Genomic DNA, 57,671 nt, shown 5'->3' on the forward strand with positions numbered 1-57,671 from the left:
CAACAGGTACACCAGTACAGCAAACATGCACGAACACCCCTATCCGGATCAAGGCTTGCTACGGCGACGGCGCATCAGGCTGTATGCCGCGGGGATGACGAACAGGGACAACAGCGGGGCAGTCACCATCCCGCCCAGCATGGGCGCGGCGATACGGCTCATGATCTCGCTACCCGTGCCGGTAGCCAGAAGTATGGGCAACAGGCCGGCTATGATGACTGCCACCGTCATGGCTTTGGGGCGTATGCGCAATACCGCACCTTCGCGGATTGCATCGAGCAACCCGACGTCATCGCCTTGCCCTGCCTCACGCCGGGCATCCCAGGCGTTCTTCAGGTAGAGCAGCATGATCACGCCGAATTCGGCAGACACGCCGGCCAGCGCGATGAACCCCACGCCGGTTGCCACCGACAGGTTGTAGCCCATCAGATAGAGAAACCACAGACCACCGGTGAGTGCAAACGGCAACGTGACCATAATTAAACCGGCTTCATCAAAACGCTTGAAGATGAAATAAAGCAGCACAAAGATGATCAGCAAGGTCGCCGGCACCACCAGCTTGAGGCGTGCGTTGGCGCGTTCCAGATACTCGAACTGGCCGCTGTATGCCACGCTCATGCCGGGTTCCAGCTTGACCTGACGTGCCACCGCCTGGCGCAGATCGGCCACGGTCGAGGCTAGGTCGCGGCCCTTGACGTCCACATAGACCCAGCCGGTGGGGCGCGCATTTTCGCTCTTGAGCATGGGCGGGCCGTCGCTGATACTGACTTTGGCCACGGTGCCCAGGGTGATTTGCTCACCGGTGGGGGTGAGGATGGGCAAACGCGTAAGCGCCTCGGGCGAACTGCGCCAGGAACGGTCGTAGCGCACGTTGATCGGGAAACGCGCCAGCCCTTCCACCGTCTCTCCGACATTCTCGCCGCCGATCAGACTCGCCACCACCGACTGCACGTCGTTCACATTCAAGCCATAGCGGGCAGCGGCGCGGCGATCAATGTCGACATTGATATAGCGCCCGCCCGTGAGGCGCTCCGCCAATGCAGAACTGATCCCCGGCACGGTTTTGGCAACCCGTTCAATCGCCTGGGTAACCCGGTCGATCTGCTCCAGATTGTTGCCAGCCACTTTCACCCCGATCGGGCTTTTGATGCCGGTGGCGAGCATGTCGATGCGATTGCGAATGGGCGGTACCCATAAATTGGTCAGCCCCGGTACCTGGACTGCTTTATCCAGCGCCTTGACCAGCAATTCGGGTGTCATGCCGGGACGCCATTGATCGCGGGGCTTGAACTGGATGGTAGTTTCAAACATTTCCAGCGGTGCCGGATCGGTCGCAGTCTCGGCCCGTCCCGCCTTGCCGAATACACTTGCGACTTCGGGCACGGATTTAATCATGCGGTCAGTCTGCTGCAACAGCTGCGTGGCTTTCTGTACAGACAAGCCGGGCAACGCAGTCGGCATATACAACAGGTCGCCTTCGTCCATGGCCGGCAAAAACTCGCCACCCAGCTGGCTCACCGGCCAGGCGCTGGTGAGGAAGACCAGAAATGCAATCAGCAAGGTCAATTTGGGCCGGCGCAGCACCGCATTTAGCGCTGGCCGGTAAAGACCGATCAGCAGGCGGTTGAGCGGGTTGCTGCGCTCGTCGGGAATGCGCCCGCGTATCCAGTACCCCATCAGCACCGGCACCAGCGTGACCGACAGACCAGCCGCGGCCGCCATGGCGTAGCTCTTGGTAAAGGCCAGCGGGCCGAACAGCCGCCCCTCCTGCGCCTCGAGCGTGAACACCGGAATGAACGACAGGGTAATCACCAGAAGGCTGAAAAACAGCGCCGGGCCGACCTCAACGGCAGCTGCAGTAATCACTTGCCAGTGCGCCTCGCCCTGTAACGTCTCGCCCGGATGCCCATGCTGCCAGGCCTCGATCTTCTTGTGCGCGTTCTCGATCATCACCACGGCAGCGTCGACCATCGCACCGATGGCGATGGCAATACCGCCCAGCGACATGATGTTGGCGTTAATCCCCTGATGGCGCATGACGATAAAGGCGATCAGCACCCCCAACGGCAACGACACGATGGCCACCAGCGAGGAGCGCAGATGCCAGAGGAATATCGCGCATACCAGCGCGACGACGATGAATTCCTCGATCAGCTTGTGGCTGAGGTTCTCCACTGCGCTGTCGATGAGCTGGCTGCGATCATAGGTGGGAACGATCTCCACTCCCGGCGGCAGGCTTTTTTTCAATTCCGCCAGCTTGGCTTTGACTGCCTCAATCGTGGTGCGCGCGTTTTTACCTGAGCGCAAAATCACCACACCGCCGACGACTTCACCCTGCCCGTCGAGCTCGGCAACGCCGCGGCGCATTTCCGGGCCGAGCTGAATATGCGCCACCTCGCCCAAGGTGATCGGCACGCCGCCCTGCCCCACTTTCAGTGGTATTTCGCGGAAGTCATCCAGCGTTTTCAGATAACCCGAGGCCCGCACCATGTATTCGGATTCCGACATGTCCACCACACCGCCACCGGTTTCCTGATTCGCGTTGCGGATGGCGTCGATGACCTGCTGGTGCGTCACGCCAAAGCTGGCCAGCTTCACCGGATCGAGAACCACCTGATACTGCTTGACCATGCCGCCGATGGTGGCGACCTCGGCAACGTTGGGCAGGCTTTTCAGCTCGTACTTGAGAAACCAGTCCTGCAGGGCGCGTAGCTGGGCGAGATCATGCTGGCCGGTGCGATCCACCAGCGCATATTCGTAAATCCAGCCCACCCCGGTCGCGTCCGGGCCGAGCGACGGCTTGGCGCCAGCCGGCAGCTTGCCCTGTAACTGGCTGAGATATTCGAGCACCCGCGAGCGTGCCCAGTACAGATCGGTACCATCCTCGAACAGCACATAGACGAAGGAGTCGCCGAAAAACGAATAGCCGCGTACCGTCTTCGCGCCGGGTACCGACATCATCGTGGTCGCCAATGGATAGGTCACCTGGTTTTCCACGATCTGCGGCGCTTGTCCCGCGTAAGGCGTGCGGATGATTACCTGCACATCGGATAAATCCGGCAGCGCGTCGATGGGCGTGCTCATCACCGCCCACACCCCCCAGGCTGTGGCAAACAGGGTTGCCAGCAGCACCAGGAAGCGGTTGTTGACCGACCATTCGATGACGCGCCGGATCATTTGGTGCCTCCGATTTTTTCGAGGCGTTCGATCACCAGGCTGCTATCGGTTTGGCGCTCGCCGATGCGTACCTTGTCGCCTACCTTGATACCCTGGACGAGTTGCGGGCGTGCCAGTGCAAAGTCCATGGTCATGGCGGGCATGCCCATGAGCGGGCCGCTGGCGATGGTAACTTCGCCTTTACCGAAGCTGATGATACGGCCTTCCGCCTCGTGCAGCGCCACTGGTGCTGGTGCTGGTGCTGGTGCGGCGCCGGTGCTGGTGTCAGGTGCGTCGGCAGCGGCGAAAATACCCTGCAGACTCGCATCCGAATCGATCAGGAACTGGCCGGAAGTGACCACCTTCTGGCCTTCACTCAAACCGTTCAGCACCGCTGTTTGTCCGCCTGCCTCGGCACCGGTTTGCACTTCCACCGGCCGGTAATGGCCGCCGCTTTCGGCCACCATGACCATGGCGCCCTTGCCGGTGCGAATAATCGCCTCGGTCGGTACCAGCAGCATGCTTTGCTTGTCGCTTTCTGCCAGTTGTACCTGTGCAGTCAGCCCCGGGCGCAGATGGCCATGTTTATTCGGCAGCTCCACTCGCACCTTCAGGGTGCGGGTATCGAGGTTGGCCTCCGGCAGGATATCCGTCACGCGTCCCTGAATGACTTCTCCCGGCAGTGCAGGCAGCCGCGCCTGCGCGCTTTGTCCGACCTGTATCTGCTGGGCCAGTGCCTCGGGCACCGCCACATCGAGCCAGACCGTGCCTAGGCCATTCACCTTGGCCAGGGTCTGGCCGCTGGTTACCGTCATGCCGGCGCGCACATCGAGCTCGCGGATCACGCCACTCATCGGGAAGCTCACGGTCACCACCGGATGCGGCACGCCGCTGCGCTCCACCTGCTGGATCAGTTGGGACGGCATACCCAGCACTTGCATGCGTTGCCGTGCGACGTCCATCAGTCCCGCATCGCCGCTTTTTTTCAGAACCAGAAATTCCTGTTGAGCGCCACTCCATTCCGGCACCAGCAGGCTGACCAGCGGGCTGCCCGCAGCGACCACATCACCCGGCGCCCGAGCGAATACCCGTTCCACGAACCCTGCCGCACGCGCCTGCACGATAGACACATCGCGCTCGTTGAAAGCCAGCACACCGGTGGCTTCCAGCTTCGGCGTCAAATTACCCCGGGTTACGCTGGCGGTGCGCATGCCCAGATTTTGCACGACTCGCGGATCGATCTTGACCGACCCGGCCTCCGCTTTGTTGCCACTGTCATCGGCATATTTCGGTACCAGCGCCATGTCCATGAACGGCGATTTACCCGGCTTGTCGAAATGCTGCTGGGGCACCATCGGGTCATACCAGTACAGCGGCTTGCGCTCGGCCGGGGCTTGCGAAGACGTTGTCATTGCCGGGCCTGGGCTTATCTGGGCATGGTTTGCCCACCAATAGCCACCCGCCGCACCGGCGGCCAAAATTATCAGCATCAGCACGGCCAGTTTCAGGTGTTTTGCATTCATTATTTATTCTCCCCGTAGGCATAGTGGAGGCGTGCGGCGACCAGTGCGCGCTGGCCTTCAAGATCGATGGCCTTGAGGCGGGCATCAATCCATTCGCTGCGTGCGGCAATCACCGTCGCCAGATCGGTTTGGCCGCCACGGTAGGCCGCGAGCGCCAATTGGACCTTCTCCTGCGCCAGTGGCATCAGGCTATCGTGCTGGCGCTGCACGGCACGGTCGAGTTGCTGATAGGCAGCCAGGTCAGTCGCCAGCATCTGTGCGTGCTCACGCAGAGTGTTTTCGCGCTCGGCGTCTATACGTACCAGCTCTGCACGTTTGGCGGCAATTTGTGGATCCTGGCGGCGTGAGGCAAACACCGGCAAGTCAAAGGTGAACTGGATGGAGGCCATGTTGCTGAAGTCCGGACCGCGCTGCTGGTAGGCGAGCTCCACTGCCCAGTCGGGTTTTTTCATGGATTCGGCTTCGCGCACTTCGGCTTCGGCCTGATTCGTCTTCGAGTCATAAACAGCGAGTTCGGGGTGGTGATGCAGATGGTCTGCGAGCGTGGTTGGCATAATCGGCCAGGTCGGCGCTTCGCCCATCAGCGGCTCTCCTCCCTCCGGACCTATCCAGCGCTTGAGGGCGGCTTCGGCATCGCTGCGTTCGCGCTCCAGCTGGTCGTGGCGATCCGCCAGTGCAGCCGTTTCCTGGCGTGGCAGGATAGCGTCCATTGCCAGGCCGCGGCCGGCGGCAATGCGGGAGCGCACCGCCTCCGCCAGCAACCGGTTTTCGCGATATAACTCGTCGAACAATGCCAGCTTGCGTTCCGCGGTGTAGCGGGCGATCCAGGCCAGTGCGACTTCGCGCCGCACCTTGAGCCGTTCGATGCGGCGCTCGGCGACGGCCACCGCTATGCTGCTCTGCGCCACGTCGACACGTGCCTGACGCTTGTCTGAATTGGGCACTTCCTGACTGACCCCGATGCGCCGCATGGTCATGAAATCACGGTTGAGGTTAAAGCGATCCGGTCCATTGATGGGTAAATTGTCGATACCGAGCATCAGTTTCGGGTCGGGCAGTTCTCCGGCAGGAATGGCGGCCTGACGCGCCGCTTCGATCCGTGCGTTGTCCACGGCTAGCGAAGGCGCGGTACGCTCGGCCAGTTGCAGGGCCTTTTCAAAACTCAGAGGTGCGGCGACGGCGGGCACGGCAATAATTGCCACGGTAATAGCCAGCACATTTCGCTGCCATGTAGGCAACAGGAATGTATTCATGCTCAAAACTCCCAGGATGAGCGCGCTCATAGGCGCACAACCCCTCACACCAGGTGAGGGAACAACCAGATCAGAGAATCAAAGCAAGCGTGGCGGACGCCAGACGCCGGATGCGTCGGAGGAAATGATGCGGGCAGATAGTGGTGGCAAGGATAGCCACTGGGGTAAGGCGAAAGGAACAAATTTCACGGACAGTGCCGGAAATGGATTGGCCGTTTTGTACATTTGTGCACATTGGTTTTGGTCGCATTTGCCTGGTGCACTGTGCTTGTCTCCGCTATCGTTGCAGTGGCAGCAACATGACTGATCATTCGACATCGAAGCCATATTCTGATCTTGCGACATGGGGCAGGAGCAAGAGGGAAGCACAGCCGCCAGCGCCGCATAGCCGTTTAACGGCAATGTGAGGCTAAAAAGCAGAATAAGCAGCTGACGTAGCACTTTCATAACCGGATCATATTAGCTTTATGGCCTTTTGCGCAAATACCTGCATTCAATATGCAATTATTCAAGCCGCTTGCCCCGTTTGTCACCCGCGCATCAGTGTCTCAGTTTGCCTCCAGCATACGCTTGAGGCGCGTTTCGTTCAGACCTCCCAGATGCACCTGACGTATCGTATTGTCTTCCACCAAAACGAAACTGGGCGTAGCAGCTATCCCAAACGCCCGTGCCAGGACCATGGATTGCGCCACATCCACCTTCACCAGATTGCGATGCGTTTGCTGCAATCGAGCGACCAGCGGTGCCATGGCCCGGCACGGCCCACAATTCTCGGCGAAGAAATAATAAACACGGCGGCGTTCACTGGCGGCGATCCCATCCACGCTACTGGTATCGGGCGCGGCACTGCCCACAATGCGCCGGGCGCGCCAGTAAGCCGACAATTGCATCGCCAATACGAGGCCAACAAATATGACAAAGCCTATGAATACCAGGGTTTGCATGGAATCTCACCGCAGGAATGACAACGAAACCAAAGGTACAGATAAGTCGAATCTGCCTTTGGTTCCTTACTGATTGAGTACTGTGCTTATTTAGCCGCCTGTTTCCAGTCCGATGAAAGCGACCATGCTATGTGAGGTATCCGCCGCAATGGTTACGCACGCATCACCCGCATTGACCGTTTCTACACACAGCATTTCCTGATACTCGTCCGCAGCCATATCAGCAAAACCTTTCTCTTTTTCTATCCAGGGATTCCACACCACTGTGGAAGTACTGCCCGATTTTGCTACACGAATTTTTCGGTTCAGTTTTGCGTCATCGATCACGCAATCGGTAATGGTGTCGATATATACGCGATCGGTTTCTCCACTGAAACTGACTGCTCCGATTTGGGTGTCACGGGCGAAATCCCGCACTTTATCCAGATACTCGGTATTTTCCAGACCCAGTACCTGCGTTTGATGGATGTTCCCTACATGAAAATAAGTATGCAATCCTTCGCTGATCTCAAATGCTGTCGCGCCCTTATTACGCGTCACCAGTTCCATCTTGAGCGCCGCCCCCACGGTGACAATCAGCTCCAGGTCAAAAGCGTAATTCCACAGCGCGCGGGTGGATTCGTCATCTTTCATGCTGAACCGGATAAATACGCTGTCGGCCATGCCCTGGCCGGTTTCGCGCACTTCCCACATGCGCGTGCGCACAAAACCATGCGCAGGCTTGCCCGCCTCGCCCGCGCCGAACCACGGCCAGCATACCGGTACGCCGCCGCGCACGCCTTTACCTGGTTGATATACCGCAGCGCGGCTTACCCACAGCACCGGCAGCTGCCCGCTTGGCTGCCATTCCAGCACTTGCGCACCCTGTACTGCAATGCGTGCGCTTGCATGCGGCGTGGTAATTTCGACTACCGGCAACCCCGCTGCGGCATCGACAAATTCAAGCTTGCCGGCAATGGCAAACTGCTGGTTGAGAGTATCGGTGTGTTGTGGCATAACAAGCTCCATACGTAGGTGAGGAATATCGGCGTCGGGAAATTCCGCGCCAACGGGTTGAAAACCGAAACGGGCATAAAATCCCGCGGCATGGGTCTGGGCATTCAGATACAGCCAGCCCAGATGCTGCTGGCGTGCGGCATGCAACACGGCATTCAGCAATGCGCGCCCTGCGCCTTTGCCGCGCCAGGCTGGCAGCACCGCCATACGGCCGATGTGTCCATCGGCAAGCAAACGGGCGCAACCGACCGCGCTGCCATGGTCTAGTGCAATGAAATGGGTCGCAGCGGCGTCCAGCCCATCCCATTCCAGCGCTTCCGGCACGCCCTGCTCCTCGATAAAAACAGTGCGACGCAGGCTTGCCAATGTGTCGGATTGTTGCGCCCAGCTTACCGTGGCGACATGCAGGATCATGCGGCTTCTATCCTTTCTGTGGCTTCTTCCTGCTGCATTGCCCACAACCGCGCATACACGCCGTTTTGCGCCAGTAATTCGCGATGGCTGCCGCGCTCCACGATTTCGCCCTGCTCCATCACCAATATTTGATCTGCGTCGATGATGGTGGACAGACGGTGGGCAATGGTCAGCGTGGTACGCGATTTGGCGATTTCCTTGAGTTCGGCCTGGATAATTTTTTCGGTCGTTGTGTCGAGTGCGGAAGTGGCTTCGTCCAGGATCAGGATGGCCGGATTTTTGAGCAAGGTACGCGCAATCGCCACGCGCTGCTTTTCACCTCCCGAAAGTTTGAGGCCGCGTTCGCCCACGGTGGTTTCCCAGCCTTTGGGGAGCGACTCGATAAAATGCAGGATGTGAGCGGCGCGCGCTGCCTCGACGATTTCTTCTCGGCTGGCCTCGGGGCGACCGTAAGCGATGTTGTAGTAGATGCTGTCGTTGAACAGCACGGTATCCTGCGGCACGATGCCAATCGCGGCACGCAGGCTGTGCTGGGTGACGCTGCGGATGTCCTGGCCATCGATGCTGATGCGTCCGCCGGTCACGTCGTAGAAGCGGAACAGCAGCCGCGCCAGTGTGGATTTGCCGGCTCCGCTGGTGCCGACCACCGCTATGTTGTGCCCGGCGGGGATGTCAAAACTCACGCCATGCAATATCTTGCGGTCCGCATCGTAGCCGAAACGCACATCTTCGAAGCGCACCACACCGCCCTTGAGCTGCAGCGGTCTGGCAGCCGGGGCGTCCTGGATTTCGCGGTTGACGTGAAGCAGCTTGAACAGCCGCTCGATATCGGTGAGAGACTGTTTGATCGAGCGATACATCACGCCCAGGAAATTCAGCGGAATGAACATCTGGATCAGGAAGGCGTTGATCATCACCAGATCGCCAATGGTGAGCTTGCCCGCAACCACACCAGCGGAAGCGCGCAGCAGCATGATCGTCACGCCGGTGGCAATAATTATCGCCTGCGCTGCATTGAGCAGACCCAGCGATGTCTGGTTCTTGACCGCGACTTTTTCCCAGCTCTGCAGGCTGACGTCGTAACGTCTGGCCTCGAAATCCTCATTGCCGAAGTATTTCACCGTCTCATAATTCAGCAGGCTGTCGATGGCCTTGGTATTGGCCTGCGAGTCGAGTTCGTTCATTTCACGGCGAATATGGGTACGCCATTCTGTAATGGTGATGGTGAGTGCGATATACACCACAAGCACCGCCAGGGTGATGGCGGCGAATATCCAGTCGAATTTGGCAAACAGTATTCCCGCCACCAGACTGATTTCAATCAGCGTGGGCAGGATGGAAAACAGGGTGAAATTGATCAGCGAGGAAATGCCGCGCGCGCCCCGCTCTATGTCGCGCGACACCCCACCAGTCTGGCGTTCCAGATGAAAGCGCAGCGAGAGATTATGCAGGTGACGGAATACCTCCAGCCCTACGCGGCGGATGGCGTGCTGAGTCACTTTGGCGAACACGATGTCGCGCAGATCGGAAAACACCGTGCTGGCCAGCCGCAATACTCCGTAGCCCAACAACAGAGCCACCGGTACGACCAAGGCTGCCTTGGGCTGGTTGAGCGAATCCACGACCCGCTTCAATATCAGCGGGACGCCCACTACGGCGAGTTTGGCGCCGATCAGGAAACTCAGCGCAATGGCGACGCGCCATTTGTATTCCCACAGATAGGGCAACAGCAGGCGGATAGTGCGCCAGTCGGCAGTGCCAGGCTGGCCGCCATCAGAAGCGAAGCGACGCATGAGCAGTTCTCGATTAAAATGGGCGAATTATTACTATTCTATCGGCACCATGCGCATTTACGGTATTTCCAATTGCACTACGGTCAAAAAAGCCTTGGCCTGGCTGGATGAACACGGCCAGACTTACGAATTTCATGATTTCAAGAAATCCGGCGTCAATGTCGCGTTGCTGAACACATGGGCGCAACAGGTGGGCTGGGAAAAATTGCTTAACCGTCAGGGCATGACCTGGCGCCAGCTGCCAGACGCGATAAAAACCAGCATCACCACCCAGGAAGCCGCGTTTGCGCTGATGATGGAAAAAACCAGTGTGATCAAACGCCCGGTGCTGGAACATGCGCACCAAATAGTAATCGGATTTAACCCCGCGGAATATGCTGCTGTCCTGGGAGCGTGACATGAGAACAAATGCTTTTGTTGTAGCGATGCTGATAATTCCAGCATCAATAGTCGGTAATCCCGCTAAGGCCGCAACACGCACACTCGAACAGAAATTATCCATTCCTTCGTAGCTGCCAGAAAATAAATCAACATGACCGATACCCTCGCACTCACTCAGCAGCTCATCTCGCGCCGCTCCAACACCCCTGATGACGCCGGTTGTCAGGCTTTAATGCAGGAACGCCTGGCGCCATTGGGTTTTCGTTTTGAAACCATCTCCTCTAACGGCGTTATCAACTTGTGGGCGCGCCGGGGCGACACCAGCCCGGTGGTATGCTTTGCCGGGCATACCGATGTGGTGCCAACCGGGCCGCTGGATCAATGGTATTCCGACCCGTTCACCCCCACGATACGCGATGGTATTTTGTACGGACGCGGCGCATCGGACATGAAAGCCTCACTGGCGGCGTTTGTGACTTCGATAGAAGGCTTTGTCACCCAGCATCCAGACCACATCGGCTCGATTGCGCTGCTGATCACCTCGGATGAGGAAGGGATCGCCACCGACGGCACTGTAAAAGTTGTCGAAATGTTGGCTGCGCGCGGCGAAAAAATTGACTGCTGCATCGTAGGCGAACCCACCTGCGTGTCGCAACTGGGCGATACCATCAAAAATGGCCGGCGCGGTTCCCTGTCCGGGCGCCTTACGGTAAAAGGCATACAGGGGCACATTGCCTATCCACACCTGGTCAGGAACCCCATCCACCAGGCCGCCCCGGTCATCGCCGAGCTGGCCGCGATCGAATGGGATAAAGGCAACGAATATTTCCCGCCGACCAGTTGGCAAATCTCCAATATCCACGGTGGCACCGGCGCCACCAACGTAGTGCCCGGCACAGTGGAAATCCGCTTCAATTTTCGCCATTCCACGGCCAGCACCAAAGATGATTTGAAAGTTCGAGTACACGAAGTACTTGACCGACACGGTCTTGAATACGATCTCGATTGGGAGGAATCTGGCAATCCCTACCTCACGCCGCGCGGCAGCCTGGTGGATGCGATCAGTGCAGCAATCAAGGAGGTCACGGGGCTGGATACCGAGCTCTCCACTACTGGTGGCACTTCGGACGGACGTTTTATTGCCGACATCTGTGCACAGGTGGTGGAGTTCGGTCCAATGAACGCCAGTATCCACAAGCTCAATGAAAATGTGCCAGTTGCCGCACTGGAACCACTGCGCGCAATCTACCAAAAAACCCTGGAAAAACTGCTAAGCCGATGAGTCACGATTATTTTCACGATACCGATGCGCTGATTACGGTGCGCGACTGGCTGCGCTTCGGGGTGAGCCGCATGAATGAGGCCGGTGTGTTTTTCGGACACGGCACGACGAATGCCTTCGATGAAGCCGCTTACCTTATCCTGCACAGCCTGCACCTGCCACTGGACCGGCTGGATCCGTTTCTCGATGCCTGCCTCACCGAAGTGGAGCGCGAAGATCTGAAACTGGTATTCGAGAAACGCGTGAAGCAACGCATCCCTTCGGCTTACATCACGCATCAGGCCTGGCTGGGAGAATTCGCTTTTTATGTCGATGAGCGAGTGATTATTCCGCGCTCGTTCATTGCCGAATTATTGCGTGAACAGCTGGATCCATGGGTAAAAGATCCTGAGTCGGTGCAAACCGGATTGGATATGTGCACGGGCTCTGGCTGTCTGGCCATTTTGATGGCGCATGCCTTCCCCAATGCTGCAATCGACGCGGTGGATATATCCGTTGATGCGCTGTCGGTTGCTCAGCGTAATATCGTCGACTATCAGTTGCAGGCGCAAGTACACACCCTAAAATCCGATTTGTTCAGCCAGCTATCCGGCCGCACCTACGACGTTATCGTAAGCAACCCCCCTTACGTCAACGCAACCAGTATGGCGCTGCTGCCTGCTGAATATCTGGCAGAACCGCAGCTTGCACTAGCCAGCGGATCTGATGGTCTGGAACATATCCGCGCCATACTCGGCGCCGCACCGGCCCACCTTAATCCAGGAGGAATTCTGGTTGCTGAAATCGGCCATAATCGTGACGCGCTGGAGGGAGAATTTCCGAATCTGTCGCTCACCTGGCTGGATACCGGCGACAGCGATGAATATGTGTTTCTGGTGACGCGAGAACAATTGCTGGGACAATAAACAACAGGCTGCAAACCGCCACTTATTTGACGATTTTAAGACTTGGCTTGGTGGGTTTTGGTGGGTCTGTTTCGGGCGGACTTGATATATCGGTTTGTTTTTCTACGGCGAAACCCATACCTTCCCCATTTTCCCGGGCAAAAATACCAACCACTGCCGATATGGGAATGTGCAGCTCGCGCGAAACTCCGCCAAACCGGGCGGAAAACTGCACCCAGTCATTGTCCATGGTGAGATTTCGGGTCGCGCTGGCAGACAGGTTAAGCACGATCTGGCCTTCCTTGACAAACTCCATTGGCACTCGCGTATTCTGGTCAACTGCAACCGAGAGATGGGGAGTAAAGCCATTGTCCACGCACCATTCGTAAATGGCACGGATCAAGTAAGGCTTGGTCGTGGTGGATGGCATTACTTGCGCATCGCTTTTTCGTTAGGTGTCAGTGCTTCAATAAATGCAGGCCGGCTAAAAATTCGTTCGGCATATTTAAGCAGATTGGCGGCTTGCCGCGGTAGCTGGACGTCGTAATGATCCAGCCGCCACAGCAAGGGAGCAATGGCTACGTCAAGCATGGAGAAATCATCATTCAGCATGTATTTCTGCTTGGCGAAAATCGGGGCTATCTGGGTCAGGCTGTCGCGCACCATCGCACGCCCTTTTTCCGCTGCTTTCTGGCTGCCGTGCTCTATTGCATGCACATGGCTGAAAAGATCCTGTTCAAAATTAAACAGGAACAGGCGTGCCCGTGCGCGCATTACCGGGTCGGCCGGCATGAGTTGCGGATGCGGAAAGCGCTCATCGATGTATTCGTTGATGATATTCGCTTCATACAGAATAAGATCGCGTTCGACCAATACTGGAACACGATTGTAGGGATTCATCAGCGCCAGATCTTCGGGCTTGTTGTGCAAGTCCACGTCGATGATTTCAAAATCCATGCCTTTTTCGAATAGAACGATACGGCAGCGCTGGCTATAAGGGCAGGTATTGCCGGAATACAAAGTCATCATGATGCTTTACCCTGAAAATGACATGGCCGGCGGAGTACCGCCGGCCGTGAAAACAATGATGGAATGTATGGTGGAGCTTAGTGAATATCCTTCCAGAACTCTTTCTTCAGGTAGTAAGCCAGAATAAAGAATACCCCGAGGAACAGCATCACCACTATTCCTAACTCCTGACGGGTGGTCCGTATGGGTTCACCCATCCAGGTCAAATAATTGACCAGATCGCCAACCATGGCGTTGTACTCGACTTGACTCATCTTGCCCGGCTTGACCAGTTCGAATTCTGGGGCAGCATTCTCATCATGAGCGTCGGCACTCTTTTTAAGTACCTGCTCACCCTGCAAACTCCAGAGGACATTCGGCATCCCCACTTTTTCGAATACCGTATTGTTCCAGCCGGTGGGGCGGGTATCGTCAAGGTAGAAGCTGCGCAGATAAGTGTACAACCAGTCCGGGGTGCGAGCTCGCGCCTCAACGGAAAGATCCGGAGGAGCGGCGCCGAACCATTCCTGGGCATTTACAGGGCTCATGCTAATGCTCATGGTATCGCCCACGTTGGCACTCGCAAACATCAGATTATTCTTGATCTGATCTTTGGTCAGACCAATATCTTCCAGACGCGAATAGCGCATGGCATTGGCACTGTGACAACTCAGGCAATAGTTGGTGAAGATGCGCGCGCCACGTTGCAGTGACGCGTAGTCTTCGAGGTTGACTGGCGCTTTATCCAGATGGACGCTCTCCTCCGATCCAAAGGCAAGCAGAGGCACAAACAGTAGCGCAAACAGAAACTTCTTCATTATCCAGTCACCCTTTCCGGTTCAGGTTTGGTCTTGTCAATCTTGGTATACCAGGGCATTAACAGGAAGAAGGCGAAATAAATCACGCTAAATCCCCGCGCCAGATTCGTGGTAAGCACGGTAACACCTTGTGTGCCAAGATAACCCAGTGCAATAAAGCTGATAACAAACACGGTCAGGAAGCTCTTGTATAAAGTGCCACGATAACGGATTGATTTAACTTTGGAACGATCTAGCCATGGCAGGAAGAACATGATCACCACTGATGCACCCATCGCCACAACACCAAGGAATTTATCCGGCACGGCGCGCAAAATGGCGTAGAACGGGGTGAAATACCATACCGGCTCAATATGCGGAGGCGTTTTCAGTGGGTTTGCAGGAATGAAGTTATTTGCTTCAATGAACCAGCCACCGAATGTTGGCGCAAAGAAGACAATCGCCGAAAATATCATCAGAAACACCACCACCCCCATGATGTCCTTCACCGTGTAATACGGATGGAAAGGAATGCCATCAAGCGGAATGTGGGTGACAGGGTCTTTGTGCTTCTTGATTTCGATACCGTCCGGATTGTTCGAGCCCACCTCATGCAAGGCGATGATGTGGGCAGCGACCAGACCTACCAGCACCAGCGGTAGCGCAATCACGTGGAAAGCAAAGAAGCGGTTCAGTGTGGCATCAGACACCACGAAGTCGCCGCGTATCCACAGTGACAGGTCATTACCAATTACTGGAATTGCGCCAAACAGGGAAATAATCACCTGCGCACCCCAGTACGACATCTGGCCCCATGGCAGCAAGTAGCCCATGAATGCTTCGGCCATTAATGCGAGGTAGAGGAACATGCCGAACACCCAGATCAATTCGCGTGGTTTGCGGTATGAGCCATACATCAGGCCACGGAACATATGCAGGTACACCACCACGAAGAACATCGAAGCGCCGGTGGAGTGCATGTAGCGGATCAGCCAGCCCCAGTCCACGTCACGCATGATGTACTCGACCGACATGAATGCCAGGGCAGCATCAGGTTTGTAGTTCATGGTGAGGAAAATGCCGGTAACGATCTGCATCACCAATACCAACAGTGCCAGCGAACCAAAGAAGTACCAGAAATTGAAATTCTTCGGTGCGTAGTACTCGGACAAATGCGTTTTCCAGTTGGCTGTTAATGGAAATCGCTCATCTATCCAGCCAACAAATTTTTGCATGGTACTCATTCGTTACGCTCCTTTACTGTCATCACCAACCAGGATCAGGTTGTCGTTGACAAATTTGTATGGTGGGATATCCATATTCAGGGGCGCCGGCACATCTTTGAACACCCGAGCTGCAAGGTCATACTTGGAACCGTGACAAGGACAGAGCCAGCCACCGGGCCAATCCGCGCCCAGATCCGCGGCACCCACTTCTTTACGGAAGGTAGGAGAGCAACCAAGGTGAGTGCAGATGCCAACCACCACCAAAAATTCGGGCTTGATGGAGCGCCATTCGTTTTTGCAGTATTCGGGTTGTTGCGGCTGTTCTGACTTTGGATCCAGCAAAAACGAGTCATTTTTAGGCAGTCTGGCCAGCATTTCCTTGGTGCGGTTGACTACCCACACCGGTTTGCCCTGCCATGCGACTGCCAGCAACATACCAGACTCCAACTTGCTGATGTCTACATCGACCGGTGCACCAGCTGCCTTGGCACGCTCGCTCGGTAGCATACTCATGACAAAAGGCACCATCACGGCGACACCTGCCACTCCACCAACGGCAGTAGTGGCAGCGATAAGGAAGCGCCGCTTGCTACGATCCACTTGCTGATTGCTCATAAACGATCCCTGTTTAGGTGACTACAGACTTGCAAAACCGCTATTTTAACCAAAACTGGCTTGAAACATAAAGCCCCTGCCCGCATTTAAACGACAATTTAAATTTTTGGCCTGAAATTCCGTCCTTATCTGTCCTGTATAATTTTCAGTAATCTGTTTTAATCCATAGGTGTATTTGATAATGCGGAAGTTTTGGCTAGTTTTTGCTCAGAGCACCACCATCGCGCTCGGCGTGCTTTTTGTAGTCGTTATTTTCAGGTCTGACTGGCTCACCTGGCGTAACGTAAATAATGGCCCGGGAATCACCATTCGCGAAGTAGCGGCGCCGAGCAGTGGCGGCGCACAGATCGATTCGTTAAGTGCGGCAGCCAAAAAAGCCATTCCATCTGTGGTGAATGTTTTTACCAGCAAGGAAGTGCGTTTACCCCGTAATCCACTGGCTGACGACCCCGTCTTCAAACGTTTTTTTGGCGACCACCCCACATCACGTTCGCAGCGAGTCAACAATCTCGGCTCGGGTGTTATCGTCAGCTCGGATGGTTATATCCTTACCAATCATCACGTTGTCGAAGCTGCGGATGAAATTCAGGTTGCGCTGCATGACGGACGTACGGTACTTGCCAAGGTAGTGGGCTCTGATCCAGAGACTGATCTTGCGGTCCTCAAGGTCAATCTTACCGGATTGCCTGCCATCAGTTTCGCCCAGCCGGATAAAGGCAATGTCGGCGATTTTGTATTGGCTATTGGTGATCCGTTCGGTGTCGGTCAGACTGTCACGATGGGTATTATCAGTGCGCTCGAACGCACGCACCTTGGCATCAATACTTTTGAAAACTTCATCCAGACTGACGCCGCCATCAACCCCGGCAATTCAGGTGGCGCGCTGGTCAATGCGCAAGGCAATCTTATTGGTATCAATAGTGCTATCTATACACGTACCGGCGGCTCACAAGGTATCGGTTTTGCCATTCCGGTCAGTCTGGTTGTCCAGATCATGGACCAGATTATCAAACATGGATCTGTGACGCGCGGCTGGATCGGGGTTGAAGTCCAGGATTTGACGCCAGAACTGGCCGAATCATTCAAATTGCCAAGCACCGATGGCGCGCTTATCGCCGGGATACTCAAAGGCGGCCCTGCAGATTTGGCGGGTATCAAACCAGGGGATGTCTTGATTGACGTCAACGGCAAACCTGTAAAGGATTCCACTTCACTGTTGCAATTGATTGCGGCGCAAACGCCTGGTCAAACGGCTCAATTGAAACTGCTGCGCAAGACGAAAGAAATCGTTGCCACAGTCAATATCAACAAGCGCCCCAAAATCGAGCAACCTGTCGATGATGAGCAATAGCTGTTCAGCGATTTAAATCAAAGCGCGTTGCGCCATTCCTGATCTTCCGAATCGAACAGACGGTTGGCTTCCTGCGGCCCCCAACTGCCTGCACGATAGGTGTGAATGAAATCACGTTCCTGCGCCCAGTATTTGATAATAGGGTCGACCACGCGCCACGCCCACTCTACCTCGTCAAAACGAATAAACAGCGTACGGTCGCCTTCGATCACATCGAGTAACAGGGTTTCGTAGGCATCCAGCGGCGCCTCATGGGTCTGCCGATAGCTGGCATTGAGTTGCATCATGCGCGTATCCATATCCAGACCGGGCTGCTTGACCTGGATTTCCATGCGCATGCTTTCTTCCGGCTGGATAGAAAGTACGATCCAATTCGGGTCTATGGTCTCTAGCGGAGTTTCGCGGAACAGTTGCTGAGGCGGATGTCGAAAACGCAGCGCGATCATGGATGTTTGATCCGCAAGTCGTTTACCTGTGCGCAGATAAAACGGCACACCACGCCAACGCCAGTTATCGATGTAGAATTTGGCCGCAACAAATGTTTCAGTAATCGAATTTGGTTCGACGCCGGACTCCTGCTGATAACCCTGTACTGCAGCACCTTCAATAGCGCCCGGCGCATACTGTGCCCGGAAAGCATGGGCATGCACAGAACGCCGGGGTATTGGGCGGATGGAGCGCAGCACTTTGACTTTTTCATCACGCAACGCATCCGCTTCCAGCGCCGGCGGTGGTTCCATCGCCACCACTGTTAGCAATTGCATCAAGTGATTTTGCAGCATGTCTCGCAAAGCACCTGACTTATCATAATAATCGGCGCGATTTTCGATTCCTACCGTTTCCGCCACCGTAATTTGCACATGATCGATAAAATTGCGGTTCCATAATGGCTCGATAAGCGTATTGGCAAAGCGGAACACCAGCAGGTTCTGTACAGTTTCCTTACCCAGATAGTGGTCAATGCGGAAAATCTGCTGTTCGTCAAAATGGCGATGCAATAACTCGTTGAGATACTGAGCAGACTCGATATCCTCGCCAAAGGGTTTTTCCACCACGATTCGATGCATTCCGCGCGGTTTGCTGAGACCGGATTTATCCAGGTTTTTGATTACTGAGGAAAAATCGGTGGGTTTGATTGCGAGATAAAATATCACATTGGAACACACGCCTGCCTTGGGTTTACCCAGATCCTCCTTGAGGCGCTGGTAGGATTCCACTTCACCCAACTCACCTTGCAGATAATTGAAACGCGCCACAAAACGCGCGCAAACATCCTCAGCGCCGCGATCCAGGATTTTGTCATGCAACAGTGCCATGACGTGTTCGCGCCACATTTTGTCGTCCCAAACGCGTCGGCCAAAAGCAATAAACGTAAGATTCTCGGGCAAACGTTTCGCCTGTTCCAATCGATACAGCGCGGGTATCAGTTTGTTCGAGGCAAGGTTTCCAGTGGCACCAAAAATGACAAAATTACACGGATACATTACGGTCTCGCTCATGCATCACCTTCCTTCACCGCATGGCCACCAAATCCCATGCGCATCATCGCCAGTAGCTTGTTGGCGTAGTCGCCTTGCCCTTGCGATGCAAAGCGCATCATCAATGCCATCGACATTACCGGTGCCGGCGTGCCCTGCTCAACCGATTCGAGCACCGTCCAACGCCCTTCACCCGAATCGGCAACATACGGCTGAATATCATCGAGAGCTTGATCACGTTGCAAAAATTCGGCAGCCAGATCCAGCAGCCACGAGCGCACCACACTGCCATGGCGCCACATTTCAGCCACCGCAGCCAGATCAATATCGAATTCGCGCTTGCCTTTCATCAAAGCCAGCCCTTCGGCCAGTGCCTGCATCATTCCGTATTCGATGCCGTTATGTACCATTTTGACAAAATGACCACTTCCCGCAGCACCGCAATGCAGCCAACCGGCATCGGGTGCCGGGGCAAGAATTTTAATGAAAGGCTCTGCAGCAGCAAGCGCTTCTGCGCTGCCCCCCACCATCAAGGCGTAGCCGTTCTGCAGTCCCCATATGCCGCCGGAGACGCCTGCATCCATAAAATGCAAGCCTGCTTGCGTCAATTGCGCTGCATGGCGTTGGGAATCTTTGTAATAAGCGTTGGCGCCGTCCACTACGGTGTCGCCGGGTGACAAGAGTGGCAACAATACCTCAAGCGCGTCTTCCGTTGGCCGCCCGGCAGGCAACATCAACCAGACCAGACGCGGCGCTGCGAGTCCAGCCACCAGATCAGCCAGAGAACCCTGTGCCAAGACATTGGGGTGTTCCTGCGCAAGATTCAGCGCAACATCGTGACTGCGATTCCAGGCATGGACAACCGTGCCTCCACGCGCCAGGCGCCGCGCCATATTGGCACCCATTTTCCCCAACCCCAGCATCCCGATCTGCTTCATTCACTTCTCTCCGATTGACGTCGACTCCATACATGCTGCTAAACACACATGGCTTTATGCTAGTTGGCTAAAAGCGACAATACAACCGGATAAAGAAAATATAAGTGGGTTAAACCTTGATATAGGTCCAACCATGCTGCAGACGGTTGATGATTTCTCCAACGGCGGTCGGTGCAACACGGGTCTCGGGAAGCAATTTGACTTTAACGCCCTCTTTACTCAAGCGGCGCATGGTTTGTCCGCAAGCAACAAAACTGATGTTGGTATGCTGACGCGCAAGCTTCTCGATTCGAGCGGCATAGGGAGTGGCGTCGGCACGCAAAAGGTCGAGGCCATAACTATTGGCAATCACTTCGACCTGAACAGGCTGCCCAATAATTCTCTCGTGCTGAAGCAGATAGTCCACATCATCCAGCAAAGTTTTTAATTTGACTGGCTGATCAGAATCTACGTGCAAAACAATTTTTCGGGTGTCTGCCTTGATGCCCGCCAAGCTGACCGGGCGCTGCATTCCGGCCTGATTCAGGGCGGGTTGTGCTGGTCGCTGTGGATTATTCCAGTCGCGCCCAAACCAGCCTATGGCAAGCCCTAACACAAGCACCATGCCAGTTGCCAAATAGTGCGATGCACCAAATTGGCGTGCCCTGTTTTTCTGGTATGCGGGAGGCGGTTCTGCATAACCGTGACTGACCATTTCCTTGACGGCACGTAATGCACATAGCTGGTGAGCGAGTTCCGGATCCTTCTCCAACGCAACAAACAGCCTATCTTTTTCAACCAGATCCAGTTCGCCGTCAATAAACGCATTCAATTGCTCCTGGGAGATTTCCGGCTTCATTTTACGCTCCTCAGCGTCCCCGTTTTTATCTGGGGTGACAACTCAACCAGTTTCGCTTTCAAGGACTGGCGTCCACGGCATAAGCGACTCATCACTGTACCTACCGGAATTTCAAGGATTTCGGCCACCTGGTTGTAGCTGAACCCTTCCAGATCAATCAGCGTCAGAACTTGACGCTGGCCTATCGGCAATTGCGCAACCGCGGCGCGTACCCGATCAACTATCTGGCTACGTGAATGGATATGCTCGGGGGTTTCGTCATGGGCATAGTGATGGTCTTCCAGTTCGTCAACATCCTGAAAGGTTTTTTGACACCTGAAGCAATCGCGCCAGCAGTTATGCAAAATTTTGAACAGCCAACTGTCAAGCTGAGCCGGGTCGCGCAACTGATGTAGCCGGGCCAATCCGCGAGTGAGCGCCTCTTGCACCAAATCATCGGCCAATGAACGATCATGGCACCAGGAGTAGGCAACACGATATAAACGCGTGCGCCGTTCCTTGAGTTGAACGCGCAAACTTCCATCGCCAATCAGCAAAGATAATAAACTCATACCCTGAAAAGACCAGTAATGTTTGTATTGAAGTGCTTCATAACTAAGTAGACGTTGGATCCTATCAATCTATTCCATTCCAGAAATATTCCTTTTGCCATGGAATATTTCTATAGTGCAATTTGTCTATATTAGGCCATATAGCAAAGATGTATGATTGCTCGTATCAATCATTAATGCTTTTAGAACAAAATAAAAAAGGAGTTGGAGATGAAGAAAGTCATATTTGCACTGCTGCTGTTTTTTGGTCTGAGTAATGCGCTATTTGCACATGACGGCCCTGTTTCCGAAGGGGTAGTGGTCCAGGCAAATGGCAATGATGCCGCCGATTTCAAACGTGCCCTGATACTCGCCTCCAACATGCATGAAGTCCTGACCAAGGCAAAATTCGAGATTGTGGTCTATGGGCCCAGCGTGAAACTCCTTACTGCTTTTAGCAACGAGGTGCCGCTAATCCAGAAAGTACAAAGCGAAGGAATTAAAGTTATTGCCTGCGGAAGATCCCTCAAGTCAGAACACTTGAAGGATAGTGATTTGGCACCTAACATCACCGTGGTACCATTTGGCGCCGTCCATATTGTAAACAGACAAAAACAGGGGTGGCAGTATATCAAGCCCTAGCAACAAGCATGCGTCTTCTACTCGATCCAAAATCAGCAAAAGACTGAGTGAGACACGCATTCAGTAGCACGAGGCAACACATCGCAGTCGAAACAGGGATATCCCCATTTGCAATATTAACCTGACATATCGAAAGGCACCGCAATGAACTTGAATAAAGTGAAAATCGCCCTATTCGCAACCACGCTGTTTTTCTCCTTGGGCGCTGGCGCTACTCAGTCCCTTCTGCAAGGATATTCCTATGATCACCCGAAACTCATACATGACCTGCCTTTCGCCAAGCACCATGCTGTACTGCAGGTAAGCCAGGATGATCCTGAATTATGGAATCTGACACTGAACAATGCCACCAACATGCTCCAATATTTCGGCGAGGATAAAGTACAGATCGTTGTCGTGGCTTACGGTCCTGGTCTTAAAATGCTGTTGAAGGACTCCCCGGTAGCCAAGCGCCTGCAGACCCTTGATGCACAAGGTGTGGAATTTGATGCCTGCAATGTCACCTTGCAAGGTATGGCAAAAAAATTGGGACATGTTCCTGAATTGGCTCCGGAATCAGTGATCGTCCCAGGCGGCATCATTCGAATCATGCAACTCCAGCAGCATGGCTACAACTATATCAAGCCTTGAGATTCGCCTGGAATCGACTCAACACAGCGGCTTAAGCGTGATGAGATCGTAATTCCTCTTTGTGCGGCAAACCTATCCTCCCCAGTCGGGGAGGATTTCATTTAAACTGGCGGCTCTGTACTATTAAATGAAGCACGGCTACTTAACTTTGTTGCGAGCCGAGCCAAGTTTGGGTAACCCTCGCGCCATTTTATCTTCTCGGCGAAGCGTAAATCCAGATAGCCCAAAGCACACCCCACGGCAATATCGGCTAGGGAAAATCCCGTTTCCATGCACCAGGGCTTCTCTCCCAAATATTCCGCCAAAGTTTCCAGACCGCGAAAAATCTTTCCCTCCTGCCGGATTATCCATTCAGGATTTTGCTGATCCTGTGCACGCTTTTTTTCGATAAAAATTGCTGCGGCTGCATCACAGATGCCATCTGCCAGGGCCTCCCAACGTTTCACCAGTATGCGACTGTGCGCATCCTGAGGAAACATACGTCCCACGGGTGAAACGTTATCCAGATATTCCACAATCACCCTTGAATCAAAGAGAGCGGTGCCGTCATCCAGTAGCAGCACAGGGATTTTCCCAAGTGGATTGTAATCGGGGACGTGGCTATCCTCGTTCCATGGAATATCCACCACCAATTCGCATTCAATATGTTTTTCCGCCAGCACCACGCGTACTTTTCGGGCAAAAGGGCTGGTCAAGGATGCAATCAGTTTCATAGATACTTTCTAAATAGAAAAGGGTTAACCGGACCATCACGGATGACAAGCGTTTATACTGACAATCGAACAATACCGTACCTAACTAGGACTTGAGCTTTCTAAAATTCATTCCGTATGAACAATAATACATTCATAGACATACCAGACCCTCGTTGGCTGCCCATTCTCATGAATGGCTCGCTCAGCGAGATTTATGTAATGGATTGTGACACGCTGTATTTGGTTCACGCAAATGACGCCGCATATCTCAATCTACAGTACTGTGCCGCTGAATTGGCAGGCATGACCATGCTTAATGTAACCCGCGGCCTATCTGAAAAAAAGCTGACCGAAGCATTACAGCCCTTGCGTACAAGCAATGCTGAATACGTCCCGCTTGAGTTAACACTGGTACGCCGCGATGGTACTACCTACCCCATCAGTTTTCGAGTGTTTCTATCGCATTCGATGATTATTGCGATTGGCAATGACCAGACTGCCTCAATTGCCTCTGCCCAGGCTTTGGGACTAAGCGAATCGCGCTTTCGTGCAATCGTGTCAAACATGCCTGGCCTGGTTTATCAGTTCGTGCGCCAACACAATGGAGAAATTTCTTTTCCTTATCTCAGCGACGGCTGTCACGCGCTGCTTGGCGTTACTCCCAGTCAGTTACGTAGTGATCCCACGCTATTTGCCGATTTGATTCTGCCGGAAGATATGCCTTCCTACATTGATTCAATGATGGCTTCGGCACGCACCCTTTCAGCGTGGAACTGGGAGGGCAGAATCTGGATTGAAAAATGGAAGGACACCAAATGGATCAACTTGCGAGCCACTCCCCGCACCATCGATCAGTCGCATGAACGCCCAGGCGTTGCATGGGATGGCGTAATGACCAATATCACTCAAAGCAGACTGGAAAAACACGAAATCCGCAGTTCCCGAGAACAACTTGCCGAATTGTCTGCACATATCGAACTGGTCAAGGAACAGGAACGCACTCGTATCGCCCGCGAAATTCATGATGATCTGGGCGGCAACCTGACTGCCATTAAAATGGCAATGGCTTTACTGATCCGGCGCCTGCCCGAGACGCCTGAATTGCTTGAAAAAGCCCATTACGTGGAGGCACTGGCGGATCGCAGTATAGAATCTGCGCATCGCATTGCAGCAGATTTGCGTCCCAGCGTGCTGGACTTTGGCATCGTAGCTGCGCTAGAGTGGCACGCCAAGGAGTTCGAGAAACAAGCTGGCATACCCTGCAGTTTTTCTTCGAACTGCGAAGAAATTCAACTCGATCCTGACCAGGCTACAGCTCTGTTCCGGATTTTTCAGGAGGCCTTGACCAATATTGCCAAACACGCGCATGCCAGCCGAGTGACCGTCAAGCTCGCCTTGAGCAAACGCTGCGTTGACCTGGAAGTAGCCGATAATGGACGAGGCATCAACACAGCCGACCGAATGAAGCCGAAATCCTTTGGTATACGCGGCATGGTGGAACGTGCCAATGCACTGGGCGGGAAACTCCATATAAGTCCGATTGCTGCAGGCGGGAGTCTGGTACGCATCAAAATCCCGTTATCCACAACATGAGAGAATGCGGGATAATCTCAAAGAGAAAGAATCAACAGGATTTGACTTCGAGTACTAGCCAGGTAGCCTTATGACAGTAACGAAAGCAATCAAGGTGTTTATCGCGGACGATCACGCAATCGTACGTGAAGGTTTGAAACAGATACTCGCCGACACCAAAGACATCATCGTGGCAGGCGAGGCAGAAAACGGTCTGGATGCCATCCGGTCGACCCGAAAAAGCGGCTGTCATGTGCTGTTACTGGATATCTCCATGCCTGACCGCAGCGGCATCGAAGTATTAAAGCAGATAAAAAAGGAATCCCCAGGTATTGCTGTGCTCATGTTATCCATGCACCGCGAGGATCAATACGCCATCCGCTCGCTCAAAGCCGGCGCATCGGGCTATCTCAATAAACAAAGCGCTCCTGCGGAACTGGTCAATGCCATCCGCCAGGTTGCTGCCGGTAAAAAATATATCACTGCCGAACTCGCCCAGGAACTGGCGAATCACTTCGATGACGCACAGGAAACACCCCCGCACGAACTACTTTCCGATCGTGAATATCAGACTTTAACGATGATCGCATCGGGCAAAACGGTCAGCGACATTGCGAATGAGCTAACGCTTTCAGTCAAGACGATCAGCATGTATCGTTCACGTTTATTATTAAAAATGAAACTGCACAATAATGCCGAATTAACCCATTACGCCATCAAGAACCAGCTGGTAGAGTAAACAAGTAACCCATCTCTGAACCCTCATTTATTTTACAAATTGCACACAGAACAATTTGTAAAATGTCAGATCATTTTTTAAGGAGTTGCCATGCAACAGCTTGATATTTTTCTCGCTTCCATCACTTCATTCTGGACACAACTGGCAGCCTTTGTACCGCAGTTAATGGCTGCCCTGGTGTTAATGTTTGTAGGCTGGCTGGTGGCCAAGCTGGTGCGCGCGGGGATGGTCAAGCTGCTCCACGTACTGCAGTTTGACAAGCTATCAGAACGTTCGGGTATCGAAGCTTTTCTCAAACAAGGTCAGCTCGAGGTATCTCTCGGCGGACTACTGGCGGGATTAATGTATTGGCTGATTATCCTGATTGTCATTGTCACGGTATCCAATAGCCTGGGCCTGCATATCGTAGCAGAGCTGTTCAACCGTATCGTTCTGTATATACCCAATATCATCGTTGCCATATTCGTCCTGGTACTTGGGGCAATCTTGTCGCGCTTCATCAATCGCCTGATCTTTGCCTATCTTAGCAACATAGGTGTACAGGGGGCGTTGACCATCAGCACCATTTCAGAATATGCAACGCTGATTTTTGTATTTTTTGTTGCCCTGGAACAACTCAATATCGGCCGCGAATTGCTCACAGCCGCATTTATTATTGGTTTTGGTGCCGTAGGGCTGGCATTTGCACTGGCATTTGGCTTGGGTGGACGCGATTGGGCGGCAGGCGTGATTGCGCGCATGACGCAAAAGCGCAAATAGCTTCAGCGCGTATCCTCAGCCCATACCGGAAATATTACCGGGTGGCCAAAATCAAGGTTCTAGCGTTTCTTGTCTTGCGGGCGATTCTGCGGCAGCATTTCCGGAACAGGTAAATCCGTCCATTTCAGGATTGCTGCGACCTGCTGCGATTCCAATTCCAGCATCTGGCCGCGCTTTACCCGCGGCGGAAGGTTGACCATGCCGAAACGCACCCGGATCAAACGGCTTACCATCATCCCCATGGCTTCGAACATGCGTCGCACTTCGCGATTGCGGCCTTCCTTGATGATCACCTGATACCAGCGGTTGGAACTTTCTCCCCCCTGTTCGGCGATGCGCTCAAAGTGGGCAGGTCCATCATCCAACTGGATTCCGGCGGTCATGCTGCGCATTTGCTCCTGACTGAGCTCGCCCATGATACGCACCGAATATTCACGTTCCACTTCAAAGCTGGGATGCATCAAGCGATTGGCCAGATCGCCACTGGTGGTAAAAATAAGCAGGCCTTCGGTATTGAAATCCAGTCGGCCTATGGCGATCCACTTGCCATTACGCACGCGCGGCAATTCCTCGAATACCGTGGTGCGCGCCTGCGGGTCGTCGCGGCTGACGATTTCGCCTTCGCGTTTGTGATAGATCAACACGCGCGGCAGTTCGTCTTCCAGATTCAGCTTGACTGGCCGGTTATCCACCAGGATACGATCGCCCGGCGATACCCGACGGCCGAGCGTGGCCACAGTACCGTTGACCGAAACTCGTCCCGCTTCAATCCATGTCTCCATATCGCGGCGTGATCCCAACCCGGAACCTGCCAACACTTTTTGCAGCTTTTGCGATGCAGGCGCGTCGTTTTCGGGTTCTGCGCTGATTTCAGGCACAGTGCTTGGTTTCTGCACACGTGGTTTGACCGGCTCCGGCGCCAGGGGACGGCGGATCGGCGACGCAGGCTTTGCACGGGATTTTTTAGGTGGACGAATCGGGGAAGATGGCATGAGAGTGTAGTCCGGAAGTGCAGCAGGAACGCAGCTATGCGCTAATTATACCGGCGAATCGTCGCTTGCCTGTTCTATTAGCTCAGCCAGATTGAGTTCACCACTATGCGGATTGGGATCCACCAGAGATCCCAATTCGACCAATGGCGGCAATTCATCCAGCGCACGCAGATTGAGGTCACTCAGGAATTGTTTGGTCGTCGCATACAGGGCAGGCCGTCCCGGTACATCACGGTGACCGACGACCTTGATCCAGTCGCGCTCTTCCAGTGTTTTAATAATCTGGGTGTTCACCGTCACACCCCGAATTTCTTCAATATCGCCACGTGTCACGGGCTGCTTATAGGCAATGATGGCGAGGGTTTCCATCACGGCACGCGAATATTTTGGAGGCTTTTCCGGGTTGAGACGGTTGATAAAATGTTGATATTCGGGACGCGTCTGAAAACGCCAGCCGGATGCCACCAGCGCCAGCTCCACCCCCCTTCCCTGCCAGTCATCACGCAACTCATCGAGTGCGCGACGCAAAAACTCGATACTCAATTCCTCTTCAAAAAGACGCTGCATATCATTGATTAACAATGGCTCTCTCGAGGAAAGTAGCGCGGTTTCCAGGACGATTTTGAGTTCTGAAATATTATTGATCGGCATGTGATAAACGGATATAAATGGGTGAAAAGGCGGCGCTCTGAGTGATTTCAACCATGCGTTCGCGCGCAAGTTCGAGGATGGCGAGAAACGTTACCACCAGATGCGGGATGCCCTTACCGGGGTCAAACAAGCAGGCAAACTCAAGGAAATCACCGGTCTGCAAGGCATCCAGTATCTGCCCCATTGCCTCGCGTACCGACAGTTCCTGACGGCCCACAGTATGGCGACGGTGCGCACCGGCGCGTGCAACAAGACCAAGCCAGGCGGCGCGCAAATCTCCCGGTTCGACATGAGGCAACAATTTACCTGCCTCTTCACCCCATATCGCAATCACCTCGAAATCACGGCCTTCACGTGGCTTGTTTTCGACCGTTTGTGCAGCAATTTTCATCTGCTCGTATTCGAGCAGGCGCCGTACCAGTTCGGCGCGTGGATCTTCCACCTCCCCGGTTTCATCCTCTTGCAGCCGACGCGGCAACAACATGCGCGACTTGATTTCGATCAGCAGGGCCGCCATCAGCAAGTATTCCGCCGCCAGATCCAGCCGGCTGCTACGCATCAATTCTACATAATCCATGTACTGGCGCGTGATATCGGCCATCGGAATATCCAGCACATCCAGATTGTGGCGGCGGATAAGATATAGCAGCAGATCGAGCGGACCTTCAAACGCATTGAGATATACCGCCAAGGCATCCGGCGGAATGTACAAATCCTGCGGCAAGTCGGTGAATGGCTCGCCATTCACCAGGGCCAGCGGCTGGGTATCTATTATTTCTGACATCCATGCATTTTGCCTGAGTCAGAGCGGTTTGGGCTATAGTCAGGCGTTAAACAAATCCAGTGTCATGTCAGATGGAATTGGCGGAAGAGAGTGGGAGTCGAACCCACCAAGGATCGTCTGACGACCCTTACCGGATTTGAAGTCCGGCCGCCCCACCGGGGAACGAATCTCTTCCATAAACGACAAGCTTGCACAGCAAGCAAGGGTACAACAGCAGCTAGCCTGTAAACAAATCTGCGTGGCGCAGTTTGTGCCGATCACGCGTACGCCGGGTGAAGCCCACCCGGTCAAAGAATTCCAGAATCTGGATCGCCAGTTTGCGTCCTACGCCGATACGATCGCGGAAAACAGCAGCTTCGAGCAGATCGTCCTGTGCCAGTTGGTGGGCGATGGTAGCGAGTGCCGTGACCGATCCACGCGTGAAAAAATGGTCGTGTGCCACCTGAAACACATCCCCCAAACGTGCCAATCGCTGCAATAGCAGACGCATGGCAGATTCGTCCACATCCAGGACCTTCGCGATATCCCGCACTCTGGGCGGCTGGTAAGGCGCGGCATCCAGCAATGGGTGCACTTTGGCCCAGAGTTTTTCCTCGTGTGCCAACAGGGCCACACTGTGACCCGGTAAATGCAGCCACAATCCGCTGGCTTTGATGTTGCCAATGGCCAGCGATTCATCAGTAAGCGCCAGAAAAGCTGAGCGCGACAGCATCGGCGCAGTCATCCGGCGCAAACGCTCGCGGTCCACGCCCAGCATATCCGGCACGCGGGCATGCTCAGCCGTCAACGTATCCAGCAGGCGCTGCCTGAGCGCTTCCCACACGGTTGGGGAAAAGCCGATGGCTGTCTCCCCTTCCTCCACCCTGCGCATAGCCAGTGAGGCCCATACGCTGCTCGCTTCGTCTTCGCGCAGATTCCAGTTCAGTGCAAAGCGGCGCAAATCCACACCGTTGGTGCTCGCTTGCAGCATCGCCTGCATGGCATCGGCAGGCGCGCCGGTTTCCAGCGCGCGCAGCAGTGCGATTCTGGACGGCGTGCGTCGTCCGCGCGCGGGCGGAAAACTGTCCAGCACGCGGCCACCACCAAGGGTTCGGCTGGCAGACTGGTCGCGCACGATGAAACGGTCACCGTGCAGCGCACCTACGGGTTTGTCCAGCACCAGTTGCACCAAGGCGTCCATGCCGGGTGCCACCACCTCGCCTTCCAGCACCGACACACGCCCGGAGACATCCGTTGCGCCCAGGTGGACGTGCACCGGCGTCCAGTGGCGCAGGGGCTTGTCCTCGCTGGCCAGCACGCGCAGTCGTGCATCCAGCCGCGTCACCGGTGCGTGTAGCAGCTCGGCCAGTACCCAGTCGCCCCGTGCTACGGATGCTTTGTCCAGACCCGGCCCGACCAGGTTGAGTGCGCAACGCTGCCCGGCCACCCCGGTTTGCGCCGGGCGGTCCTGGGCGTGGATGCTGCGTACCCGCACCGGGATATTGGAAGGTGACATGACCAGCTTGTCGCCTACAGTCACGACGCCGGAAAATACCGTGCCGGTCACCACCGTGCCAATGCCAGACAACGTGAAGCAGCGGTCTACCGCCAGGCGGAAATGGCCGCTGGCCGGGCGTTGCTGCAGCGCCTGCGCTTCCGCTTCCAGGTGCGCGCGCAACGCGGGAATGCCGCTGCCAGTCAAGGCCGAAACGGGATAAATGTCGCTGCCTTGCAGGCCAGTGCCCAGCAGCAAGGCAGCGATGTCGGCGCGTACGGCTTCCAAACGATCGGCGGATACCCGGTCTGCTTTGGTCAACGCCACCACGCCGTGTTGCAGCCCAAGCAGGTCGAGGATGTGCAGGTGTTCGCGCGTCTGCGGCATGGGGCCGTCGTCGGCCGCCACCACCAGCAGCACAAAATCGATGCCGGTGGCACCCGCCAGCATGTTATGGATGAATTTTTCGTGACCCGGTACGTCGACGAAGCCGAGTACATCGCCGTTGGGCAGGGGTGTATAGGCGTAGCCCAAGTCGATGGTGATGCCGCGCGCCTTCTCTTCCTTGAGGCGGTCCGCGTCCACGCCGGTCAGGGCTTTGACCAGTGCGGTCTTGCCGTGGTCGATGTGACCTGCAGTGCCGATGATCAAAAGCGCAAAGAACCGAGTTGGGATTGCAGCATGTCTGCCTGCTCCAGGCAGCGCAAATCCATGCAGAATGCGCCTTCACTTACGCGGCCAATGACCGGAACCGGCAGATTGCGGAAGGCGTGCTCAATTTTTTTCAGCGCTGTGCCTTCACCCTTGCCACGCACAACGGGCGTTAGCGCCAGACAGAAGCTGGGCAGGCGGTCGATCGGCAACGAGCCGCTACCGATCTGGCTGTGGCAGGCGCGCACCTCAACCTGTGCCACGCCCGCCAGCGCGGCGCCCATGGCGGGCAACAGGGTCTGGGCAGTGCGTTCGATGTCGGCCACAGCGCGGGTCAGCAGGCGCAGCGTGGGCAAGCGCGCAGCCAGGCGATCCGGGTCGCGGTAGAGCTGCAGCACGGCCTCCAGTGCGGCCAGCGTCATTTTGTCCACGCGCAGGGCGCGTTTGAGCGGGTTTTTCTTGATTCTGGCGATCAGGTCACGGCGTCCGACCAGGATGCCTGCCTGCGGCCCGCCCAGCAACTTGTCGCCGCTGAAGGTGACTAGATCGGCACCGGCGACGAGCGAATCCATCGGGGTGGGCTCCTGGGGCAGGCCGAAGTCGCGCAGGTTGACCAGGGTACCGCTGCCCAGATCCACCATGAAAGGCAAGTTGTGCTTATGTGCAAGTTGCGCCAGTGCGGCTTCCTCGACCGTGGCGGTAAAGCCCTGGATGGCATAGTTGCTGGTGTGCACCTTGAGCAGCAGGGCGGTTTTGGCGTCGATGGCTTCGGCGAAATCCTTCAGATGGGTGCGGTTGGTGGTGCCGACCTCCTTCAAGCGGCAGCCCGCCCGCGCCATGATGTCCGGCACGCGGAACGCGCCGCCAATTTCCACCAGCTCGCCGCGCGACACGATCACCTGTTTGCGCAGGCCCAGGCTGTTGAGCGCGAGGAACACCGCAGCGGCGTTGTTGTTGACCACAGTGGCTGCTTCCGCGCCGGTAATTTCGCACAATAGCGGTTCGATCAGCTCATCGCGGTCGCCGCGTGTGCCGCTGGCAAGGTCGTATTCCAGGTTGCAGGATTGTGAGGCGGCCATCACCACTGCGGCCACTGCTTCGTCCGGGAGGCGCGCGCGTCCCAGGTTGGTGTGCAGTACGGTGCCGGTCAGGTTGAGCACCTGGCGCAAATGCGGTTGACGCGCAGCAGCCAGGCGCTGTTCAAGCATCTCGGCGAGTTTGATTTCAGCAAAGGCATCGGCGGGCAACGCCAGGTTGCCAGCCAGGCGCTCGCGCAGCTCTGCGAGCCATTGGCGTACTGCAGCAGTGGTGACTGCGCGGCCATAGGTTTCCGTCAAAGCGCGTACCGAAGGCAGGTTCAGCACGCGATCGACAGAGGGAATCGTGGGCAACGGTGTGGCAGGCGCCGTTCCGTCGGCCGCGTGGGGAGACAAGCTCATGCGTCGTGTGACCCCGGGAACAGCAGCAGGTTGGGACCGCTGCGCTGATAGCCCGCCTCATCCATGAGAATGTCCAGCGCCAGGCTCGCCAGATCGTCGGCGACGGGATCAACAGCCATGTTTTTTTCCATGTAGAGGATTTTCAGGTAGCTGTTGCACTCGTCGCAGATTTCCGCCTTCACCGCTTCATCGCCGCCGTCGATATTGAAATAGGCAATGCCCTTGGTGGACTCGCAATGGCTGCATTTGATCCGCACCATGTTCCATTCGCTTTCGCACAGGGAACAGTGCAGGTAGCGCAGCCCTTGTTCGACCCCGCCGATACGTACCACGCTGGCGGTGGGCAGAGAACCGCACGCCGGGCACAGGGTATGCACGTCGGGCCGGGGAAAGTCGCCCGGTTCAAGGGCAGAGGCCAGACGCACCCAATACACCTGCAGCGCAGCACCGATCAACGGGGCCGCGGCCAGATCCAGTCCAGCATAATCGCCGCTTAGCAAACGGTCGGCAAAGATATCCAGCTCCGTCTCTGACAACGCCTGGATACGGGCTATTGCAGCTTGCGTAGCAGCGTTTGCCTGCCCCGACACTTGTTTCAGGATGGTGCTCAGACCCTCGCGCCAACTGGCGTCGCGCAGCAGCGTTTGGGTGCCCAGAGGTGGCATGCCGTGGGTTTTGCATAGCATGATCTGCTCGGCATCCGGCAGTTTGGGTGTGCCCAGGTTATTCAGGGCGTGGTGCTGTGCCTCGGCCAGATGCCCCATAAAACGCAGGAAGTCGGCCATGGCGTGCCCCTCAGCGAGGCTCATCAAGCGCCGTGAACGCTCGCCGAACAATACGCTGGCATTTGGCTGGCGCAGGAACGGCGGCTCAATGGAGGGTGGCTGGATAAAACCCGGTTCAATAATGGTCGTGGCCACGTATTTCTCCCTTTTTTATTTTTCGATACCAGTCCAGGTGGTGCTGGCGCGTCCAGGCCTCGGTCACAGTACCCCGCGTCATGGCACCCACCGATCCCTTGACCCAGATTGCCGCGTAAATATGGATTATCAGCCCGGTAATCGCAACAAAAGCACTGAGGGCATGCACCAATACCGCCACTCGTATTAAGACAATGGGCACGTAAGGCGCGAAATACGGCTGCCAGATCAATATTCCGGTAATCAATAGAAGCAGGATGCTAATTACCATGGTCCAGAAAAATAATTTCTGGCCGGCATTGTAACGTCCTACCGCCGGCAGTTTTTCCTCTTGATTTGTGACAACGTCATCCATTTGCCGTAGCCATTGACGGTCATTGCCGGTAAGGAAATTATGGCCCCAGAAACGGAGCGCGAGGGCCAGGAATGCAACGAACATGACGACACCGATAAAAGGATGCAGGATGCGGGTCCACGGACCGCCGCCCAATAGGTGAGAGAGAAAGAAAAATGCTGGATGAAACAACGCAAGACCGCTCAGTGCCACCAGAATAAAAGTGATTGCCACAAACCAGTGATTGAACCGGTCGGATGGAGGATAGCGCTCTATCAAGTAAGGCCGTTTGGACATGATGACTCCATTAAAAATTGCTCACGCGAAATGCGGGCATAAGTAATGCGCTGAATCAGAATTAAATATCCTCTTTCTCCACATGCTCCGCTTCTTCCTCCTTGACCTCGTTCGGCCCTACGGTCACGTAGTGGAAGAAACCAACTAGTGCGGCCAATCCCAGACCAGCCGACAGCAGCGGTTTAGTGATCCCTTTCCATAGCGAGACCAGCGGACTGATCTGGGGATCCTTGGGCAGGTCATGGTAGAGCTCAGGCTTGTCGGCGTGTTGCAAAACATACATGACATGGGTGCCGCCCACCCCTTGCGGATCATACAGCCCGGCGTTCTGATAGCCGCGCTCCTTGAGGTCGGTAATGCGCCCCTCCGCATGGTGAATCATGTCGTCCTTGCTGCCGAACACCAGTGCCCCTGTCGGACACGCCTTGATGCACGCGGGTTCCATGCCGACCGCAACCCGGTCGGAACAGAGCGTGCACTTGTAGGCCTTGTTATCCTTCTGGGAAATGCGCGGGACATTGAAGGGACAACCGGTGATGCAGTAACCGCAACCGATGCAGTTTTCCTCGTGAAAATCCACGATGCCATTGGCGTACTGAATGATGGCGCCGGGTGAAGGGCAGGCCTTGAGGCAACCGGGATCCGCACAGTGCATGCAGCCATCTTTGCGGATCAGCCATTCCAGTTTGCCCTGCTCCACCTCGACTTCCGAAAAGCGCATCACGGTCCAGGAATCCGCCGATAAGTTGGGCGGGTTGTCATATACCCCAACACAGGTGCCGATCTCGTCACGTACGTCGTTCCACTCCATGCACGCTGACTGGCAGGCCTTGCAGCCGATGCACTTCGACACATCGATGAGCTTGGCCACCGGCATGGTCTGCCGGACATCCGGTGAAGGCGTCGTGGTCGCGGAGCGGCGTTGAATATCCAGGGATTGCAATGCCATGTCTTATCTCCTCAAGCTTTCTCGATGTCCACCAGGAACGATTTGAACTCAGGCGTCTGGGTATTCGCATCGCCCACGTAGGGTGTAAGGGTGTTCGCCAGATAGCCATTCTTCGCCACCCCCTTGAATCCCCAGTGGATCGGGATACCGACGGTGTGCACCGTCTTGCCATTCACTGTGAGCGCCTTGAGGCGTTTGGTGACCACCGCTACCGCCTTGATGTGGCCGCGGTTGGAGCGCACCGTCACCATGCTGCCATTCGCGATCCCTTTCTCCTTGGCCAGCTCTTCACCCAATTCGACGAATTGCTGGGGCTGGAGCACGGAATTGATGACTGCGTGCTTGGTCCAATAATGGAAGTGCTCGGTGAGCCGGTAGGTGGTTCCCGCGTAAGGGAAATCCTTGGCGGTGCCAAACTGCTCCAGATCGCCCTTGAATACCCGCGCCGCCGGATTGCTCACCACTTTAGGATGCAAGGGGTTGGTGCCGATGGGCGTTTCAAACGGCTCGTAGTGTTCCGGGAATGGCCCTTCCACCATCTTGTCGAGCGCAAACAATCGCGCCACACCCTCCGGCTGCATGATGAAAGGTTCCATGCCCTGATCGGGTGCGGAATCCGGTTTGAAGTCGGGCACGTCGAACCCCACCCATTTGCTGCCGTTCCAGTGGATGATGCTGCGCTTGGGATCCCAAGGCTTACCCGCCGGGTCGCAGGAAGCGCGGTTATAGAGAATGCGCCGGTTGGCGGGCCAGGCGAAGGCCCAGCCCAGGGTCTCCCCCAATCCGCTCGGATCAGCATTGTCCCGGCGCGCCATCATGTTGCCCTTTTCGGTCCAGGCACCGGTAAATATCCAGCAGCCGCTGGCGGTGGAGCCGTTGTCCTGTAACAGGGCGAAGCTATCCAGCTGTTGTCCGGCCTTGACCAGCACCTTGGTCGCATCCTTCGGATCTGCAATATCAGCCAGCGCCTTGCCGTTGTATTCCCTGGCCAGTTCCTCCGGGCCGGGCAGATCGGGAATAGCGTAATTCCAGGTCAGATTGAGGACAGGATCCGGGAAGGCACCGCCTTCTTTCTTATACATATCTCGTAGGCGGCTAAAGATGCCTGCCATGATCTCCGGGTCGCCTTTGGCTTCTCCAGGCGGCTCAGCGCCTTTCCAGTGCCATTGCATCCAGCGGCTGCTATTCACCAAGGCTCCGTCCTCTTCCGCGAAGCAGGAGGAGGGCAGGCGAAATACCTCGGTCTGAATCCGGCTGGAATCCACATCATTGTATTCGCCGAAATTCTTCCAGAACTCGGAGGTTTCCGTCGCTAGTGGGTCGATGATGACGAGGTACTTGAGCTTGGCCAGCGCGCCGCCGATTTTCGCCTTGTTGGGAAAAGCCGCCAGCGGATTGAAGCCCTGGCAGAAATAGCCGTTCATTTTGCCGTTATGCATATCCTCGAACACCTGCAGGACATCATGTACCTTGTCCAGCTTGGGCAGGTAGTCGTAGGCCCAGTTGTTTTCCTGGGTCGCCGCATCCCCAAACCAGGCTTTCATCAGACTCACGTGAAATTTGGGATAATTTTGCCAGTAGTTGAGTTGCCCAGGACGCAGCGCTTTCGGCGTACGCTTTTCGATAAACGTCGGGTAGTCCGTTTCCTTTTCACCCGGCAGCGTCAGATAGCCCGGCAGCATGTTGGAAAGCAGGCCCAGGTCGGTGAGGCCCTGAATGTTGGAATGGCCGCGTAGCGCGTTTACCCCGCCGCCAGCCATGCCCACATTGCCGAGCAAGAGCTGCACCATGGCAGCGGTGCGGATCATCTGCGATCCGACGCTATGCTGGGTCCAGCCCAGCGCGTACATGATGGTCATGGTCTTGTTGGGTGCGCTGGTTTCCGCAATCATCTCGCACACCTTGAGGAACTGCTCCTTGGGTGTGCCGCAGATGTTGCTCACCACATCCGGCGTGTAGCGGGCGTAGTGCTGCTTCATCAGATTGAACGCGCAGCGCGGATTGGCGAGCGTTTCGTCAACCTCGGCAAAGCCATCCGCGCCGATCACATAAGACCATGTGCTTTTGTCGTAGCTGCGTTTAGCGGCATCGTAGCCTGAGAACAGGCCTTCCTCGAACTGGTAGTCGCCATTGATCAGGAAGGTGGCATTGGTGTATTTCTTGACGTACTCGTGCTGGATCTTGTCGTGGGCCAGCAAATAGTTGATCAGGCCGCCCAGGAAAGCGATATCCGTGCCGGTACGGATCGGTGCGTAATAGTCGGCCACCGCCGCCGAGCGGTTGAAGCGGGGATCCACCACCACCAGCTTGGCCTTGTTGTGGGCCTTCGCTTCCGTTACCCATTTGAAGCCGCACGGGTGTGCCTCGGCGGCATTGCCGCCCATGATCAACACCAGATTTGCGTTCTTGATGTCAACCCAATGGTTGGTCATCGCGCCGCGACCGAACGTAGGGGCAAGACTTGCCACCGTAGGTCCGTGTCAAACACGTGCTTGATTGTCGAATGCGAGCATCCCTAAACTGCGAACCACCTTGTGGGTCAGGTAACCGCTTTCGTTGGACGAAGCGGACGCCGCGAGAAAACCCGTCGTGAGCCAGCGATTCACCGTTGCGCCTTCGGCATTCTTGGCGATAAAGTTTTTGTCCCGATCGTCCTTCACCAGCCGGGCGATGCGGCTGAAGGCATCATTCCAGGAAATGCGCTTCCACTCGGTGGAACCCGCTGCGCGGTATTCGGGAAACTGCAACCGATTCGGGCTGTGAACGAAATCCAGCAGGCCAGCACCCTTGGGACACAAGGTACCGCGATTCACCGGATGATCCGGATCGCCTTCGATATGGATAATATTCAGTTTCGCGTTTTTGGCCTTGTCGCCCAAGCTGTACATCAGCAGGCCGCAGCTTACCGAACAGTAGGGGCAGGTGTTGCGCGTTTCGGTGCTGCGTAGCAATTTGAATTCGCGCACTTCCGCCAGTGCGACTGCGGGTGAAAAACCCATTACGGCAAGACTGGATCCGCCCATGCCTGCAGCACAGATTTTAAAAAACTGCCTACGGTTGACTTGCATCGCTTCCTCCAATGGATGAAATGATTATTGGGATATTAACAACTGCAAAAATACGAGCAATAAATATGCCGCCATAAAAACACTTTAATAAACATATTGTTGGTTAATATTTCATTCATGAGCATGGACAAAAATACCCATTCGCAAGACAGAATGTCCCAACTCCGATGAGCGATTTAGTGCTATCACCAACACCATGCTTGCGACATGGGCCTGGAAGCATCACACTTTAAAGAGTAGACCAAAAAAATTAAATAATGCGGCAGGAGTTTGCAATGAGTACTTCACCTTACCTTGGCCAGGTGGATGCATCCGGCATGCCGACTGCGTCGTCCGAATTCGGTTCATGGCAGCAGTACGCCATACTGGTAATAGACGACGAAGGCGGCATGCGTAATTTTCTTGGCCGGGCACTAAGTAGCCGCTGCGGCGCGGTCAAGACAGCCGCCAGCGCAGAAGATGGCGCGCGCCTGGTAGAGGAACAACACTTCGATCTGATCATCCTCGACGTTTCCCTGCCCGGTAAATCCGGCATCGAGTGGCTGCACGAATTGCGCCATACCGGCTTCTACGGCGACGTCATCCTGATTACTGCCTTCGCCGACATGGAAACCGCCATCGGTGCATTGCGCGCAGGCGCTACCGATTTCATCCTGAAACCATTTCGTATCGACCAGTTGCTTAACGCCATCGGCCGCTGTTTCGACCGCGCGCATCTGGCGCGGGAAAATTTTGTGCTACGCCGCGCCATGGCAGAGCTGTCCGAGGTAACGGAACTGGTGGGAGAATCCTCCGCCATGGCTGAAATGCGCGCCATGATCAACCGCCTGGCGCCATTACCCACCACAGTTCTGATCAGTGGCGAATCCGGAACCGGCAAGGAAGTTGTGGCACGTGCCTTGCACAACCATAGCCCGCGCGCCAGCCAGCCTTTTGTACCCGTCAACTGCGGCGCCATTGCAGCGGAACTGATCGAAAGTGAGCTGTTCGGTCATGTCAAGGGCGCCTTCACCGGCTCCATCGGTGAACGCAAGGGGCTGTTTTTCTACGCTCAGGGCGGCACCCTGTTCCTCGACGAGGTGGGTGAACTGCCACTTGCCATGCAGACCAAGCTGCTGCGCGTATTAGAGGAAAAAAGGATACGACCGGTAGGCTCAGAACGCGAAATTCCTGTCGATGTACGCATCCTCGCTGCCACCAATCGCAAGCTTTCCAGCGCGGTTCATAGCGGGCATTTTCGGGCGGATCTGTTCTATCGTCTGGACGTGATGAGTATTCTTATTCCACCTCTACGTGAACGGCGTGACGATGTCCTGCCATTGGCGCGGCATTTCATGGGGCAACTATCTGCTCAGCTCGGCGTACCACCCATCACTATCTGCGACGATATCATGCAAGCCATGCGCGTTTATACCTGGCCCGGCAATGCGCGTGAACTCAGAAACCTGATCGAGCGTTCGCTCATCCTGGGAAAATTTCCCATTGGCTGCGTGAGTCCGGTCAACGCGCCTGCCCTTCCCGGTCAGGCACCGGTTACGCTTGAGGAAGTGGAAAAGCAACATATCCTGCGTGTGCTCGATAGCGTGTCCGGCAACAAGTCGGAAGCCGCCCGCCTACTCGATATTTCGCGCAAGACGCTGGAACGCAAGTGCAACGCCTGGCAAATCTGATTCCGATATCGTGCAGTTGAGGTCTCTGAAATCCAGGCTGCAGTTTTCTGTCCGTTCCAAGCTGCTGTTTCTGGTGCTGCTGCCCCTGTTGGTGGTGCTTCCAATCCTGATAGGGCTCACCTCATACTGGGCCAATACCTACTACGACCGCCTGCTGATTTTCAAGGTCAACAGCGATCTGGCCGTCGCCCATCAATATTTTACCAACGTCACCGATCATCTAGGGCAGGAAGTCGGCGGTCTGGCACGCTCCTACAGCCTGGTTAGCCTGTTGGGGCAACATACTCAGGCAGACAAGACCAACTGGCTGATGTGGACACGTGATGAACACAAGCTGGATTTCTTGTATCTGCTTGATACCCACGGCCGCATTATCGCGCCAGCCAGTCGCTTCGATGCCGCTGCATGGCCGGTAGTGAAGCAGGCGCTACAGGGGGAATCATCTACTGCCATCGACATTTTCACACCCGCGCAACTGTCTGCGATTGACCCGGCATTGGCCCGACGCGCCCTGATCGAGATCGTCCCCACGCGCAATGCGGCAACCTCATCTCAGCGCATGGAAACTCGCGGCATGATGATACACACCGCGACGCCAGTCTATGACACGCAGGGGCAACTCGCGGGAGTGCTGGAAGGCGGCGTGCTGCTCAACCACAATCTGGATTTCGTCGACACCATCAATAACCTGGTTTACAAGGAAGGCTCGCTACCGTTTGGTTCCAAAGGCACGGCCACGCTGTTTCTGGATGACGTACGCATTGCCACCAACGTACGCCTGTTCGAGGGAAAACGCGCACTCGGTACCCGCGTCTCGCGTGCGGTGCGTGACACGGTGCTGGGGCGCGGTGCCAGCTGGCTGCAACGTGCTTTCGTGGTCAACGACTGGTATGTGTCTGGCTATGAGCCCATTCAGGACAGCTTCGGAAAGCGCGTCGGCATGCTCTACGTGGGTTTCCTTGAAGCGCCATTCGATACCGCCAAAACGGTGGCACTGGCGGGGATAATCCTGGTGATTGTGCTGGTGAGTGCCGTAGGTGGTTTTATCTCGCTGAAATGGGCACGCGCCATTTTTCTGCCGCTGGAGAAAATGAACCAGACCATGAGTGCGGTGGAAACCGGCGATCTGTCAGCGCGCACCGGCACACTGGCAAGCCAGGATGAAATCGGCCAATTGGCGCGACATTTCGACCAGTTGCTGGAAAAACTCCAGACTCAGAATCGCGAGCTCAAAAAATGGGCAGATGAACTGGACGGAAAAGTCGTAGAGCGCACTATCGCACTGGAGTTAGCCAATCAACGCCTGATAGACACCCAAAAACAATTGGTGATGTCGGAAAAGCTGGCGGCTATCGGTGAACTCACCGCGGGCGTGGCGCACGAGATCAACAACCCTACAGCAGTCATCCAGGGCAATCTCGATTTGCTGGTTGAACTGATCGGTGCACATGCCAACCCGGTGCGCGAGGAAATTCGCCTTATCAACCAGCAAATACAGCGCATCCGCCTGATAGTCACCAACCTGTTGCAATTCGCACGTCCGGCGGAATTCGCCGGTTATGTCGAGCCACTGGATGTAAACCCGTTGCTGTCGGATTGCCTGGTATTGGTCAGACACCAGCTTGGCAAAACGCGTATCGCCGTTACTCAGGATTATCGCGCAACACACCACATCGCGATGAACCGCAATGAACTGCAGCAGGTCATCGTCAATTTGATGGTCAACGCCATCCACGCCATGCCTGAGGGAGGAACATTAACGCTGGTTACGCGCGACTGGGAAAACACCGGCGTCAGCATCAGCGTGTCTGATACTGGAGCAGGCATTGCGCCTGAAGTATTGCCACGTATTTTTGACCCATTTTTTACTACCCGCAAACAGCATGGCAGTGGACTGGGATTGTCGGTCAGCTATGGATTACTGGAGCGCTATGGCAATCGCATCACGGTGTCTAGTGAACCGGGTAAAGGCGCAACATTCACGATCTGGCTGCGGGTCGAGCCAATTTATATGGAAGGCGGAGCTGTCGACTGAATTGTTGATCCCGGCCTGGCAATTTCCCGGCAGCGTTACATTTCGTTACAAATTGACACCCCTACTCCCGGCTTGGACGGCTAATCTGCAGTTGTGCCCAGACATGCACGCGGATCAGGTAGCTTTCAGCTACTTCAGTGAACCGCATGTTTCAAGCCACTTAACTAGGAGACACATCATGAACAGATCAAATCGATTGATTACAGCTTTACTGGTGAGCGCAGGCCTGCTTATTGGCCTCCCTAGCCTGGCCCAGGCTCATGATAATGATGGGGGGCGTCTTGGCATCAACTTCTCGATAGGTGCCCCTGTTTATTATGGGCCGCCCGCTTATGTTTATACGCCGCCGCCTCAGGTCTATTATGGGCCGCCGCGCCCCGTCTATTATGATCGTGGATATGGCGACTGGCATGATCGCGGACGTTGGCATGGCCGCGGGCATGGTCGCCATCACGAACGCGACGATGACGATTAAGGCTTAATCGAGGCTGATCCCTGTCAATCGTAACCCAGCCCCATCACCTCGCGCACGTCACGCATCGTCTCGCGCGCGAGGTCACGAGCTTTTTCGCAACCATCCGCGATGAGATTACGTACTAACGACGGACTTTCCTGGTACATCCGGGCACGTTCGCGCATCGGCTCTTGCTCTTTCAACACACCTTCGATGACAGGCTGTTTGCATTCCAGGCAACCAATGCCTGCGCTGGTACAGCCCGCACGTACCCAGGTTTGCACATCCTCGCCGGAATACACCAGATGCAACTGCCACACCGGGCATTTTTCCGGCGACCCGGGATCTGTGCGCCGTACGCGTGCCGGATCGGTGGGCATGGTGCGAATTTTTTTGGTTACGCTTGCCGCGTCTTCACGCAACGAAATGGTGTTGTTGTACGACTTGGACATTTTTTGTCCGTCCAGGCCGGGCATTCTGGATGCAGCGGTGAGCAGCGCCTGCGGTTCGGCCAGGATCATTTTGCCACCGCCTTCGAGATAACCAAACAGGCGTTCACGGTCGCCCAGCGACAGATTCTGCTGTTCGTTGAGTAAGGCCTTGGCAGATTCCAGTGCTTCGTCGTCGCCCTGTTCCTGATAGCGGGTGCGCAATTCTTCGTATAAGCGTGCTTTTTTGCTGCCCATTTTTTTGACTGCAGCTGCGGCCTTTTGCTCGAAGCCAGGCTCACGCCCATACAGGTGGTTGAAACGGCGCGCCATTTCACGCGTGAACTCGATGTGTGGCACCTGGTCTTCGCCCACCGGCACCTGATTGGCACGGTAGATCAGTATGTCCGCACTTTGCAGCAGCGGGTAACCCAGAAAACCATAGGTGGACAGGTCTTTTTCGCTCAACTTTTCCTGCTGGTCCTTGTAAGTAGGCACCCGTTCCAGCCAGCCAAGCGGTGTAATCATCGACAACAGCAGATGCAATTCGGCATGCTCCGGCACCTGCGACTGGATAAACAACGTAGCCTGGGACGGATCGACGCCCGCAGCAAGCCAGTCAATCACCATTTCCCATACGTTGTCCTGAATCACCTCGGGTGTGTCGTAATGGGTGGTCAGTGCATGCCAGTCTGCTACGAAAAACAGGCATTCATATTCGTGCTGGAGATTAACCCAGTTTTTCAATACGCCATGATAATGGCCCAGGTGTAGGCTGCCGGTAGGGCGCATGCCGGATAAAACGCGGTTTGCGTACATGATTGTATTTAGTTGGTGATAATTTGAATGAGGGTAGCGATCTCGGCATGACCCAGGCCGGAGAAAGCACCCGTAATAACGATGACCAGCATTAATAACGGGCTGAGTATCAACCCGAGCCAGCCAATAAACATCAGCGCGAGAAGAATATAAAACCCGTACGGCTCGATTTGCGCAAAGCGGTATGCATAAGGTCCTGGCAGTAAGCTCACGGCAATACGTCCGCCGTCCAGCGGCGGCAGTGGCAGCAGATTCAACGCCATCAACACTGCATTGATGAAAATGCCTGCTGCGCCCATCAGCGCCAAGGGTTGGGTATAACTATCGCCCAGCGATATTCCCAGCTTGATGATCAGCGCCCATAATATGGCCATGAACAAATTGGCTGCGGGTCCTGCTATGGCTACCCACAACATGTCGCGCTTGGGATTACGCAGCGCGCCAAAATTGACCGGCACCGGTTTGGCCCAACCGAACAGAATGAAGCCGCCACCCAGCACTTTACTCAGCAACAGGATGCTCAACGGTACCAGGATGGTACCCACCGGATCGATATGCTTGAAAGGATTGAGCGTGACGCGTCCCAGCATCCAGGCAGTCGAGTCACCGAAAAACTTGGCGACATAACCGTGCGCAGCTTCATGCAGGGTAATGGCGAAAATGACCGGAATGATCCAGACGCTTATTTTTTGTATCAGGTTAAGTTCCATTAATTCAATCCAAAAGGTTGCAGGTCACCGCGTCCGGCGCGCACTAATACGGGTGCATCGCCAGTAAGGTCAATTACTGTAGTGAATTCCACATCACAGGCGCCGGCGTCCACGATTAGATCCAGGCGTTTTTCCAAACGTTCACGGATATCTTCGGCCTCGTGCATGGGTAGTTCGTCACCCGGCAGGATCAGCGTCATGCTGATAATAGGCTCGCCCAACTCTTCCAGCAGTGCCAGGGTAACCAAATGTTCCGGCACGCGCAGACCTATCGTATTGCGTTTGGGATGTTGCAGGCGTTTCGGCACCTCGCGCGTCGCCTCAAGTATAAAGGTGTAACTGCCTGGAGTATTTGCCTTTAGCAGACGAAACTGGGGGTTATCCACCTGGGCATAACGCGCAATCTCGGACAAATCCCGGCACATCAGAGTGAAATGATGTTTGTCATCTACTTCACGAATGGCGCGGATACGGTCCTGCGCAGCCTTGTCACCCAAGTGGCAACCCAGCGCGTAGCTGGAGTCGGTAGGCAAAGCGATCACGCCGCCATCACGCAAAATTGCCGCTGCTTGTTTGAGCAGGCGTGGCTGAGGAGTATCCGGGTGCAACGTGAAATATTGCGCCATCGCTTAACAGGCCGCCCAGTCATGCCAGATAGGTGTACACAACTCAGGTAATGCGGGGAGGCGCCCAATGTCACGATAACCTTCACCCGGCGCATGGAAATCCGAGCCGCGCGAGGACAATAACCCGAATTTTTGCGCAAGATTGGCATATTGCGGATATTGCTCTGGCGTGTGGCTGCCGGTCACCACCTCTATGCCTACCCCACCCAGATTCTTGAATTCTTCCAGAAGTTCATGCATTTTACCGCTACCCATCTGATAGCGGCCCGGGTGCGCAATGACAGCTTGACCACCGCTCGCCACAATCCAGCCTACCGCTTCTGCCAGGCTTGCCCATTGGTGGCTGACATAGCCCGGCTTGCCCTTTACCAGATACTTCTTGAATACGGTACGCACATCCTTGACGATGCCTTGCGCCACCAGATAGCGCGCAAAATGCATACGGCCAATCAAATTTTTGTTGCCCGCATGTTGATAAGCACCTTGCAAGCTGTCCTTGATCCCCGCTTTATCAAGTTGAGCAGCCATTTTTGCGGCGCGTTCGCCACGTCCGTGACGTATGCCTTCGAGCCCGGTACTCAGTACGGGATGAGCCGGATCGATATTTAGCCCGACGATGTGCAGGGTATGACTACCCCAGGTCACGGAAATTTCCACACCGTTCACCAGTTGGATACCATGCTCCAGCGCCGCCGCGCGTGCTGCTTCAAGGCCGGCAACGTCATCATGATCAGTGAGCGACAATACCGTCACACCCTGGGCGGCCGCGCGCGCGACCAACTCGGCCGGCGGCAACATGCCATCAGAGACATTGGAATGGCAATGCAAATCGAAATTTTGTTCAGGCATGGCAGGTGACTTGTGAAATACAGGCAAATCATAGCAAAATACGCACTCCCCCACTATCCCGATACCTCCTTATCTATGCCTATCCCTGCGGAAATCCGCACCAGTTTTGCTGAGGCAAACAATCTCGTGCTGCAATCCTTTTCCGAATCCGGCATTCAGGCAGGCAGTCAAGTGACTCCCGATCAATTGGGTGAAGCGATCGAACAATTCCTGTATGTGTTCGATAAACTGGATAATGAATATGGTGAAACCGGCTCGCTACCCTATGATGACGTGAGCCAGCTTGGGGATCACGCCATCGGATTTTTGATGGACCTAGCTTACTGGGCGGAACGATTAAGACTGCCCAAATCGAAAATGGACCTGGAAAAAACGGCGCTGGCCGTGGCTCACTGGGTAATCCGCCATGATGGTGAATTGCGCACGCTGGAACCACTCGTCAACAGCCTGGCTGCCAGCGCCAATCTGACGCAGGACGTGCCTACGCTCAAAGCCATGTGTGAAGTAATTGGTGATGTAATCGAACATGCCGCGCCTGCTATCAAAAGCGATCTGGAAAAAAACGATACGGCCCGCCCCTGGCGCATTCTCAATTTCAATTACGCTATTGTTGCCACACGCACCCAGGATAAAGCATTAATGGCAAAAGCCTTCGATACACTGGGACGAAATTTACCTGAGGATTGCCCGGAATTTTTCGAGCAAGGGCTGCAACAGGCCCAAAAAGAAGTATATGGCGCGGAAGTACGCGAATTGATGCAAGATTACTTTAAACGCTGGGCTACTAGGCATTGAACCATGAAATTCCTGTTTGATTTTTTCCCTATCCTGCTTTTTTTCATCGCTTATAAATTTGGGGGTATATACGTTGCAACGGGCGTTGCCATTGCGGCCAGCTTTGTACAAATTGGCTGGGTGATGGCGCGCGGCAAAAAGGTCGAACCCATGATGTGGATCAGCCTGGCGATTATTGTCGTGTTCGGCGGTGCAACGCTATTGTTGCACAATGAAACCTTCATTAAATGGAAGCCAACTGTGCTCTACTGGCTGTTTGCGGTGGTTTTGTTGGGCGGCTCCTGGTTTTTCAAAAAAAACATCATGCGTACGATGATGGCCAAGCAAATCAGTCTGCCTGACCCGGTATGGAATAAACTCAATCTGAGCTGGGCGGGATTTTTCATCGTCATGGGTGCAACGAATTTGTATGTGGCGTACAGTTTTTCCACCGATGTATGGGTGGATTTCAAGCTGTTCGGCAGTACCGCCATGATGCTGGTGTTTGTCATTGCACAGAGCCTCATCCTGTCCAAACATATGAATAACGAGGAATAGATAGCGTGTGGTATGCAATCATGAGCGAAGACAACAATGACAGCCTGGCGCAACGCATGGCTGCCCGGCCTGCTCATCTGGAACGTTTAAAAGCGCTGCAGAATGAGGGCCGTTTGCTTTTGGCTGGACCTTTTCCGGCGATCGACAACATCGATCCGGGTTCCGCGGGTTTTTCCGGCAGTTTGATTGTTGCGGAATTTGATTCGCTTGAAGCAGCAAATATTTGGGCCGATGACGATCCCTATGTCATTGCAGGGGTTTACGCTCGAATTATGGTCAAACCGTTCAAAAAAGTCCTGCCTTCATGAACACGATTGAACTTATGCGCGACCGCTTAGCCTTAATGCAAGTAGAGCATCTTGATATTGAAGATGAAAGTGCACAACATGCGGGGCACGCAGGTGCTAGAAGCGGGGGTGGGCATTACAGGCTGCATATTGTTTCTGCAGCGTTTAATGGAAAAACAACCCTAGCACGCCATCGTATGGTATACGATGCGCTAGGTGACTTAATGCATCATCATATACACGCTTTAAGCATTACTGCGCACACACCAGAAGAACTATAGTCGCCCTGATTAATTTAACTAAAGGATCAACAGATGCTATTGAAAAAAATTACTGCCGCTACCGTTTGTGTTTTAGGCCTTACCGCACTGACCGGCTGTAATGCAGCTGAAACCACCGCTAAGCCGGATGCAAAAGTTTCCTCTACAGCTACTTCCTCCAAACCCGTTGCCATCGTAAATGGCGTAGCGATCCCGCAGAGCCAGTATATTCTGCTCAAACAGGATCGCATTCAGCAAGGCCAGCCAGACAACGAACAGACTGCCGCCGCATTACGTGACAGCCTGATCAACGCCCAGATACTTGCGCAACAAGCCACCAAAATGGGGCTGGATAAAGACCCCACCATGCAAACCCGCCTGGATCTGCTCAAAACCGAAATGCTGGCCAAAGCTTTTCTGGCCAATTACGTCAAAACCCATCCTATAAGCGAAGCTGATCTGAAAGCCCAATACGACAAGGTCAAGGCTCAGATGGGTAGCAAGGAATATGAGGTCAGCCACATACTGGTAGACAATGAAGCTGAGGCCAAGAAAATCATCGCTGAACTCAACAGCAAAAAAGCCAAGTTCGAAGATTTGGCCAAGAAATATTCCAAGGATTCCTCGGCAGCCAAAGGCGGTCTGATTGGTTGGGCAGCCCCAGGCAATCTGGTGAAAGAGTTTTCCGATGCCATGGTGCAACTGAAAAAAGGTGAATACACCAAAACTCCAGTGCATACCCAATTTGGATGGCATGTTATCCGCGTAGACAATATCCGCGATCTGAAACTACCACCTTTCAATGAAGTAAAAGATCAATTGCGCGGGCAAATGGAACAGGAAATGGTTAAAAAAGAAATTACCGATATGCGTGCCAGCGCCAAAGTAGAATAATTTTTGCCATTTGGATGAGGAAGCGCGGCTTGTGCCGCGCTTTTTTGTTCCATGATCACCAAATAAAATTCAGATGCAAAAATTATTGAAGCGACTATGCTGAATACACGTTGATTTAACGCGCAAGCTAGAGTTCTTTAGGTAAATGATTGTGAGGCAGCAATGAGTGACAAAGACAGACTAAATCTGCAGGACCAGTTCCTGAATGCGCTACGCAAGGAACACATGCCTGTATCCGTGTTTCTGGTGAATGGTATCAAACTGGTAGGCAAGATCGAATCATTCGATCAGTACATGGTAATGCTCAAAGGGCATGACAATGTCAGCCAGGCAATCTTCAAGCATGCCATTTCGACAGTTTCACCTTCAAGACAAGTTTCTATAGAAGAAAATGCCGGCAAATCGGAGTAATCTGAATATCCAGTGAATTTTTCTGCGACGAAGTTATTTAACTTGATTCAGAAATAACTTGTGATTTGGCGGAGAGGGCGGGATACTATACCAACTAACATATAACTATATTTAACATTTTGTTATATCATACACATATTTATGTTTTGTACCAGAGATTTGTACCAATAATATTGTAGACTATCTTCTTTAATCTCAAGAAGAAGGTTTGGCCACCCACCAAGAAGCCTGCAAAGGGGGCCTCATCGACGTGCGTTATTAGCGGGCTTTCAGCCCGCCTTCGCGGCATCTGCCAAGATAGTCAACTATTCACAGCAGGGCATATTACCCATGGGCGCAATGTCCCGTGTTACCGTCAGAGAGGTCCAGCACGCTACCGTGCCAAATCTCGGGCCGAAGGCGACCTGCCCAAGTTTTTATGCTTCTTGATCGAAACATGACGGGCCTCAATAGAGACGTCACTCAAGCGTTCGATACGCACACGTTACGAGAATACTGCGGACGTCCATCTGGGGCACCAGATGCTCGATTTGCATGGGATATAGTCAAAGCACGATGCTGCTGAAAACCAACTCATTCCTAGCGTCCTTTCAGAGCAACTCAACCGCCCATTGGCCTAATGGTCCGGAATTGAGAATCCGCAACTGGTGCCGTCCTTGATTAGAACCTTCTTCTCCCACGGAAGCGTATAATTTCCGGCAACCATGTCTTTCATGTAGGTATACGGGCAATCCTGAGCACCGCCTTTTTTGGCCACATAGCCACGATGCCCTAACTGATAGATATTGTTTTCCACACCCCAATGCTCGCGGGCCTGATCGGCCAGTTTCGGTACGACCTCCCCGGTAATGATCTCCATTGGGAAGCTGCTCCCCTGAACCAGAGTTTCGCCGTCGAAGTTACAGATCATTCCTTCGCCCATGGATCGGAACATCCCGTCGCTGCCGGCGAGACATACTGATGCGGTGTACATAAGATTCCCGAATGCATTGAGCTGATTGCTGATACGCCAAGAGTGCCGGATCGGCGCGGTATAACCGGCAGTGCGCAGCAACACGTTGGCTCCCTTGTACGCGGCCTCTCTCGCCATCTCCGGGAACATCCCGTCATGGCAGATAATCAGCGCTATCTTCGACCCTGCCGGCCCGTCGCATACAGGGATGCCCAGATCTCCTGGCTGCCATGGCTCCACCGGAACCCACGGATGCAACTTGCGGTAATAGAGCGCGATCTCTCCGGCACCGTTGATAATGATGCCGCTGTTCCATGGGTTTCCCTCGGGATTGAACTCCATCAGCGAAAAACAGCCCCACACCGCCATTTCCCTGCAAACTTGCTTAAATGCAGATATCTCCGGACCGTCCAGGCGACACATCAACTCCGGAGCCATACTCATACTCAGACCATGCAAGCTGTATTCCGGAAACACAATTAAATCTAGCGTTGGCATGCCCCGTTTCGTATTACGTACCACCTCGCATATTTGCTCGGTAGTTCGCGTTACATCCTCGGGGTTTTCCACGACAGGCAACTGGAACTGCACCAGACCCAGAACCAATCCGTCTGACGATTTATTAAGCCCGCCCAATCCACTCATCTTTATTAATTACTCCTGAAAAAATTCGTTTCCGGATTGGAAAAAACCAAGAACTTAAGATGCCCCGCAATTTCACGAACTATGCAACCAATACTGGAAGTCACTAAGCATCGAAACGAGTTGGCTCTGCTATTGATCCGAAAACTTCCTCTGCCTGGTGACGCTTTGTGTAACCACACAATAGGCTATTAGATAGATTGGATATCCATCTCTGAAACAGTCACCTCCTCAATATTGAAGAACAATTAGCAATTTACATGCCATAGATGTTTTGCTTTTTAGATCAGTATGTTGAATCAAACAATAAATATTCTGACTACCTATGTCTTTAACAATGTATACATTCTTGGTGCATCAGCTCCCAGAACTGTGCACTTAACATTTAAGTCTAATCAGGTGTGCAAGCTATCATTTGACAAGCGATTGGCAGTAGAACGAAAACAATCCATTAGACATAGTCGTCATTTAGTCCACCTGGACAGGAGGAGACATATTTCAGGTTAAATTTTCGCCCTAGACTAGTGCGGGCCTAGATCTACATATGGGAAATTCGAGCACTTAAAAGAATGGAATTCATGATTTTTTTGAGTGCAAAATAAACAGGCGTTTTGACAGGTCAAGGTGTTTCAGCCTCCCCTGCTTATCCTTTCCTTCCTCAACTAATTTTCCGGTTTCACTACACTGTGGAACCAATCTTTTGCGCTGATGAACCGCAACCACACTAAGTGCAATGCCAGATAAGCCTTGCCAACACATATGCTATATGCCCGGAAACACCACAAGTGCCATGTTGGTAGATCGTAAAAATCTTCATGGGTATGCCTTTTGCTTTCATGCAACACCACATTCAGTGATGCCGCCTTCCTTTTTCTAATGCGAAAAAGGCTATGTTGGAAACATCAAAGCTGGCCGGGGATTTAGCCAGCAATCAAGTTTTATGGCGATGTCTCCATAGTAAGTAGGTGACGACTGATCGGATGCCTTGCCTCCTAAAGTGGGTGCCAAAATATTTATTGATATTAGTTAGGGGAATCATGACGAAATCGGAACTGATCGACCGGCTGGCAGCCAGTTATCCGTGGTTAAGCTCGAAGGATACTGTAGTGGCCGTTACAGCGATCATGGAGGCTTTGGTAAACAGCCTGGCGCAGAAAAGGCGTATCGAGATTCGAGGGTTCGGCTGTTTCGGCGTTAACTATCGGCCCGCACGAGCCGGGCGCAATCCGCGGACCGGTGAACGAGTAGCCGTGCCGGAGAAAACCTTGCCCTATTTCAAAGCAGGAAAGCAGCTACGTCAGCGGGTGAATTTTGGAGTTGAAGGATGCAGACAACAAGGCAATCGACTTTAACCGCGAGGATAGCGTTGCCATCATTCTGTGGGATGCCCGACCCGGGGTATCAGGTTTAAGGTCGTTCCCGGCGAAGTCTTAGAACATAAACAGTTACAGCCTGGTAATTGCACTAGCACCAGCTGTCGCTTTGTTACTTGAATATTGAGATGAAAATGTCCCATGTCTTACCCACACACGGTCGCTATGCATATTCGGCGATTACCCAGCGAACCGACTACGATTGGCCGGAGGGCAAACGCCTTGCCGTGTATATAGGATTGAACCTGGAACATTTTGCCTTCGGCCAAGGCTTGGGTGCAAGCCTGACGTCCGCCAGCCCGCAACCGGATGTACTCAACTATTCGTGGCGGGACTACGGCAACCGCGTCGGCGTCTGGCGGCTGCTGGAAATGTTCGACAGCCTCAAGCTTCCATTGGGCGTCCTGCTGAACACCAGCATTTACGACTATTGTCCGGAGGTCGCGACGGCTTTTAGAAATCGCAGCGATGAAATCATCGGGCATGGCCATACCAATTCTGAGCGTCAAGGCGATCTGCCGGAAGAAGAAGAAAAACGACTGATCGAATGTTGCACCAGCCGCCTAACTCAGGAAGAACGCACAGCACCGAAAGGTTGGTTGAGTCCCTGGATCTCGGAAAGCCTCCACACCCCGGATTTACTCCATGAAGCGGGATACACCTACTCACTGAACTGGTGCCAGGACGACCAACCGGTTCGTTTCGTAACCCGCCGAGGCGGCCTTTGGTCCATTCCCTATCCTCAGGAGCTCAACGATATTCCCGCGATTATGGCGCGCTACACCAGCGGCGAAGAATTCGGGAACATGATTGTGGATACCTACGATGAAATGATCGTGCAAAGCGAGGCTCAACCGTTGGTGATGGGCATCGCCCTTCACCCGTATATCGTGGGGCACCCCCATCGGCTACGTCATCTTCGCCGGGCGCTAGGCCATATTGTGGCGGATGGCCGGGCGTGGATAACTCGGCCCGGTGCCATCGCGGCCCATATGGATGCGCTGACAGTTCCAGGCGAAGCGTAGCAAAGTACTGCCTGTGTTTGTTTCCTCTGCGGCCTGGGGTACTTAATATGCGCTCCAATTTTGATATCGGAGCACATTGCTGCCGCTCTGCACCAAAAGGGGTGGGGTTTATACAAAGCGCCCCATTATGAGGAATTATGGCGCATCACAAGTGGATATTCAGGCTAATTCGGACACATGGGCGGGAGTAAGTTAAGGCTGCAAATCTCCATTGCCAGCCCGCCATAACAGGCACAAGACGTGCCACTAAAGATGGAAAACGTTAAGGCCAGTAAAAGCATCCAATGCTGGCACGATTACTGCTTTTCATTGAATGCAACGTTGCATTAATTGTTGCTCATCCCCGGGCAGGCTAACTGAGGCGGTGTTCACCGCAGGTTTGGGCGGCACCATAGAAGAAATGGCCAAAATAATATGTATATGCTCAGGGACAAAGACTCGAAATGACAAAGGAAAAACGGGGCGCGGTGGAACTGATCGCGGTAACCAAGCATTATGGTGAAGCGGTGGCTGTTGACGGTGTGAATCTCAAGGTTGCCGCCGGCTCTTACTGCTGCCTACTGGGCCCAAGCGGCTGCGGCAAAACAAGTACCTTACGAATAATTGCCGGCCACGAGTCGGTGACGGAAGGTGATGTCCTGATCGCCAATAAGAACGTGACCCTGCGACATCCCTCCCTACGCGGAACCGCGCTGATGTTCCAAAACTATGCACTCTTTCCTCATTTATCCTGTGAAGACAACGTAGCTTTTGGACTCAAGATGCGCGGCGTACCCAAGGCTGAAAGACGCGCACAGGCTCTGGAAATGCTGCGACTGGTGCAAATGGACGCATACAAGGATCGTCGACCCGACCAGCTATCCGGTGGCCAGCAGCAGCGAGTGGCCCTGGCTCGGGCACTGATTACCAAGCCTGAAGTACTGCTTCTGGACGAACCTTTGTCCGCCCTGGACCCATTTTTGAGAGTGAAGATGCGGGCAGAGCTAAAACGCATTCACCGGGAGTTGGGTTTGACATTCATCCACGTCACCCATAGTCAGGAAGAGGCCATGGCCCTAGCGGACCTGGTAGTGGTCATGAACGGCGGCCGCGTAGAGCAAACGGGATCACCGTGGGAAGTGTTCAATCGCCCGAAAACGGAATTCGTGGCCAGATTCATCGGAGGGCACAACGTCATGAGCGGACGCGTGACCCGCGTGGAAATGGCCAACACGCTGCTGACGGCGGGAGAGTACCAATTTATTGTTCCTCACGTAAATGCACCAGCGGGAAGCGAGGTATTTTTTTCCGTCCGGGCCGACAGGGTCTCCATGGGTTTGGAGGCAGCTGACCCAGGATCGTCCAACGCGCTCAGTGCGACCGTACGCGCCGTCGAATACCAGGGAACACAGGTGCGGATAGGACTTGAATGCCAGGAGGCTGACGAGTTCTCGATCGTGGTAAGTGATCGGGAGTTTTCGGAAAGGCCGGTCTCGATAGGAGATCGGATCACTGCAAAGTGGGAAGTGGGGGACGCCCATTGCGTTGGGCCTTATCAGACCCAGGAAAGCGGCAACCCTAATCATACGCAATTCAACCAGGAGGTTTTACATGTCTGACGACAATCGCAAAAACGATAGTAACGAACACGGCGGCCTATCGCGCCGAGGTTTTTTAAAGGGGCTGGCAGTGGCGGGCGGTGCGGCAGCGATTGGAGGTATCAACGGCATACCTTCCGTGTATGCCTCCGAACCAGTAGTTCTGCGCCTCCTCGGCACTGGAGTGACCCACTACAAGGAAATCGCCGACCAGGCCAAGAAGGACTTGGGCATCACCATCGAGTTCACGACGTTGAATTCCGATGACGCAGTAAAACGCGCCATTACGCAACCAACATCCTACGACCTCCTGGATAGCGAATATTTTGCTCTGAAGAAAATCATTCCCTCCGGAAATCTGCGAGGCATGGATGTTAAACGTATAAAGCACTATGAAGACATCGTGTCAATTTTCACCTCCGGCAAGCTCAACGGCAAGATGGTTTCAAGTCAGGGTACAGCACCGTTTGAGGTCAGCTACCTGGACGGAGAATTCGGGCGCAAGTTTTCGGCCAAACCTACGGAATGGATGACCGTGGTCCCCACAGTCTACAACGCCGATACTTTGGGGATACGCCCGGATCTTATCCATCGCCCGGTTACTTCCTGGGCTGATTTATTGAGCCCGGATTTCAAGGGAAAAACCGCCATTATCGACGTGCCATCCATTGGCATTATGGATGCAGCCATGGCCATTGAGGCGATGGGAAAAATGCGCTACCACGACAAGGGCAACATGACCCGGGGGGAAATCGACAAGACCATGGAGATACTCACTGCGGCCAAGAAGCAGGGACAGTTCCGCGCATTCTGGAAGGATTTCAATGAATCCGTAAACCTGATGGCCTCCGGCGAAGTCGTACTCCAGTCGATGTGGTCGCCGGCGGTCAGCAAGGTTCGCGAAATGGGCATCGCCTGCAAATACCAACCCCTCAAGGAAGGCTATCGCGGTTGGGGCATCGGCCTTGGTATCCCGTCGCACGTGAAGGGGAAAACTTTGGATGCCGCCTACGAATTCATCAATTGGTATCTGTCTGGCTGGGCAGGCGCGTTCCTCAACCGTCAAGGGTATTACACAGCGGTTCCGAAAACCGCTAAACAATTCATGAGCGCAGACGAATGGGGTTACTGGATGGATGGAAAGCCCGCAAAGAGCAATATTCTGAGCCCGACGGGACAAAAAGTGGACGCACCAGGAAGCGTTCGCGACGGGGGCTCCTTCGACCAAAGAATGGGCGCTGTAGCCTGCTGGAATACGGTAATGGACGAAGACCGCTATCTTGTACGCAAGTGGAACGACTTTGTCGCAGCCTGATCTGAACAACACCATGGCAACGCCGGAAACCCGACGTCGGGTTTCCGGTCCTTTTTGGTCCGTGCTATCCACACCACGGATCGCACCCTATTTACAGGTAATGCCGATCACCGCGGTCTTTCTGGTTTTCTTCCTGATTCCAGTGATACTGGTCGTCGTCATCAGCTTTTTCGATTATCAGACCTACGACATCCTAATACCGGATTTCACCCTAATGAACTACCAGGACGTTTTTTCGTCCTCGGTCACCTATGAAACATATTGGACTACAGCCAAGCTCAGCCTGATCGTCTGGGCAGTCACCCTGGTACTTGGCTTCACGCTTTCATATTTTCTCGCGTTCCATGTCCGTAGCCGAAGTCGACAAGTGGTATTACTCCTTCTGTGCACCATTCCGTTTTGGACATCCAACGAAATTCGAATGATTTCATGGATACCGCTGCTGGGACGTGATGGTGTGGTAAACACCGTTCTACAGACCATGGGGATCGTGAAACAACCGCTGGAATGGTTGCTGTATTCCAAATTCGCGGTGGTGCTGGGTTATGTACACCTCTACACAGTGTTCATGATCGTGCCGATTTTCAACTCCATGATGCGCATCGACAAGTCACTGATCGAAGCGGCCGTGGACTCTGGAGCCAAAGGATGGCAAGTGGTGCTGAATATCATTCTGCCGCTATCCAAATCGGGACTCGCCATCGGCTCCATCTTCGTAATATCCATCGTGATGGGAGATTTTGTCACCGTCAACGTGCTCGGCGGTGGTCAAGTCGCCTCTATCGGCAAGGTGATCGTCACAGACTTGTCGTCCCTGCAATTTCCCCCCGCAGCAGCTGAATCCATGGTGCTGCTGGCTTTTGTCATCATACTGATTGCGGCGCTGGTGAAAATCGTCGATATCAGAAAGGAACTGTGAAAATATGGCGCATGGGAAACGTTCGCCAGCCTTCTATTGGCTTGCCATTTTATTCGGCCTATTCGTGTTATTTCTGTATGGACCAGTGATAGTCATTGCTGTGCTTTCATTCCAGGGGCCAGAGGGCGGCTTGACTTTCCCCATGCACGGTTTTTCCACTCATTGGTTCCACCAGTTATTCGCCGGGCAATCCATAGGGGATATTTCAGGCGCATTCGGCCGTTCACTCAAACTGGGTTTGGTCGTGATGGTGATTACCACCATAGCTTCCTTCCTGGCAGGCCTCGGCTTTCGTAGTCGATTCAAAGGCGCGAGCGCGATTTTTTATATTGCAATTGCCAGTTTGATCGTACCGTCAGTCGTCATCAGCTTGGGTATTGGCGCCATGTTCGAACTCCTGAAGATAGATCGCACGTGGATCACATCGGCGCTTGGTGCGCAGCTGACTTGGACCCTACCCTTCGGTCTATTGATCATGTTTGCGGCCTTCAATCGCTTCAATAAATCCTATGAAGAGGCTGCAAGAGGCCTGGGGGCCAGTAGCTTAAGGGTAATCTGGGAAATTGTGCTGCCCATCCTCGCTCCCAGCCTGCTCGGAGTCGCCCTGTTTGGTTTCACCTTGTCCTATGACGAATTGTCCAGAACCTCTCAAGCTGCCGGAGCACTCAATACCCTGCCCCTGGAATTACAAGCAATGCAGACCAACGCCACTACACCTGTAATTTATGCCCTCGGCACACTCACCACTCTGCTTTCATTTACAGTCATCGGGCTAGCTTTGGCGCTGGCAATCTTTCTCAAACGTAGACGGGCTCGGCACGGGTCTGATGCCGTCAAGACAGCTTAACCTGCTTGGCCAGCCCAGCGCACTTGTAAAAAGCAACTTGTATTTCCGGAAAGAAAAAATGAAAACCATTATCCGCAATCCTACTATCGTCACTGCTAGCGACACGTTCATAGCTGATGTATTGATCGACAACGAAACGATATCCGCCGTCGGCGTCGAACTGGACGTACGGGATGCGACCATCGTTGACGGCGAAGGAAAATATTTGCTACCGGGCGGGATAGATGTTCATACTCATCTCGA

56 protein-coding genes and 1 tRNA gene (1 of these 57 running past the window's edge) are annotated in these 57,671 nt (G+C 54.3%); 25 read left to right on the forward strand and 32 right to left on the reverse strand.

Going from position 1 to position 57,671, the window contains the following annotated elements; translation table 11 throughout:
* Nucleotides 1–48: 48 nt before the first annotated feature.
* The 6 genes from EI185_RS11375 to EI185_RS11400 form a co-directional block, all read right to left on the reverse strand.
* The gene (locus tag EI185_RS11375) at nt 49–3,177 is read right to left on the reverse strand and encodes an efflux RND transporter permease subunit (protein ID WP_124705277.1); all 3,129 of its coding nucleotides are present in this window, start codon (nt 3,175–3,177) and stop codon (nt 49–51) included.
* Nucleotides 3,174–4,679 (reverse strand): efflux RND transporter periplasmic adaptor subunit, encoded by a 1,506-nt coding sequence (locus tag EI185_RS11380; protein WP_124705278.1) that lies wholly within the window; start codon nt 4,677–4,679, stop codon nt 3,174–3,176. The genes EI185_RS11375 and EI185_RS11380 overlap by 4 nt, the downstream gene beginning before the upstream one ends.
* Complete coding sequence (locus EI185_RS11385) at nt 4,679–5,932, reverse strand: TolC family protein (RefSeq protein ID WP_124705279.1); 1,254 nt, start codon at nt 5,930–5,932, stop codon at nt 4,679–4,681. The genes EI185_RS11380 and EI185_RS11385 overlap by 1 nt, the downstream gene beginning before the upstream one ends.
* A 548-nt stretch (nt 5,933–6,480) precedes the next feature.
* Nucleotides 6,481–6,876 (reverse strand): thioredoxin family protein, encoded by a 396-nt coding sequence (locus EI185_RS11390; RefSeq protein ID WP_124705280.1) that lies wholly within the window; start codon nt 6,874–6,876, stop codon nt 6,481–6,483.
* 90 nt (nt 6,877–6,966) lie between these two features.
* Nucleotides 6,967–8,286 carry an aldose epimerase family protein gene (locus EI185_RS11395; protein ID WP_124705281.1) on the reverse strand — a complete coding sequence of 440 codons (1,320 nt, stop codon included), beginning with the start codon at nt 8,284–8,286 and terminating at the stop codon, nt 6,967–6,969.
* Nucleotides 8,283–10,079 carry an ABCB family ABC transporter ATP-binding protein/permease gene (locus EI185_RS11400; RefSeq protein ID WP_124705282.1) on the reverse strand — a complete coding sequence of 599 codons (1,797 nt, stop codon included), beginning with the start codon at nt 10,077–10,079 and terminating at the stop codon, nt 8,283–8,285. Before EI185_RS11400 ends, EI185_RS11395 begins: the two co-directional genes overlap by 4 nt.
* 49 nt (nt 10,080–10,128) lie before the next feature.
* On the opposite strand from EI185_RS11400, the gene EI185_RS11405 reads away from it, so the two are divergent.
* The 3 genes from EI185_RS11405 (at nt 10,129) to prmB (ending at nt 12,647) form a co-directional block, all read left to right on the forward strand.
* On the forward strand, nt 10,129–10,476 hold the full coding sequence (locus tag EI185_RS11405) for an arsenate reductase (RefSeq protein WP_124705337.1): 348 nt from the start codon (nt 10,129–10,131) through the stop codon (nt 10,474–10,476).
* A 135-nt stretch (nt 10,477–10,611) separates the two neighbouring features.
* Entirely contained in the window at nt 10,612–11,742 is a 1,131-nt protein-coding gene (dapE, locus tag EI185_RS11410) for a succinyl-diaminopimelate desuccinylase (RefSeq protein ID WP_124705283.1), read from the forward strand.
* Nucleotides 11,739–12,647, forward strand: a complete 909-nt coding sequence (gene prmB / locus EI185_RS11415) for a 50S ribosomal protein L3 N(5)-glutamine methyltransferase (protein WP_124705284.1) — start codon at nt 11,739–11,741, stop codon at nt 12,645–12,647. Before dapE ends, prmB begins: the two co-directional genes overlap by 4 nt.
* Nucleotides 12,648–12,669: 22 nt before the next feature.
* Here the strand turns inward: prmB and EI185_RS11420 are convergent, their stop codons facing one another.
* The 5 genes from EI185_RS11420 to petA all read right to left on the reverse strand — a co-directional run bounded on the left by EI185_RS11420 (nt 12,670) and on the right by petA (nt 16,272).
* Nucleotides 12,670–13,056 carry a ClpXP protease specificity-enhancing factor gene (locus EI185_RS11420; protein WP_124705285.1) on the reverse strand — a complete coding sequence of 129 codons (387 nt, stop codon included), beginning with the start codon at nt 13,054–13,056 and terminating at the stop codon, nt 12,670–12,672.
* Nucleotides 13,056–13,655 carry a glutathione S-transferase N-terminal domain-containing protein gene (locus EI185_RS11425; protein ID WP_124705286.1) on the reverse strand — a complete coding sequence of 200 codons (600 nt, stop codon included), beginning with the start codon at nt 13,653–13,655 and terminating at the stop codon, nt 13,056–13,058. Before EI185_RS11425 ends, EI185_RS11420 begins: the two co-directional genes overlap by 1 nt.
* Nucleotides 13,656–13,732: 77 nt before the next feature.
* Complete coding sequence (locus EI185_RS11430; protein ID WP_124705287.1) at nt 13,733–14,452, reverse strand: cytochrome c1; 720 nt, start codon at nt 14,450–14,452, stop codon at nt 13,733–13,735.
* Nucleotides 14,452–15,675 (reverse strand): cytochrome b, encoded by a 1,224-nt coding sequence (locus EI185_RS11435; RefSeq protein ID WP_124705288.1) that lies wholly within the window; start codon nt 15,673–15,675, stop codon nt 14,452–14,454. The genes EI185_RS11430 and EI185_RS11435 overlap by 1 nt, the downstream gene beginning before the upstream one ends.
* A gap of 3 nt (nt 15,676–15,678) precedes the next feature.
* Nucleotides 15,679–16,272, reverse strand: a complete 594-nt coding sequence (gene petA, locus EI185_RS11440; RefSeq protein WP_124705289.1) for a ubiquinol-cytochrome c reductase iron-sulfur subunit — start codon at nt 16,270–16,272, stop codon at nt 15,679–15,681.
* A 181-nt stretch (nt 16,273–16,453) separates the two neighbouring features.
* Here petA and EI185_RS11445 point away from each other — a divergent pair, with 181 nt between their 5' ends.
* Nucleotides 16,454–17,623 carry a Do family serine endopeptidase gene (locus EI185_RS11445; protein WP_189836383.1) on the forward strand — a complete coding sequence of 390 codons (1,170 nt, stop codon included), beginning with the start codon at nt 16,454–16,456 and terminating at the stop codon, nt 17,621–17,623.
* Nucleotides 17,624–17,640: 17 nt separating this feature from the next.
* Here EI185_RS11445 and zwf read toward each other — a convergent pair whose 3' ends face one another.
* The 4 genes from zwf to EI185_RS11465 all read right to left on the reverse strand — a co-directional run bounded on the left by zwf (nt 17,641) and on the right by EI185_RS11465 (nt 21,428).
* Nucleotides 17,641–19,122: a glucose-6-phosphate dehydrogenase gene (zwf, locus tag EI185_RS11450; protein WP_189836384.1), complete on the reverse strand. Its 1,482-nt coding sequence runs from the start codon at nt 19,120–19,122 to the stop codon at nt 17,641–17,643.
* Entirely contained in the window at nt 19,119–20,039 is a 921-nt protein-coding gene (gene gnd, locus EI185_RS11455; RefSeq protein WP_124705290.1) for a phosphogluconate dehydrogenase (NAD(+)-dependent, decarboxylating), read from the reverse strand. The genes zwf and gnd overlap by 4 nt, the downstream gene beginning before the upstream one ends.
* 109 nt (nt 20,040–20,148) lie before the next feature.
* Nucleotides 20,149–20,877, reverse strand: a complete 729-nt coding sequence (locus EI185_RS11460; protein WP_124705291.1) for a hypothetical protein — start codon at nt 20,875–20,877, stop codon at nt 20,149–20,151.
* On the reverse strand, nt 20,874–21,428 hold the full coding sequence (locus EI185_RS11465; protein ID WP_124705292.1) for an RNA polymerase sigma factor: 555 nt from the start codon (nt 21,426–21,428) through the stop codon (nt 20,874–20,876). The genes EI185_RS11460 and EI185_RS11465 overlap by 4 nt, the downstream gene beginning before the upstream one ends.
* Nucleotides 21,429–21,638: 210 nt before the next feature.
* Between EI185_RS11465 and EI185_RS11470 the strand changes: the two genes are divergently transcribed.
* Together EI185_RS11470 and EI185_RS11475 are read left to right on the forward strand one after the other, a co-directional pair.
* Nucleotides 21,639–22,049: a DsrE family protein gene (locus tag EI185_RS11470; protein ID WP_124705293.1), complete on the forward strand. Its 411-nt coding sequence runs from the start codon at nt 21,639–21,641 to the stop codon at nt 22,047–22,049.
* A 144-nt stretch (nt 22,050–22,193) separates the two neighbouring features.
* Nucleotides 22,194–22,679: a DsrE family protein gene (locus EI185_RS11475; RefSeq protein ID WP_124705294.1), complete on the forward strand. Its 486-nt coding sequence runs from the start codon at nt 22,194–22,196 to the stop codon at nt 22,677–22,679.
* 101 nt (nt 22,680–22,780) lie between these two features.
* On the opposite strand, the gene EI185_RS11480 is transcribed toward EI185_RS11475, so the two are convergent.
* A complete protein-coding gene (locus EI185_RS11480; RefSeq protein ID WP_124705295.1) occupies nt 22,781–23,392 on the reverse strand; it encodes a glutathione S-transferase in 612 nt (203 codons plus the stop codon).
* A gap of 291 nt (nt 23,393–23,683) precedes the next feature.
* Between EI185_RS11480 and EI185_RS11485 the strand changes: the two genes are divergently transcribed.
* From EI185_RS11485 to EI185_RS11495, 3 genes are all read left to right on the forward strand, one after another.
* Nucleotides 23,684–24,967 carry a sensor histidine kinase gene (locus EI185_RS11485; protein WP_223247797.1) on the forward strand — a complete coding sequence of 428 codons (1,284 nt, stop codon included), beginning with the start codon at nt 23,684–23,686 and terminating at the stop codon, nt 24,965–24,967.
* Nucleotides 24,968–25,037: 70 nt separating this feature from the next.
* Entirely contained in the window at nt 25,038–25,685 is a 648-nt protein-coding gene (locus EI185_RS11490) for a response regulator (RefSeq protein WP_124705296.1), read from the forward strand.
* A 90-nt stretch (nt 25,686–25,775) separates the two neighbouring features.
* Nucleotides 25,776–26,444, forward strand: coding sequence for a mechanosensitive ion channel family protein (locus EI185_RS11495; protein WP_124705297.1), 669 nt, complete (start codon nt 25,776–25,778; stop codon nt 26,442–26,444).
* Between the two features lie 59 nt (nt 26,445–26,503).
* On the opposite strand, the gene rluB is transcribed toward EI185_RS11495, so the two are convergent.
* The 11 genes from rluB to EI185_RS18510 all read right to left on the reverse strand — a co-directional run bounded on the left by rluB (nt 26,504) and on the right by EI185_RS18510 (nt 38,003).
* Entirely contained in the window at nt 26,504–27,436 is a 933-nt protein-coding gene (gene rluB, locus EI185_RS11500) for a 23S rRNA pseudouridine(2605) synthase RluB (RefSeq protein ID WP_124705298.1), read from the reverse strand.
* Between the two features lie 45 nt (nt 27,437–27,481).
* Nucleotides 27,482–28,087 (reverse strand): SMC-Scp complex subunit ScpB, encoded by a 606-nt coding sequence (scpB, locus tag EI185_RS11505; RefSeq protein ID WP_124705299.1) that lies wholly within the window; start codon nt 28,085–28,087, stop codon nt 27,482–27,484.
* Nucleotides 28,074–28,871, reverse strand: coding sequence for a segregation and condensation protein A (locus EI185_RS11510; RefSeq protein ID WP_124705300.1), 798 nt, complete (start codon nt 28,869–28,871; stop codon nt 28,074–28,076). Before EI185_RS11510 ends, scpB begins: the two co-directional genes overlap by 14 nt.
* Before the next feature lie 78 nt (nt 28,872–28,949).
* Nucleotides 28,950–29,046, reverse strand: a tRNA-Sec gene (locus EI185_RS11515).
* A 42-nt stretch (nt 29,047–29,088) separates the two neighbouring features.
* The gene (gene selB, locus EI185_RS11520) at nt 29,089–30,996 is read right to left on the reverse strand and encodes a selenocysteine-specific translation elongation factor (protein ID WP_124705301.1); all 1,908 of its coding nucleotides are present in this window, start codon (nt 30,994–30,996) and stop codon (nt 29,089–29,091) included.
* Nucleotides 30,993–32,435, reverse strand: coding sequence for an L-seryl-tRNA(Sec) selenium transferase (gene selA, locus EI185_RS11525; protein WP_124705302.1), 1,443 nt, complete (start codon nt 32,433–32,435; stop codon nt 30,993–30,995). The genes selB and selA overlap by 4 nt, the downstream gene beginning before the upstream one ends.
* A complete protein-coding gene (gene fdhE, locus EI185_RS11530) occupies nt 32,432–33,355 on the reverse strand; it encodes a formate dehydrogenase accessory protein FdhE (RefSeq protein WP_124705303.1) in 924 nt (307 codons plus the stop codon). The genes selA and fdhE overlap by 4 nt, the downstream gene beginning before the upstream one ends.
* Nucleotides 33,336–33,986 (reverse strand): formate dehydrogenase subunit gamma, encoded by a 651-nt coding sequence (locus EI185_RS11535; RefSeq protein WP_124705304.1) that lies wholly within the window; start codon nt 33,984–33,986, stop codon nt 33,336–33,338. The genes fdhE and EI185_RS11535 overlap by 20 nt, the downstream gene beginning before the upstream one ends.
* A gap of 61 nt (nt 33,987–34,047) precedes the next feature.
* Nucleotides 34,048–34,935 carry a formate dehydrogenase subunit beta gene (gene fdxH, locus EI185_RS11540; RefSeq protein ID WP_124705305.1) on the reverse strand — a complete coding sequence of 296 codons (888 nt, stop codon included), beginning with the start codon at nt 34,933–34,935 and terminating at the stop codon, nt 34,048–34,050.
* Between the two features lie 11 nt (nt 34,936–34,946).
* Nucleotides 34,947–37,403, reverse strand: coding sequence for a formate dehydrogenase-N subunit alpha (fdnG, locus tag EI185_RS11545; RefSeq protein WP_124705306.1), 2,457 nt, complete (start codon nt 37,401–37,403; stop codon nt 34,947–34,949).
* 12 nt (nt 37,404–37,415) lie between these two features.
* The gene (locus EI185_RS18510) at nt 37,416–38,003 is read right to left on the reverse strand and encodes a molybdopterin-binding domain-containing protein (RefSeq protein WP_124705307.1); all 588 of its coding nucleotides are present in this window, start codon (nt 38,001–38,003) and stop codon (nt 37,416–37,418) included.
* 275 nt (nt 38,004–38,278) lie between these two features.
* Here EI185_RS18510 and EI185_RS11555 point away from each other — a divergent pair, with 275 nt between their 5' ends.
* From EI185_RS11555 to EI185_RS11565, 3 genes are all read left to right on the forward strand, one after another.
* Complete coding sequence (locus tag EI185_RS11555; RefSeq protein WP_223247798.1) at nt 38,279–39,673, forward strand: sigma-54-dependent transcriptional regulator; 1,395 nt, start codon at nt 38,279–38,281, stop codon at nt 39,671–39,673.
* A 10-nt stretch (nt 39,674–39,683) separates the two neighbouring features.
* Nucleotides 39,684–41,708, forward strand: coding sequence for a sensor histidine kinase (locus EI185_RS11560; RefSeq protein ID WP_223247799.1), 2,025 nt, complete (start codon nt 39,684–39,686; stop codon nt 41,706–41,708).
* Nucleotides 41,709–41,886: 178 nt separating this feature from the next.
* Nucleotides 41,887–42,183 (forward strand): hypothetical protein, encoded by a 297-nt coding sequence (locus tag EI185_RS11565; RefSeq protein ID WP_124705308.1) that lies wholly within the window; start codon nt 41,887–41,889, stop codon nt 42,181–42,183.
* 23 nt (nt 42,184–42,206) lie between these two features.
* Here the strand turns inward: EI185_RS11565 and EI185_RS11570 are convergent, their stop codons facing one another.
* From EI185_RS11570 to EI185_RS11585, 4 genes are read right to left on the reverse strand one after another with little or no spacing between them, the layout of a single operon-like run.
* Nucleotides 42,207–43,409 carry a tryptophan--tRNA ligase gene (locus EI185_RS11570; protein ID WP_124705309.1) on the reverse strand — a complete coding sequence of 401 codons (1,203 nt, stop codon included), beginning with the start codon at nt 43,407–43,409 and terminating at the stop codon, nt 42,207–42,209.
* 8 nt (nt 43,410–43,417) lie between these two features.
* Complete coding sequence (locus EI185_RS11575; RefSeq protein WP_124705310.1) at nt 43,418–44,119, reverse strand: site-2 protease family protein; 702 nt, start codon at nt 44,117–44,119, stop codon at nt 43,418–43,420.
* Nucleotides 44,119–44,745, reverse strand: a complete 627-nt coding sequence (locus EI185_RS11580) for an L-threonylcarbamoyladenylate synthase (protein ID WP_124705311.1) — start codon at nt 44,743–44,745, stop codon at nt 44,119–44,121. The genes EI185_RS11575 and EI185_RS11580 overlap by 1 nt, the downstream gene beginning before the upstream one ends.
* A 3-nt stretch (nt 44,746–44,748) precedes the next feature.
* Complete coding sequence (locus EI185_RS11585; protein WP_124705312.1) at nt 44,749–45,594, reverse strand: 3',5'-nucleoside bisphosphate phosphatase; 846 nt, start codon at nt 45,592–45,594, stop codon at nt 44,749–44,751.
* A 75-nt stretch (nt 45,595–45,669) separates the two neighbouring features.
* On the opposite strand from EI185_RS11585, the gene EI185_RS11590 reads away from it, so the two are divergent.
* The 6 genes from EI185_RS11590 (at nt 45,670) to hfq (ending at nt 48,778) form a co-directional block, all read left to right on the forward strand.
* A complete protein-coding gene (locus EI185_RS11590; protein WP_145962398.1) occupies nt 45,670–46,389 on the forward strand; it encodes a hypothetical protein in 720 nt (239 codons plus the stop codon).
* Between the two features lie 3 nt (nt 46,390–46,392).
* Nucleotides 46,393–46,926 (forward strand): septation protein A, encoded by a 534-nt coding sequence (locus EI185_RS11595; protein ID WP_124705314.1) that lies wholly within the window; start codon nt 46,393–46,395, stop codon nt 46,924–46,926.
* A gap of 5 nt (nt 46,927–46,931) precedes the next feature.
* Nucleotides 46,932–47,234, forward strand: coding sequence for a YciI family protein (locus EI185_RS11600; RefSeq protein WP_124705315.1), 303 nt, complete (start codon nt 46,932–46,934; stop codon nt 47,232–47,234).
* A complete protein-coding gene (locus EI185_RS11605) occupies nt 47,231–47,494 on the forward strand; it encodes a BolA family protein (protein WP_124705316.1) in 264 nt (87 codons plus the stop codon). Before EI185_RS11600 ends, EI185_RS11605 begins: the two co-directional genes overlap by 4 nt.
* A gap of 33 nt (nt 47,495–47,527) precedes the next feature.
* Nucleotides 47,528–48,367: a peptidylprolyl isomerase gene (locus tag EI185_RS11610; protein WP_124705317.1), complete on the forward strand. Its 840-nt coding sequence runs from the start codon at nt 47,528–47,530 to the stop codon at nt 48,365–48,367.
* 162 nt (nt 48,368–48,529) lie between these two features.
* A complete protein-coding gene (gene hfq, locus EI185_RS11615) occupies nt 48,530–48,778 on the forward strand; it encodes an RNA chaperone Hfq (RefSeq protein WP_124705318.1) in 249 nt (82 codons plus the stop codon).
* A 616-nt stretch (nt 48,779–49,394) separates the two neighbouring features.
* Here the strand turns inward: hfq and EI185_RS11620 are convergent.
* Nucleotides 49,395–50,375, reverse strand: a complete 981-nt coding sequence (locus tag EI185_RS11620; protein WP_124705319.1) for a formamidase — start codon at nt 50,373–50,375, stop codon at nt 49,395–49,397.
* Nucleotides 50,376–51,409: 1,034 nt separating this feature from the next.
* Between EI185_RS11620 and EI185_RS11625 the strand changes: the two genes are divergently transcribed.
* The 7 genes from EI185_RS11625 to hydA all read left to right on the forward strand — a co-directional run.
* Nucleotides 51,410–51,724, forward strand: coding sequence for an integration host factor subunit beta (locus EI185_RS11625; protein WP_124705320.1), 315 nt, complete (start codon nt 51,410–51,412; stop codon nt 51,722–51,724).
* Between the two features lie 155 nt (nt 51,725–51,879).
* Entirely contained in the window at nt 51,880–52,770 is an 891-nt protein-coding gene (locus EI185_RS11630) for a polysaccharide deacetylase family protein (RefSeq protein WP_223247800.1), read from the forward strand.
* A 443-nt stretch (nt 52,771–53,213) separates the two neighbouring features.
* Nucleotides 53,214–54,368, forward strand: coding sequence for an ABC transporter ATP-binding protein (locus tag EI185_RS11635; protein WP_124705321.1), 1,155 nt, complete (start codon nt 53,214–53,216; stop codon nt 54,366–54,368).
* Nucleotides 54,361–55,662: an ABC transporter substrate-binding protein gene (locus EI185_RS11640; RefSeq protein ID WP_124705322.1), complete on the forward strand. Its 1,302-nt coding sequence runs from the start codon at nt 54,361–54,363 to the stop codon at nt 55,660–55,662. The genes EI185_RS11635 and EI185_RS11640 overlap by 8 nt, the downstream gene beginning before the upstream one ends.
* 13 nt (nt 55,663–55,675) lie before the next feature.
* Nucleotides 55,676–56,581: an ABC transporter permease gene (locus EI185_RS11645; RefSeq protein WP_223247801.1), complete on the forward strand. Its 906-nt coding sequence runs from the start codon at nt 55,676–55,678 to the stop codon at nt 56,579–56,581.
* Between the two features lie 4 nt (nt 56,582–56,585).
* Nucleotides 56,586–57,428 (forward strand): ABC transporter permease, encoded by an 843-nt coding sequence (locus EI185_RS11650; protein ID WP_124705323.1) that lies wholly within the window; start codon nt 56,586–56,588, stop codon nt 57,426–57,428.
* Nucleotides 57,429–57,486: 58 nt separating this feature from the next.
* Nucleotides 57,487–57,671, forward strand: partial view of a dihydropyrimidinase gene (gene hydA, locus EI185_RS11655; RefSeq protein ID WP_124705324.1) — the 5' end (the start) only. 1,195 nt of this gene lie beyond the right edge of the window; the window shows 185 of its 1,380 coding nt (coding positions 1–185); the start codon lies at nt 57,487–57,489; its stop codon lies off the right edge, out of view.

It is taken from the genome of Sulfuriferula multivorans, assembly GCF_003851125.1.
Lineage (GTDB): Bacteria > Pseudomonadota > Gammaproteobacteria > Burkholderiales > Sulfuriferulaceae > Sulfuriferula > Sulfuriferula multivorans.

Coding starts and splice junctions, on each gene's coding strand:
- EI185_RS11375 (WP_124705277.1), bottom strand. CDS start 3,177: ATGATCCGGCGCGTCATCGAATGGTCGGTCAACAACCGCTTCCTGGTG.
- EI185_RS11380 (WP_124705278.1), bottom strand. CDS start 4,679: ATGAATGCAAAACACCTGAAACTGGCCGTGCTGATGCTGATAATTTTG.
- EI185_RS11385 (WP_124705279.1), bottom strand. CDS start 5,932: ATGAATACATTCCTGTTGCCTACATGGCAGCGAAATGTGCTGGCTATT.
- EI185_RS11390 (WP_124705280.1), bottom strand. CDS start 6,876: ATGCAAACCCTGGTATTCATAGGCTTTGTCATATTTGTTGGCCTCGTA.
- EI185_RS11395 (WP_124705281.1), bottom strand. CDS start 8,286: ATGATCCTGCATGTCGCCACGGTAAGCTGGGCGCAACAATCCGACACA.
- EI185_RS11400 (WP_124705282.1), bottom strand. CDS start 10,079: ATGCGTCGCTTCGCTTCTGATGGCGGCCAGCCTGGCACTGCCGACTGG.
- EI185_RS11405 (WP_124705337.1), top strand. CDS start 10,129: ATGCGCATTTACGGTATTTCCAATTGCACTACGGTCAAAAAAGCCTTG.
- dapE (WP_124705283.1), top strand. CDS start 10,612: ATGACCGATACCCTCGCACTCACTCAGCAGCTCATCTCGCGCCGCTCC.
- prmB (WP_124705284.1), top strand. CDS start 11,739: ATGAGTCACGATTATTTTCACGATACCGATGCGCTGATTACGGTGCGC.
- EI185_RS11420 (WP_124705285.1), bottom strand. CDS start 13,056: ATGCCATCCACCACGACCAAGCCTTACTTGATCCGTGCCATTTACGAA.
- EI185_RS11425 (WP_124705286.1), bottom strand. CDS start 13,655: ATGATGACTTTGTATTCCGGCAATACCTGCCCTTATAGCCAGCGCTGC.
- EI185_RS11430 (WP_124705287.1), bottom strand. CDS start 14,452: ATGAAGAAGTTTCTGTTTGCGCTACTGTTTGTGCCTCTGCTTGCCTTT.
- EI185_RS11435 (WP_124705288.1), bottom strand. CDS start 15,675: ATGAGTACCATGCAAAAATTTGTTGGCTGGATAGATGAGCGATTTCCA.
- petA (WP_124705289.1), bottom strand. CDS start 16,272: ATGAGCAATCAGCAAGTGGATCGTAGCAAGCGGCGCTTCCTTATCGCT.
- EI185_RS11445 (WP_189836383.1), top strand. CDS start 16,454: ATGCGGAAGTTTTGGCTAGTTTTTGCTCAGAGCACCACCATCGCGCTC.
- zwf (WP_189836384.1), bottom strand. CDS start 19,122: ATGAGCGAGACCGTAATGTATCCGTGTAATTTTGTCATTTTTGGTGCC.
- gnd (WP_124705290.1), bottom strand. CDS start 20,039: ATGAAGCAGATCGGGATGCTGGGGTTGGGGAAAATGGGTGCCAATATG.
- EI185_RS11460 (WP_124705291.1), bottom strand. CDS start 20,877: ATGAAGCCGGAAATCTCCCAGGAGCAATTGAATGCGTTTATTGACGGC.
- EI185_RS11465 (WP_124705292.1), bottom strand. CDS start 21,428: ATGAGTTTATTATCTTTGCTGATTGGCGATGGAAGTTTGCGCGTTCAA.
- EI185_RS11470 (WP_124705293.1), top strand. CDS start 21,639: ATGAAGAAAGTCATATTTGCACTGCTGCTGTTTTTTGGTCTGAGTAAT.
- EI185_RS11475 (WP_124705294.1), top strand. CDS start 22,194: ATGAACTTGAATAAAGTGAAAATCGCCCTATTCGCAACCACGCTGTTT.
- EI185_RS11480 (WP_124705295.1), bottom strand. CDS start 23,392: ATGAAACTGATTGCATCCTTGACCAGCCCTTTTGCCCGAAAAGTACGC.
- EI185_RS11485 (WP_223247797.1), top strand. CDS start 23,684: ATGCTTAATGTAACCCGCGGCCTATCTGAAAAAAAGCTGACCGAAGCA.
- EI185_RS11490 (WP_124705296.1), top strand. CDS start 25,038: ATGACAGTAACGAAAGCAATCAAGGTGTTTATCGCGGACGATCACGCA.
- EI185_RS11495 (WP_124705297.1), top strand. CDS start 25,776: ATGCAACAGCTTGATATTTTTCTCGCTTCCATCACTTCATTCTGGACA.
- rluB (WP_124705298.1), bottom strand. CDS start 27,436: ATGCCATCTTCCCCGATTCGTCCACCTAAAAAATCCCGTGCAAAGCCT.
- scpB (WP_124705299.1), bottom strand. CDS start 28,087: ATGCCGATCAATAATATTTCAGAACTCAAAATCGTCCTGGAAACCGCG.
- EI185_RS11510 (WP_124705300.1), bottom strand. CDS start 28,871: ATGTCAGAAATAATAGATACCCAGCCGCTGGCCCTGGTGAATGGCGAG.
- selA (WP_124705302.1), bottom strand. CDS start 32,435: ATGAGCTTGTCTCCCCACGCGGCCGACGGAACGGCGCCTGCCACACCG.
- EI185_RS11535 (WP_124705304.1), bottom strand. CDS start 33,986: ATGTCCAAACGGCCTTACTTGATAGAGCGCTATCCTCCATCCGACCGG.
- fdxH (WP_124705305.1), bottom strand. CDS start 34,935: ATGGCATTGCAATCCCTGGATATTCAACGCCGCTCCGCGACCACGACG.
- EI185_RS18510 (WP_124705307.1), bottom strand. CDS start 38,003: ATGCAAGTCAACCGTAGGCAGTTTTTTAAAATCTGTGCTGCAGGCATG.
- EI185_RS11555 (WP_223247798.1), top strand. CDS start 38,279: ATGAGTACTTCACCTTACCTTGGCCAGGTGGATGCATCCGGCATGCCG.
- EI185_RS11565 (WP_124705308.1), top strand. CDS start 41,887: ATGAACAGATCAAATCGATTGATTACAGCTTTACTGGTGAGCGCAGGC.
- EI185_RS11570 (WP_124705309.1), bottom strand. CDS start 43,409: ATGTACGCAAACCGCGTTTTATCCGGCATGCGCCCTACCGGCAGCCTA.
- EI185_RS11575 (WP_124705310.1), bottom strand. CDS start 44,119: ATGGAACTTAACCTGATACAAAAAATAAGCGTCTGGATCATTCCGGTC.
- EI185_RS11580 (WP_124705311.1), bottom strand. CDS start 44,745: ATGGCGCAATATTTCACGTTGCACCCGGATACTCCTCAGCCACGCCTG.
- EI185_RS11585 (WP_124705312.1), bottom strand. CDS start 45,594: ATGCCTGAACAAAATTTCGATTTGCATTGCCATTCCAATGTCTCTGAT.
- EI185_RS11590 (WP_145962398.1), top strand. CDS start 45,670: ATGCCTATCCCTGCGGAAATCCGCACCAGTTTTGCTGAGGCAAACAAT.
- EI185_RS11595 (WP_124705314.1), top strand. CDS start 46,393: ATGAAATTCCTGTTTGATTTTTTCCCTATCCTGCTTTTTTTCATCGCT.
- EI185_RS11605 (WP_124705316.1), top strand. CDS start 47,231: ATGAACACGATTGAACTTATGCGCGACCGCTTAGCCTTAATGCAAGTA.
- EI185_RS11610 (WP_124705317.1), top strand. CDS start 47,528: ATGCTATTGAAAAAAATTACTGCCGCTACCGTTTGTGTTTTAGGCCTT.
- hfq (WP_124705318.1), top strand. CDS start 48,530: ATGAGTGACAAAGACAGACTAAATCTGCAGGACCAGTTCCTGAATGCG.
- EI185_RS11620 (WP_124705319.1), bottom strand. CDS start 50,375: ATGAGTGGATTGGGCGGGCTTAATAAATCGTCAGACGGATTGGTTCTG.
- EI185_RS11625 (WP_124705320.1), top strand. CDS start 51,410: ATGACGAAATCGGAACTGATCGACCGGCTGGCAGCCAGTTATCCGTGG.
- EI185_RS11630 (WP_223247800.1), top strand. CDS start 51,880: ATGTCCCATGTCTTACCCACACACGGTCGCTATGCATATTCGGCGATT.
- EI185_RS11635 (WP_124705321.1), top strand. CDS start 53,214: ATGACAAAGGAAAAACGGGGCGCGGTGGAACTGATCGCGGTAACCAAG.
- EI185_RS11640 (WP_124705322.1), top strand. CDS start 54,361: ATGTCTGACGACAATCGCAAAAACGATAGTAACGAACACGGCGGCCTA.
- EI185_RS11645 (WP_223247801.1), top strand. CDS start 55,676: ATGGCAACGCCGGAAACCCGACGTCGGGTTTCCGGTCCTTTTTGGTCC.
- EI185_RS11650 (WP_124705323.1), top strand. CDS start 56,586: ATGGCGCATGGGAAACGTTCGCCAGCCTTCTATTGGCTTGCCATTTTA.